The 48,507-nt window shown below is 61.6% G+C and carries 44 protein-coding genes and 2 pseudogenes; 23 read left to right on the forward strand and 23 right to left on the reverse strand.

Going from position 1 to position 48,507, the window contains the following annotated elements; genetic code table 11:
* The first annotated feature begins 404 nt into the window (after positions 1 to 404).
* Entirely contained in the window at positions 405 to 1,877 is a 1,473-nt protein-coding gene (locus tag I5S59_RS23170; RefSeq protein ID WP_197878639.1) for an inorganic phosphate transporter, read from the forward strand.
* A gap of 59 nt (positions 1,878 to 1,936) precedes the next feature.
* Here the strand turns inward: I5S59_RS23170 and I5S59_RS23175 are convergent, their stop codons facing one another.
* The gene (locus I5S59_RS23175) at positions 1,937 to 3,421 is read right to left on the reverse strand and encodes a helicase HerA-like domain-containing protein (protein WP_197878640.1); all 1,485 of its coding nucleotides are present in this window, start codon (positions 3,419 to 3,421) and stop codon (positions 1,937 to 1,939) included.
* A 314-nt stretch (positions 3,422 to 3,735) separates the two neighbouring features.
* On the opposite strand from I5S59_RS23175, the pseudogene I5S59_RS26805 reads away from it, so the two are divergent.
* From I5S59_RS26805 to I5S59_RS23190, 4 genes and pseudogenes are all read left to right on the forward strand, one after another.
* Positions 3,736 to 4,614: pseudogene (locus I5S59_RS26805) on the forward strand (cache domain-containing protein); the annotation flags it as partial.
* Positions 4,615 to 4,875: 261 nt separating this feature from the next.
* Positions 4,876 to 5,472, forward strand: a pseudogene (locus I5S59_RS26810) (methyl-accepting chemotaxis protein); the annotation flags it as partial.
* 142 nt (positions 5,473 to 5,614) lie between these two features.
* On the forward strand, positions 5,615 to 6,736 hold the full coding sequence (locus tag I5S59_RS23185; RefSeq protein ID WP_197878642.1) for a glycosyltransferase family 4 protein: 1,122 nt from the start codon (positions 5,615 to 5,617) through the stop codon (positions 6,734 to 6,736).
* Positions 6,729 to 7,487 carry a DUF2334 domain-containing protein gene (locus I5S59_RS23190; protein ID WP_197878643.1) on the forward strand — a complete coding sequence of 253 codons (759 nt, stop codon included), beginning with the start codon at positions 6,729 to 6,731 and terminating at the stop codon, positions 7,485 to 7,487. Before I5S59_RS23185 ends, I5S59_RS23190 begins: the two co-directional genes overlap by 8 nt.
* Before the next feature lie 9 nt (positions 7,488 to 7,496).
* On the opposite strand, the gene I5S59_RS23195 is transcribed toward I5S59_RS23190, so the two are convergent.
* Positions 7,497 to 7,661 carry a hypothetical protein gene (locus tag I5S59_RS23195; protein WP_197878644.1) on the reverse strand — a complete coding sequence of 55 codons (165 nt, stop codon included), beginning with the start codon at positions 7,659 to 7,661 and terminating at the stop codon, positions 7,497 to 7,499.
* Between the two features lie 21 nt (positions 7,662 to 7,682).
* Entirely contained in the window at positions 7,683 to 8,534 is an 852-nt protein-coding gene (gene purU / locus I5S59_RS23200; RefSeq protein ID WP_197878645.1) for a formyltetrahydrofolate deformylase, read from the reverse strand.
* Positions 8,535 to 8,848: 314 nt separating this feature from the next.
* On the opposite strand from purU, the gene mvaT reads away from it, so the two are divergent.
* On the forward strand, positions 8,849 to 9,226 hold the full coding sequence (mvaT, locus tag I5S59_RS23205; RefSeq protein ID WP_197878646.1) for a histone-like nucleoid-structuring protein MvaT: 378 nt from the start codon (positions 8,849 to 8,851) through the stop codon (positions 9,224 to 9,226).
* A gap of 87 nt (positions 9,227 to 9,313) precedes the next feature.
* On the opposite strand, the gene sbcB is transcribed toward mvaT, so the two are convergent.
* From sbcB to I5S59_RS23220, 3 genes are all read right to left on the reverse strand, one after another.
* Positions 9,314 to 10,744 carry an exodeoxyribonuclease I gene (gene sbcB / locus I5S59_RS23210; protein WP_197878647.1) on the reverse strand — a complete coding sequence of 477 codons (1,431 nt, stop codon included), beginning with the start codon at positions 10,742 to 10,744 and terminating at the stop codon, positions 9,314 to 9,316.
* Positions 10,745 to 10,805: 61 nt separating this feature from the next.
* A complete protein-coding gene (locus I5S59_RS23215; protein WP_197878648.1) occupies positions 10,806 to 11,165 on the reverse strand; it encodes a PilZ domain-containing protein in 360 nt (119 codons plus the stop codon).
* A gap of 125 nt (positions 11,166 to 11,290) precedes the next feature.
* Positions 11,291 to 11,674, reverse strand: a complete 384-nt coding sequence (locus I5S59_RS23220) for a tetratricopeptide repeat protein (protein ID WP_197878649.1) — start codon at positions 11,672 to 11,674, stop codon at positions 11,291 to 11,293.
* A 171-nt stretch (positions 11,675 to 11,845) separates the two neighbouring features.
* Between I5S59_RS23220 and pyk the strand changes: the two genes are divergently transcribed.
* Entirely contained in the window at positions 11,846 to 13,297 is a 1,452-nt protein-coding gene (gene pyk, locus I5S59_RS23225) for a pyruvate kinase (protein ID WP_197878650.1), read from the forward strand.
* 44 nt (positions 13,298 to 13,341) lie between these two features.
* Here pyk and I5S59_RS23230 read toward each other — a convergent pair whose 3' ends face one another.
* A complete protein-coding gene (locus I5S59_RS23230) occupies positions 13,342 to 14,280 on the reverse strand; it encodes an iron-sulfur-binding ferredoxin reductase (RefSeq protein ID WP_197878651.1) in 939 nt (312 codons plus the stop codon).
* Positions 14,273 to 15,385 carry a sensor domain-containing diguanylate cyclase gene (locus tag I5S59_RS23235; protein WP_197878652.1) on the reverse strand — a complete coding sequence of 371 codons (1,113 nt, stop codon included), beginning with the start codon at positions 15,383 to 15,385 and terminating at the stop codon, positions 14,273 to 14,275. The genes I5S59_RS23230 and I5S59_RS23235 overlap by 8 nt, the downstream gene beginning before the upstream one ends.
* A gap of 317 nt (positions 15,386 to 15,702) precedes the next feature.
* Here I5S59_RS23235 and I5S59_RS23240 point away from each other — a divergent pair, with 317 nt between their 5' ends.
* A complete protein-coding gene (locus tag I5S59_RS23240; protein ID WP_197878653.1) occupies positions 15,703 to 17,226 on the forward strand; it encodes a fumarate hydratase in 1,524 nt (507 codons plus the stop codon).
* A 73-nt stretch (positions 17,227 to 17,299) separates the two neighbouring features.
* Here I5S59_RS23240 and I5S59_RS23245 read toward each other — a convergent pair whose 3' ends face one another.
* From I5S59_RS23245 to I5S59_RS23270, 6 genes are all read right to left on the reverse strand, one after another.
* The gene (locus I5S59_RS23245; RefSeq protein ID WP_197878654.1) at positions 17,300 to 17,881 is read right to left on the reverse strand and encodes a DJ-1/PfpI family protein; all 582 of its coding nucleotides are present in this window, start codon (positions 17,879 to 17,881) and stop codon (positions 17,300 to 17,302) included.
* 64 nt (positions 17,882 to 17,945) lie between these two features.
* Positions 17,946 to 19,103 (reverse strand): phospholipase D-like domain-containing protein, encoded by a 1,158-nt coding sequence (locus I5S59_RS23250; RefSeq protein WP_197878655.1) that lies wholly within the window; start codon positions 19,101 to 19,103, stop codon positions 17,946 to 17,948.
* Between the two features lies 1 nt (position 19,104).
* Positions 19,105 to 19,686 carry a YceI family protein gene (locus I5S59_RS23255; protein WP_197878656.1) on the reverse strand — a complete coding sequence of 194 codons (582 nt, stop codon included), beginning with the start codon at positions 19,684 to 19,686 and terminating at the stop codon, positions 19,105 to 19,107.
* Between the two features lie 45 nt (positions 19,687 to 19,731).
* Positions 19,732 to 20,028: an amidase gene (locus I5S59_RS23260; protein ID WP_197878657.1), complete on the reverse strand. Its 297-nt coding sequence runs from the start codon at positions 20,026 to 20,028 to the stop codon at positions 19,732 to 19,734.
* Positions 20,025 to 21,125, reverse strand: coding sequence for a serine hydrolase domain-containing protein (locus I5S59_RS23265; RefSeq protein WP_197878658.1), 1,101 nt, complete (start codon positions 21,123 to 21,125; stop codon positions 20,025 to 20,027). Before I5S59_RS23265 ends, I5S59_RS23260 begins: the two co-directional genes overlap by 4 nt.
* A gap of 43 nt (positions 21,126 to 21,168) precedes the next feature.
* Complete coding sequence (locus tag I5S59_RS23270; protein ID WP_197878659.1) at positions 21,169 to 22,056, reverse strand: acyl-CoA dehydrogenase; 888 nt, start codon at positions 22,054 to 22,056, stop codon at positions 21,169 to 21,171.
* 133 nt (positions 22,057 to 22,189) lie between these two features.
* Between I5S59_RS23270 and olsB the strand changes: the two genes are divergently transcribed.
* Both olsB and I5S59_RS23280 read left to right on the forward strand, forming a co-directional pair.
* Positions 22,190 to 22,945, forward strand: coding sequence for an L-ornithine N(alpha)-acyltransferase (olsB, locus tag I5S59_RS23275; protein WP_197878660.1), 756 nt, complete (start codon positions 22,190 to 22,192; stop codon positions 22,943 to 22,945).
* Positions 22,945 to 23,733 carry a lysophospholipid acyltransferase family protein gene (locus tag I5S59_RS23280; RefSeq protein ID WP_197878661.1) on the forward strand — a complete coding sequence of 263 codons (789 nt, stop codon included), beginning with the start codon at positions 22,945 to 22,947 and terminating at the stop codon, positions 23,731 to 23,733. The genes olsB and I5S59_RS23280 overlap by 1 nt, the downstream gene beginning before the upstream one ends.
* Here I5S59_RS23280 and I5S59_RS23285 read toward each other — a convergent pair.
* Positions 23,730 to 24,311: an ACP phosphodiesterase gene (locus tag I5S59_RS23285; protein ID WP_197878662.1), complete on the reverse strand. Its 582-nt coding sequence runs from the start codon at positions 24,309 to 24,311 to the stop codon at positions 23,730 to 23,732. The genes I5S59_RS23280 and I5S59_RS23285 overlap by 4 nt on opposite strands.
* A gap of 153 nt (positions 24,312 to 24,464) precedes the next feature.
* Here I5S59_RS23285 and I5S59_RS23290 point away from each other — a divergent pair, with 153 nt between their 5' ends.
* The 3 genes from I5S59_RS23290 to I5S59_RS23300 are packed head-to-tail and all read left to right on the forward strand — an operon-like array spanning position 24,465 to position 27,016.
* On the forward strand, positions 24,465 to 24,767 hold the full coding sequence (locus I5S59_RS23290; RefSeq protein ID WP_038607345.1) for an ArsR/SmtB family transcription factor: 303 nt from the start codon (positions 24,465 to 24,467) through the stop codon (positions 24,765 to 24,767).
* A gap of 13 nt (positions 24,768 to 24,780) precedes the next feature.
* Complete coding sequence (locus I5S59_RS23295) at positions 24,781 to 25,950, forward strand: MFS transporter (RefSeq protein WP_197878663.1); 1,170 nt, start codon at positions 24,781 to 24,783, stop codon at positions 25,948 to 25,950.
* 16 nt (positions 25,951 to 25,966) lie between these two features.
* A complete protein-coding gene (locus I5S59_RS23300) occupies positions 25,967 to 27,016 on the forward strand; it encodes an alkene reductase (protein ID WP_197878664.1) in 1,050 nt (349 codons plus the stop codon).
* An 82-nt stretch (positions 27,017 to 27,098) separates the two neighbouring features.
* Here the strand turns inward: I5S59_RS23300 and I5S59_RS23305 are convergent, their stop codons facing one another.
* The 3 genes from I5S59_RS23305 to I5S59_RS23315 form a co-directional block, all read right to left on the reverse strand.
* Positions 27,099 to 27,941, reverse strand: coding sequence for an ATPase (locus tag I5S59_RS23305; RefSeq protein ID WP_197878665.1), 843 nt, complete (start codon positions 27,939 to 27,941; stop codon positions 27,099 to 27,101).
* 88 nt (positions 27,942 to 28,029) lie between these two features.
* The gene (locus I5S59_RS23310; RefSeq protein WP_197878666.1) at positions 28,030 to 29,025 is read right to left on the reverse strand and encodes an NAD-dependent epimerase/dehydratase family protein; all 996 of its coding nucleotides are present in this window, start codon (positions 29,023 to 29,025) and stop codon (positions 28,030 to 28,032) included.
* Between the two features lie 49 nt (positions 29,026 to 29,074).
* The gene (locus I5S59_RS23315; RefSeq protein WP_197878667.1) at positions 29,075 to 29,965 is read right to left on the reverse strand and encodes a LysR family transcriptional regulator ArgP; all 891 of its coding nucleotides are present in this window, start codon (positions 29,963 to 29,965) and stop codon (positions 29,075 to 29,077) included.
* Between the two features lie 123 nt (positions 29,966 to 30,088).
* Between I5S59_RS23315 and I5S59_RS23320 the strand changes: the two genes are divergently transcribed.
* The 9 genes from I5S59_RS23320 to I5S59_RS23360 all read left to right on the forward strand — a co-directional run bounded on the left by I5S59_RS23320 (position 30,089) and on the right by I5S59_RS23360 (position 43,374).
* Complete coding sequence (locus tag I5S59_RS23320) at positions 30,089 to 30,688, forward strand: LysE/ArgO family amino acid transporter (protein ID WP_197878668.1); 600 nt, start codon at positions 30,089 to 30,091, stop codon at positions 30,686 to 30,688.
* A gap of 188 nt (positions 30,689 to 30,876) precedes the next feature.
* On the forward strand, positions 30,877 to 31,473 hold the full coding sequence (locus tag I5S59_RS23325; RefSeq protein ID WP_107026376.1) for a superoxide dismutase: 597 nt from the start codon (positions 30,877 to 30,879) through the stop codon (positions 31,471 to 31,473).
* Between the two features lie 237 nt (positions 31,474 to 31,710).
* The gene (locus tag I5S59_RS23330; RefSeq protein WP_420066472.1) at positions 31,711 to 33,792 is read left to right on the forward strand and encodes a putative bifunctional diguanylate cyclase/phosphodiesterase; all 2,082 of its coding nucleotides are present in this window, start codon (positions 31,711 to 31,713) and stop codon (positions 33,790 to 33,792) included.
* 148 nt (positions 33,793 to 33,940) lie between these two features.
* The gene (locus I5S59_RS23335) at positions 33,941 to 35,272 is read left to right on the forward strand and encodes an imelysin family protein (protein WP_197878670.1); all 1,332 of its coding nucleotides are present in this window, start codon (positions 33,941 to 33,943) and stop codon (positions 35,270 to 35,272) included.
* Positions 35,273 to 35,434: 162 nt separating this feature from the next.
* Positions 35,435 to 36,862, forward strand: coding sequence for a di-heme oxidoredictase family protein (locus I5S59_RS23340; protein WP_197878671.1), 1,428 nt, complete (start codon positions 35,435 to 35,437; stop codon positions 36,860 to 36,862).
* 14 nt (positions 36,863 to 36,876) lie between these two features.
* Positions 36,877 to 37,941 (forward strand): imelysin family protein, encoded by a 1,065-nt coding sequence (locus tag I5S59_RS23345; protein ID WP_197878672.1) that lies wholly within the window; start codon positions 36,877 to 36,879, stop codon positions 37,939 to 37,941.
* Between the two features lie 2 nt (positions 37,942 to 37,943).
* Positions 37,944 to 39,041 carry a DUF1513 domain-containing protein gene (locus I5S59_RS23350; protein WP_197878673.1) on the forward strand — a complete coding sequence of 366 codons (1,098 nt, stop codon included), beginning with the start codon at positions 37,944 to 37,946 and terminating at the stop codon, positions 39,039 to 39,041.
* A 129-nt stretch (positions 39,042 to 39,170) separates the two neighbouring features.
* Entirely contained in the window at positions 39,171 to 40,313 is a 1,143-nt protein-coding gene (locus I5S59_RS23355; RefSeq protein ID WP_197878674.1) for an efflux RND transporter periplasmic adaptor subunit, read from the forward strand.
* 13 nt (positions 40,314 to 40,326) lie between these two features.
* Positions 40,327 to 43,374, forward strand: a complete 3,048-nt coding sequence (locus tag I5S59_RS23360) for a multidrug efflux RND transporter permease subunit (RefSeq protein WP_197878675.1) — start codon at positions 40,327 to 40,329, stop codon at positions 43,372 to 43,374.
* A gap of 60 nt (positions 43,375 to 43,434) precedes the next feature.
* Here I5S59_RS23360 and I5S59_RS23365 read toward each other — a convergent pair whose 3' ends face one another.
* The 5 genes from I5S59_RS23365 to colR form a co-directional block, all read right to left on the reverse strand.
* Entirely contained in the window at positions 43,435 to 43,662 is a 228-nt protein-coding gene (locus I5S59_RS23365) for a hypothetical protein (RefSeq protein ID WP_197878676.1), read from the reverse strand.
* Positions 43,662 to 44,372 (reverse strand): lipopolysaccharide kinase InaA family protein, encoded by a 711-nt coding sequence (locus tag I5S59_RS23370; RefSeq protein WP_197878677.1) that lies wholly within the window; start codon positions 44,370 to 44,372, stop codon positions 43,662 to 43,664. The genes I5S59_RS23365 and I5S59_RS23370 overlap by 1 nt, the downstream gene beginning before the upstream one ends.
* Before the next feature lie 6 nt (positions 44,373 to 44,378).
* Entirely contained in the window at positions 44,379 to 45,059 is a 681-nt protein-coding gene (locus I5S59_RS23375; RefSeq protein ID WP_197878678.1) for a class I SAM-dependent methyltransferase, read from the reverse strand.
* A 133-nt stretch (positions 45,060 to 45,192) separates the two neighbouring features.
* On the reverse strand, positions 45,193 to 46,491 hold the full coding sequence (locus I5S59_RS23380; RefSeq protein WP_197878679.1) for a sensor histidine kinase: 1,299 nt from the start codon (positions 46,489 to 46,491) through the stop codon (positions 45,193 to 45,195).
* Positions 46,481 to 47,164: a two-component system response regulator ColR gene (colR, locus tag I5S59_RS23385; RefSeq protein WP_128323927.1), complete on the reverse strand. Its 684-nt coding sequence runs from the start codon at positions 47,162 to 47,164 to the stop codon at positions 46,481 to 46,483. Before colR ends, I5S59_RS23380 begins: the two co-directional genes overlap by 11 nt.
* A gap of 224 nt (positions 47,165 to 47,388) precedes the next feature.
* Between colR and I5S59_RS23390 the strand changes: the two genes are divergently transcribed.
* A complete protein-coding gene (locus I5S59_RS23390; protein WP_197878680.1) occupies positions 47,389 to 48,129 on the forward strand; it encodes a phosphatase PAP2 family protein in 741 nt (246 codons plus the stop codon).
* The last annotated feature ends 378 nt before the right edge of the window (positions 48,130 to 48,507 follow it).

The raw sequence follows: 48,507 nt of genomic DNA on the forward strand, positions 1-48,507 counted from the left end.
ACAATCCCTGCCCCGCCGTGCCCCCCTCACCTCCAACCCCGCCACAACCACCAACCCCCCCCCGCGGCCGCCCCGGCGCCCCCCCCGCCTGCGGCGGGCCGGCGGATGGCTGGTACTTGAAAAAAGTCCTGCCGGATGATCGTTACAGTGCTTACAGCTGATCGTAACGGATTCTCACAAATTTCATACGATCGTTTGAATTCTTAATATGCGACCTACGCCGTCGTACATCCTTGTATTTTCTCGATTTTTACCGACTTTAGCCGACATTTCCCCAACCATTCCCGACACTTCGCTGTGCCAAAAAGCGCCGAACGGACGCTAACCAGTCAGCGGCAGATGCATCGATTAGCAGGGATTTCTGGCATAATCGCGCCCCCTTATGACCGGGTCAGAAAACCTTCATGATCGATTTATTCAGCGGACTTGATGCCTGGGTACTGGTGAGCCTGCTGCTCGCTTTGACCTTCGTACTCGCCTTCGAGTTCATCAATGGCTTTCATGACACCGCAAACGCGGTAGCTACAGTCATTTATACCAAAGCCATGCCTCCGCACCTGGCGGTGTTCTTTTCCGGGGTGTTCAACTTCCTCGGCGTGCTGCTCGGCGGTGTCGGGGTGGCCTACGCCATCGTGCATCTATTGCCGGTAGAACTGCTGATCAATGTGAACACCGGTCATGGATTGGCCATGGTCTTCTCCTTGCTGGCCGCCGCCATCGCCTGGAACCTGGGGACCTGGTACTTCGGTATCCCGGCGTCCAGCTCCCATACCCTGATCGGTTCGATCCTCGGTGTAGGCCTGGCCAATGCCCTGATCAGCGACATTCCATTGGGTGACGGGGTCAACTGGCAGAAGGCAATCGACATCGGCGTTTCCCTGCTGCTGTCGCCAATGGCCGGTTTCGCCGTAGCAGCCCTGGTATTGCTGGGCCTCAAATGGTGGCGCCCGCTGTCAAAGATGCACAAGACCCCCGAACAGCGCCGCAAGCTCGACGACAAGAAACACCCGCCGTTCTGGAACCGCCTGGTACTGGTGATTTCGGCCATGGGTGTGAGCTTCGTGCACGGTTCCAACGATGGTCAAAAAGGCATCGGCCTGATCATGCTGGTATTGATCGGTATCGTTCCGGCGCAGTTCGTTCTCGACCTGAACAGCACCACCTACCAGATCGAGCGCACCCGCGACGCCACCTTGCACCTGAGCCAGTTCTACCAGCGTAACGAAGCCACGCTGGGCGAGTTCCTGGCGCTGGGCAAAGCCAAGACTGGCGATCTGCCAGAGCAGTTCAGCTGCAACCCGCAACAGACCGAACCGACCATCGAAGCGCTGCTCAACTCGCTCAAAGGCGTGACCGAGTACCGTTCGCTGAGCCCGGAAAAACGCGTTGAAGTGCGTCGTTACCTGCTCTGCCTGGACGACACTGCGAAGAAAGTCGGCAAGCTGCCAGGCCTGCAGGCCCGTGAGAAAGCGGACCTCGACAAACTGCGCAAAGACCTGACCGCCACCACCGAGTACGCACCGTTCTGGGTAATCCTCGCAGTCGCCCTGGCCTTGGGCCTGGGTACCATGGTCGGCTGGAAACGTGTCGTACTGACCATCGGCGAGAAGATCGGCAAGCAGGGCATGACCTATGCCCAGGGCATGTCGGCGCAGATCACCGCGGCGTGTGCCATCGGCATGGCCAACGTCTTCAGCCTGCCGGTATCGACCACCCACGTTCTGTCTTCGGGTGTCGCCGGTACCATGGTCGCGAACAAAAGCGGCCTGCAAGGCGGTACTGTGAAGACCATTCTGCTGGCCTGGGTCCTGACCCTGCCGGCAACCGTGGGCCTGTCCGCAGCGCTGTTCTGGTTTGCAACCAAGTTCATCGTTTGAACTGAACCGCATTGAAAACGGCGCCTCCGGGCGCCTTTTTCATGCCTGCGGTCCGGCCTTTACCGACGCTTGCTGCCACCCAGCAGCGAACCCATCAAGCCGCGCACCAACTGACGCCCGAACTGGTTGGCCGCCTGGCGCACCGCCGATTTGATCGCCTGCCCGGCAGCGCTCTGCAGAAATTCTCCAGCCTGGTCGGCGAAGCTCTCTTGCGCAGGTGCCGCCTTCGGCGCTTGCTCAGGCGCCACCTCGCCGCCTTTGCGGGCAGTGAGCATTTCGTAGGCAGACTCACGGTCCACCGGCTTGTCATAACGCCCAGCCAGGGGCGAGGCCGCAATCAAGGCAGCCCGCTCGGCGTCAGTCAAAGGCCCGATACGCGACTGCGGGGGTGCAATCAACACCCGCTGGACCATGCCGGGCGTGCCTTTTTCCTGCAGGATACCGACCAGCGCCTCACCAATACCCAGCTCCGTCAGCACGCTCAAGGTCTCAAAATCGGGGTTCGGACGAAAACCGTCGGCCACCGCCTTCAACGACTTTTGTTCCTTGGCAGTGAAGGCACGCAGGCCGTGCTGGATGCGCAGTCCCAGTTGCGCCAGCACATCATCCGGCAGATCGCTGGGTGACTGCGTCACGAAGTACACACCCACACCTTTGGAGCGGATCAGCCGGACCACTTGCTCCAAGCGGTCCTGCAGCGCCTTTGGCGTGCCATTGAACAACAGGTGGGCTTCATCGAAGAACAAGGCCAGCAGCGGTTTGTCGGCATCACCGCGCTCGGGCAGTTGTTCGAACAACTCCGCAAGCAGCCACAGCAGGAAGGTGGCATACACCTTTGGCGCTTCATGCACCAGGCGGCTGGCATCAAGCAGATGAATGCGCCCACGGCCATCAGCATCCGGGCGCAACAGGTCCTCGAGTTGCAAAGCAGGCTCACCGAACAAGGCTTCGGCACCCTGCTGCTCCAGCGTTGCCAAGCGCCGCAACAGCGCCTGGCTGGAACCGGTGGTCATCAAGGCACTGTCGTCGCCGAGTAGTTGCGGGTTGTCCTTGAGGTGTGCCAACAGCGCCTTGAGGTCTTTTATGTCCAGCAGCAGCAAGCCTTCCCGATCGGCCACTTTGAACGCGGCATACAGCGCCGCCTGCTGGCTGTCTGTCAGTTCCAGCAAATTGCCCAGCAACAATGGGCCCATTTCGCTGAGGGTGGTACGCAACGGATGACCGGATTGCCCGTGGATATCCCACAGACTCACCGGGTACGCCTGTGGCCGGTGCCCAAGCCAGGGCATGCCGGCAATCCGCTCGGCAACCTTGCCCTGCGGATTGCCAACGGCGCCCAGCCCGCACAGGTCGCCTTTGACATCAGCGGCGAATACCGCCACCCCGGCATCGCTGAACGCTTCGGCCATATGCTGCAGGGTGACGGTTTTGCCAGTACCGGTGGCACCGGCAACCAGACCATGACGGTTGGCCAGGCGCATGGCTTGCGCAACCGGTTGTCCGGCCGGGTCGGCGCCAAGAATAAACTGCGAAGTGTCAGGCATGTTTTTTCACCCTCTGTTTAAGCTTTGGCTCGAATCGGCCGATATCTCAATTAGCGATAGACCACCAGAAAGACAGGAAAAGCCCGACAAGGAAAGGGGACCTGCACTGCTTTCAAACTGTTCTTTGTGCGAACGACCCGGATAACAAAACCTTAGCGGACCGACACGTTATGAACAAAAGCCTCCGATTCAGCCACAAGATCCTTCTGGCCGCTTCCTTGATCGTCATGATCGCATTCACACTCTTCACCTTATACAACGACTTCCTGCAGCGTAATGCCATTCGCGAAGATCTGGAAAGTTATCTCGCCGAGATGGGCGACAGCACCTCCACCAATATCAAAAACCTGTTTGATGGCCGCATTCAGCTGGTGCAAAACGTGGCACAGAATATTGCCGCGTTCCCGGGTGCCGATAACCCTGGCACATTGCTTGGCCAACAAGCACTGGTATCAAGTTTCCTGACGGTTTACCTGGGTGACGTCAACGGCGGTTTTACCATTCGCCCGCAAATGAAGATGCCCGATGGTTATGACCCGCGCGTGCGCCCCTGGTACAAAGACGGCATGGCTGCCAACGGCCCGATCCTGACCGAACCCTATATTGATGTCAGCACCGGCAAGATGGTGATTTCGGTGGTGGCCACGGCCGCGCGCAACGTCGGCGTGGTCGGCGGCGACCTCGCGCTGGACGGTTTGAGCGAGATCATCAACTCGCTGAACTTCGGCGGCATGGGCTACGCCTTCCTGGTCAACGACCAGGGCAAGATCCTCGTTCACCCGGACAAAAATCTGGTGATGAAGTCGCTCTCGGACCTTTACCCGCAAAACACCCCGCGCCTGAGCAAACAGCTCAGCGAAATAGAACTCAACGGGGTAACCCGCCTGCTGACCTTCGCCCCGGTCAAGGGCCTGCCATCGGCCAACTGGTACATCGGCCTGTCCATCGACAAGGACAAAGCCTACTCGATGCTCAGCAAGTTCCGTACATCGGCGGTGATTGCCACCTTGGTCGCCGTGGTGATCATCATCGCCCTGCTCGGCCTGTTGATCCGCGTACTGCTGCAACCACTGCACACCATGACCCGCGCCATGGAAGACATTGCCGAAGGTGAAGGCGACCTGACCAAACGCCTGAGCATCCATGGCCAGGACGAGTTCGGCACCCTGGGCAAGGCGTTCAACCGCTTCGTGGAACGCATCCATACCTCAATCAGCGAAGTATCGTCGGCCACCGAGCAGGTCAACGAAGTGGCACTGCGGGTGGTCAGCGCCTCCAACTCATCGATGGTCAACTCCGACGAGCAGTCCAACCGCACCAACAGTGTTGCCGCTGCAATCAACCAGCTTGGCGCTGCCGCCCAGGAAATTGCCCATAACGCCGCCCAGGCCTCGCAACAGGCAAGCTCGGCGCGCCACCTGGCTGAGGAAGGCCAGCAAGTGGTCGACCGCAGCATCGCGGCCATGAACCGTCTGTCGGCCCTGATCTGCACCTCCAGCTCGCACATCGAAACGCTCAACAGCAAGACGGTGAATATCGGCCAGATCCTTGAAGTGATCACCAGCATTTCCCAGCAAACCAACCTGCTGGCGCTGAACGCCGCCATCGAGGCCGCCCGTGCCGGCGAAGCCGGTCGTGGCTTTGCGGTGGTCGCCGACGAAGTGCGCAACCTGGCCCACCGCACCCAGGAGTCGGCGCAGCAGGTACAGAACATGATCGAAGAACTGCAGGTCGGTGCCCGCGAGTCGGTCGACACCATGGGCCAGAGTCAGCGCCACAGCCAGGACAGCGTCGAGATTGCCAACCAGGCCGGTGAACGGCTGGGCAGCGTGACCCTGCGCATCGGCGAGATCGACGGCATGAACCAGTCGGTGGCCACCGCCACCGAAGAGCAGACCGCCGTGGTCGACTCGATCAACATGGACATCAACGAAATCAACATGCTCAACCAGGAAGGCGTCGAGAACCTGCAATCGACCCTGCGTGCCTGCGCAGACCTCGAGCAGCAAGCCAGCCGCCTGAAACAGCTGGTCGGCAGCTTCCGCATCTAAGCCCCTCAGGGCAGCGGCGCACGCCGCTGCCCTGCCCTTCGCAGCGCGATCGAACAAACTATCCTTTATAGAGGTCAACCCAAGGGCGCCTCATCCGCTTCTATTGAATGCCTGATGAGCCCCTGAAGACGATCTCGGAGGGATGCTGATCGTGCACATTGCTGACATCACCATGTTCTACGCCCCCGCCAGCGGTGGCGTACGCACCTATCTTGATGCCAAACATCGTCGCCTTGGACGCCTCCCCGATGTCCGCCACAGCCTGCTGATTCCCGGCGCCAGCGCCCATCACGCCAACGGCCTGTACCACGTCCCGGCCCCTGCCCTGCCGTTTGGCAACGGCTACCGCTTCCCCTTGCGCCTGGCCCCCTGGTGCGCCGTGCTGCAAGAACTTCAACCGGACCTGATCGAAGTCGCAGACCCCTACCTCACGGCCTGGGCCGCCCTGGATGCCAGCCGCCAGCTCGATGTACCGGTCATCGGTTTCTACCATTCCGACCTGCCGTTGCTGGTCAGCAACCGCATGGGCAACTGGTTCACTCCCAACGTCGAAGCCTATGTCAGCAAGCTGTATGGCAATTTTGACCGGGTGCTGGCCCCCAGTCTGGTCATGGCCAACAAGCTGCGTGCACTGGGTATCGACAATGTGCATGTGCAACGCCTGGGCGTGGACCTTGCCGCCTTCCACCCACAGCACCACGACAGCGAACTGCGCCGGCAGCTGCACCTGGCCGACAGCACGCACCTGCTGGTGTTTGCCGGCCGCGGCTCACGGGAGAAAAAGCTGCCGGTGCTGCTCGACTGCATGCAGCGCCTGGGCAAGCATTACCATCTGGTACTGGTCGGCTCACACATGCCCAGCAACGTGCCAGCCAATGTCACGGTCATCGACCACTTCTGCCCGGTCAGCGAAGTTGCGCGCCTGCTGGCCAGCGCCGATGTGCTGCTGCATGCCGGCGATCAGGAAACCTTCGGCCTGGTGGTGCTGGAAGCCATGGCTTGTGCCACACCCGTGGTGGCAGTGGCCGCTGGGGCATTTTGCGAACTCGTCGATGAACGCTTCGGGCGACTGTGCCAACCCAATGACGGTCATGCCATGGCACGGGCCGTACACGAGGTGATTGAGGAAGGCGCGGCGCACCTTGGCGGCCAGGCGCGCTTACATGTCGAACAGCACTATGCCTGGGACGGCGTGATCAAGGGCCTGCTGGCACATTACCGCGCCGTGCTGGGTCATGAACTGCCAGCGCGCGCCCATGCCTGAGCCCCTCAGCTGCACCGGCCAGAGCGTGCTGCTGGTGCTGCACGACGTTGCCCCGCCCACCTGGCCGGACTATCAGGCGTTCGTCGAAACCGTCGACGCCCTGGGCAATATCCCCATCACCTGGCTGGTGGTGCCAAACTTTCACAAGCAGGCACCGCTAGCCCGGGCGGATGCGTTTCGACGCCAGCTGGATCGACGCCTGGCCCGTGGTGACGAGCTGGCATTGCATGGTTACTACCATGCCGATGACGGCCCACCGCCACACTCGCCACGCGACTACTTCATGCGCCGTATCTATACCGTCGAAGGCGAATTCTATGACCTCGACCACGCCACTGCCCTGCAGCGCCTGCAGTCCGGCATGGCGACATTTCAGCAGTTTGGCTGGCCGCTGGCCGGCTTTGTCGCACCGGCCTGGCTGATGAGCGAAGGTACCCGCCGGGCATTGAGCAACCTGCCGCTACGCTATACCAGCGATTCGAGGCACCTGTACCGGTTACCGGATTTTGCTCCCGTCGCTGCCCCTGGCCTGGTCTGGAGTGCCCGCAGCGCCTGGCGCAGAGGGCTATCGAGAGTCGCCTGCGAGGTGTACGTCGCACAGCTTGAACAGGCGCCGGTGATACGGCTTGGCGTGCACCCGGTGGATATGCGCCATGCCGGTGCCCGCCGCTACTGGCTAAAGACCCTGCAACAGTTGCTGGAGCAAGGGCGCACACCGCTGACCAAGCAGGCGTGGCTGGCACAGCAGTAGTATTGCAGGTCAGTCAGGCTCAGCAGGCGGATGCAACTGCTCCCAGAGCTCGGCGGCACCGGGAAAGTCGGTGCCATCTTCGCTGTCCAGCGCATCCGGGTCGTAACGGCTCAGGCAGCCTTCGCCAAGGGTTGGCGGGGCTTTGGAGGTTGCCTTGTCGAGGGGATCGGCCATGGTTCAACCTCCTTGTGCGCGTTAGTTGAAGACCACCGTTTTGTTGCCATGAACCAGCACACGGTCTTCCAGGTGATAGCGCAAGCCACGCGCCAGTACCATTTTCTCGACGTCGCGGCCGAAACGGACCATGTCTTCAATGCTGTCACTGTGGCTGACGCGGACCACGTCCTGTTCGATGATCGGCCCGGCGTCCAGTTCTTCGGTGACGTAGTGGCACGTTGCACCAATCAGCTTCACGCCGCGCAGCGACGCCTGGTGGTAAGGCTTGGCGCCGACAAACGATGGCAGGAAGCTGTGGTGAATGTTGATCACCTGCTGAGCATATTCCTGGCACAGTTGCGGCGGCAGGATCTGCATGTAACGCGCCAGCACCACGACGTCGGCACCGTGCTCTTTGACCAGGCGCGATACTTCGGCAAACGCTGGCTGCTTGTCCTGCGGGTCGACCGGAACGTGGAAGAACGGAATGCCATGCCACTCGACCATGCTGCGCAGGTCATTGTGGTTGGAGATCACGCAAGGAATGTCGCAATCGAGTTCCTTGGCATGCCAGCGGTGCAACAGGTCAGCCAGGCAGTGGGACTCGCGGCTGGCCATCAGTACCACACGCTTTTTCTGGTCGGTGTCGGTGATGCGCCAGACCATGGAGAATTCTTCGGCAATAGGCGCGAAGGCTTCGCGGAATGCCTCGATGCCAAACGGCAAAGTGTTCGCGCGAATTTCGTGACGCATGAAGAACCAACCGCTCTGCTCATCGGAATGATGGTTCGCTTCGTTGATCCAGCCGTTATAGGACGCCAGGAAATTACTGACTTTGGCGACGATGCCAACGCGGTCGGGGCAAGCAATCACCAGCCGGTAGGTGCGCATGAATGAGACTCCAGATACTTCGCAAAGGCGCTCATTCTAACGAGTGCCCGGGAAAACTGCAGTAGGGAATGCACGCGTTCATCGCCGGCAGCCGCACTGTCTGAATGCAGCCCAAGGCCACAGCACATAACGCATTGCAGAGAATTAGCAGTTAGACGCAAGTCTTAGTTTGTAAATTTTTCTTAATCAAATCGATCAAAGCGATTTAAGCCATTACCGGTTAATTGCCCAGTTTAATGTTTACTTGACTGGAAGCTCTGACTATTATTGCCCCACTGTCTCCCTGTTTCCCCCAAATTCCCAAGGATCACTCAATGTCCCTGATCAACGAATATCGCGCTACCGAAGAAGCCATCAAAGAACTGCAGGCCCGCCTGGCCAACCTGTCGAACGACGACAAGCTGAAGAAAGAACTGGAATTCGAAGGCAAATTGCGCAACCTGATGGGCGAATATCAGAAGTCGCTGCGCGATATCATTGCCCTGCTGGATCCGGAATCGAAATCGGGCAAAGCACCTCGCGGCGCCGTTAAAACCACCGGCACCAAGCGCGCACGCAAGGTCAAGCAATACAAAAACCCGCACAACGGTGAAGTCATCGAAACCAAAGGCGGCAACCACAAAACCCTGAAAGAGTGGAAAGCCAAGTGGGGTGGCGATGTGGTTGAAGGTTGGGCAACCCTGCTGGGTTAATCACCCGCCACTGCAACCAAATGTTGCAATGATGAAAAACGCCAGCTTGCTGGCGTTTTTCGTTTTCGCCGATTGCTTAAATAGCGCTTAAAGCCCCATCTGCAACTTCAACGTCTGAGCATGTGCTTGCCACTGCCCGAGTATCTCCCGCTGAGCGGCGCTGGCTTGCGCCCAGCACCCCTGAAGGGCCTGCTCATAATCCCCTAGGGTGTTGGGCGCGCCCATCTGCGGATCACTCAGGCGCTGCTGGCAAAACAGCTGCCAGCGCTGCAGCTCTTGCGCGTTCAAGGTTTCAATAAAGTTTCGCGCACGGTAGCGAAAGAGTAATTCAGGTAAACGCTCGTCATCGAACATCCAGTGCCCCTGGCCTAATTGCTCAGGTTCGACAGTGCGCACTTGCTCGCACAATCGCCGATCACGATCACCGATAAAGCCGTCATACAGCTGCTGCTCGGGATCATCGCAAGGGGCAAACTCTTCCTCTGCGTAGAGGCTTTCCAACTTGGGCTGCCAAATTGACTGCTCCTGTATCAGGCGAGATGCCCGCGCTTGATATAAGGATATATCCAGCTCCAGGCGTTGCTGGTCCTGCGCGCGCACTACATTCAGCGGCGCAACAACCGGGCAACGATTGATGTGCACCAACTTCAACGGCACGGGTAATTGCCCTTCAGGCATCTCTTCACGTCGCGTGTACAAGCGCTGACGTAATGACTCGCCGTCTTCCTGTAATAAAGGCTCCGGATCCATGCCCAAGTCACAGACAATCAGGGCGTTACGGTTACGCGGGTGCCAGGCCAGCGGCAGCACCACACCCAGATAATTACGCGCGGCGGAGAAACGCCCGGAAATATGTACCAGTGGTTTTAACAAGCGGATTTGATCCAGCACTTTCTGTTTGCTGCGTAATTGAAACAACCAGTCATAAAGCTTTGGCTGTTTCTCCCGGATCAATCGCGCCAGGGCGATTGTCGCCCGCACATCACTCAGCGCCTCATGAGCCTGACCATGGTTGATGCCATTGGCCGCCGTGAGCAACTCCAGGCGCAAGCTGACGCGCCCGTCCTGTTCGGGCCAGACGATGCCATCCGGGCGCAAGGCATAGGCTGTACGCACAACATCTATCAGGTCCCAGCGGCTATTGCCGCCCTGCCACTCGCGGGCATAGGGGTCGAAGAAGTTGCGGTACAGGCTGTAGCGCGTGACTTCATCGTCAAACCGCAGGCTGTTGTAGCCGGCGCCGCAGGTGCCCGGGCGAGCCAGTTCGGCGTGCACCCGGGTCATGAACTCAGCCTCGCGCAAACCGTCGCGAGCCAGTTGATCCGGGGTGATGCCGGTGACCAGGCACGCGGCAGGGTGCGGCAGGATATCGTCGCTGGGCTGGCAGTACAGGTTGATCGGCGCCTCGATCTCGTTGAGCTCGAGATCGGTGCGCACACCGGCGACCTGCAAGGGCCGGTCGCTGCGCGGATTGATGCCGGTGGTTTCGTAGTCGTGCCAGAAAATGCTGGTGCTCACGGGGTCGTCCTGAACATAAGATCGACCAGAGTCTAGGGCTACTCGCCTGCCACGGCCAGCTTCACACCGAAGCACCCAGCGGATAGAAGCTGAAATAATTACGCAGGGCCCGGACCAGCTGACTGTATTCGCGTGGTGCCTGCAGCAGCATGAAACCGGCGTCGTAGTGACCCGGCGTCGCATCTTCATGGCACCACAGGCAACTGGCGGTCAGGTTGATCAGGAGCACCCCGCCACCACGGCCGATCACTTTCAGTTGCAACTCGTAATCCGGGCCGACCAGCATGGGCAGCTGGCTGATCAGCATCAGGCCGTCTTCAGAAACGTTACCCAGGTAGCCAATGGGCTGATCGGTATAGCGGTTGAAGACTTTGAGGAAATAAGGGAGCTGATGGCGCTCGATGTGACGCTCGTTAAACATGATCGGGATCGCTGTCGGAGACCCTTTAGCAGGGCCGCGCTAGTGCTGCATTGTCGCTTGTGTTACAGCACTAAGATTAGCCCAACCTGACCCGCGCGTCACAATCGCAGGCGAACACTTTAGTATTATCGCCAAGGCGTGGTGCTGGTCGGGCGGGCCATGGCCGCTTCGCCGCGCAGGTGCCCGAGCTGTTCGAGGGTCTGCAGGCGGGCACGGGCACGATAGGCGTACTCGTTCTGCGGATACTGCGCGATGAGGTACTGGTAGATCTGCGCCGCATCGACGTAAAGCTTCTGGCGCTCCAGACACTGGCCGCGCAACATGGATACCTCGGGGTGCACAAACGGCCGCGCACGGCTGGTGCGGTCGACCTGCGACAGCTCGAGCATGACCTTCTCGCAATCGCCGCGATCGTAGGCGCGGTAGGCATTGTTCAAATGGTGGTCCATCGACCAACGGGTGCAGCCGACGACACTGGTCGCCAGGGCTAGAACGATCAAGGCTCGCATGGGGAATCTCCTGTATTGAGCAGTTTATCGGCATTGCCCGGGAAATCTGTAGACAGCACCTCGCCCCGTTCAAACGCCACCCGCCCGACGGGCAAGGTAGTGCAAAGGAACAATGACTACAGCGAAATTCCAGAGTAGCCTTTCGCTGCGCTTCACTATAGGAGTCTGTGCATGACCATCCGCCGTACCAAAATCGTCGCCACCCTTGGCCCAGCCAGCAACTCGCCGGAAGTTATCGAACAACTGATTCTTGCCGGCCTGGATGTCGCTCGCCTGAACTTCTCCCACGGCACGCCCGATGAGCACAAGGCCCGCGCTCGCCTGATCCGCGAAATCGCAGCACGCCTGGGTCGCCACGTAGCACTGCTCGGCGACCTGCAAGGCCCGAAGATTCGTATCGCCAAATTCACCAACAAGCGCATCGAACTGAAAGTCGGTGATCGCTTCACGTTCTCCACCGCTCACCCGCTGACCGATGGCAACCAGGATATCGTCGGCATCGACTATCCGGACCTGGTCAAGGACTGCGGCGTCGGTGACGAGCTGCTGCTCGACGACGGCCGTGTGGTCATGCGTGTGGAAACCGCCACCAGCGACGCCCTGCACTGCTCGGTACTGATCGGCGGCCCGCTGTCCGACCACAAAGGCATCAACCGCAAAGGTGGCGGCCTGACCGCACCGGCCCTGACCGAAAAAGACAAGGCCGACATCAAACTGGCAGCCGAGATGGACCTGGACTACCTGGCCGTGTCGTTCCCGCGTGACGCCAGCGACATGGAATACGCCCGTCGCCTGCGCGACGAAGCCGGCGGCAGCGCCTGGCTGGTCGCCAAGATCGAACGCGCCGAAGCCGTTGCCGACGACGAAACCCTCGATGGCCTGATCGCTGCCAGTGACGCAGTGATGGTTGCCCGTGGTGACCTGGGCGTGGAAATCGGTGATGCCGAGCTCATCGCGATCCAGAAAAAAATCATCCAGCACGCCCGTCGCAACAACAAGGCCGTGATCGTCGCCACGCAGATGATGGAGTCGATGATCCAGAATCCGATGCCGACCCGTGCCGAAGTGTCCGACGTGGCCAACGCCGTGCTCGACAACACTGACGCAGTCATGCTGTCGGCCGAGAGTGCCGCGGGTGCCTACCCGATCGAAGCGGTCCAGGCCATGGCACGTATCTGCCAGGGTGCCGAAAAGCACCCGACCAGCCAGAAGTCCAGCCACCGCCTGCACACCACGTTCGAGCGCTGCGACGAAAGCATCGCCCTGGCAGCCATGTACACGGCCAACCACTTCCCGGGCGTCAAGGCGATCATCGCCCTCACCGAAAGTGGCTACACCCCGTTGATCATGTCGCGCCTGCGTTCCTCGGTGCCGATCTTCGCCCTGTCTCCACACCGCGCCACCCAGGCCCGTGCCTCGATGTTCCGCGGCGTCTACCCGATTGCCTTTGACCCGGCTGCATTGCCGGCGGAAAAAGTCAGCCAGGCGGCGGTCGACGAGCTGCTCAAGCGCGGCCTGGTCGAACCCGGTGACTGGGTGATCCTGACCAAAGGTGACAGCTACCACAACGTGGGTGGCACCAACGGCATGAAGATCCTGCATGTCGGTGATTCGCTGGTCTGATCAGACCCCGCAATGAAAAAACCGCAGCCTGTGCTGCGGTTTTTTTATGCATGGCCGACGAAGGTGTCGGCAAACAGCTGGTTACGCGGTAAACCGGCGAGAAACATGCGCCGGGAGAACTGTTCGACGCTGGCCGCAGACCCGCAGGCCAGGGTAATTGTCTGACGGGCCTGCAAGCGCAATGCAGCAAGGCTTTGTGGCAGTGTCTGTGGCGTCAGCCGCTCAACCTGCAGGTGTGGGTGACGCTCAACCAGCATGGCCAGCGCCTCGGCCAGGTAGTGCTCGCCGTCATCATGGGCCAGGTGCAACAGGCGAATCGGGCCATGGTGATCCTGGCGCAACGCCTCACGCAAAATGCCCCACAAGGGCGCCAGCCCGGTGCCCGCCGCCAGCAACCACAGCGGGCGTTCCTGCCAGTCGGCGTCGTAGTGCAGAGCCCCCCCACGCAGCTCGCCCAGACGCAGCGTGTCACCGACCCGCAACTGCCGTGCCGCAGCGCAAAAAGCCCCCGGTTGACGGCAATCCAGGTGAAACTCCAGAAAGCGATCCTCACCGGGCAGGCTCGCCAGTGAATAAGGCCGGGCTACGCCGCCCTCACTCCACAGCACCAGGTGCTGGCCCGCCTGATAACGCAGCAACCGCTCAGGTTCCAGACGCAGGCGCAGCACTGTCTGGCTCAACCAGTCGACGCCGGCCACGCTCGCCCCGATGCCATCTTGAAGCGGATCGAACAGGGCGACCTGCACGTCGCTTTCGACCCGGCACTGACAGGACAAACGCCCGCCTTGCTGGCGTTTGACGGGGTCCAGCGCCTCTGGCCGGGCGTCCTGCGGCTGGCCGTCCAGGCATCGGACCATGCAGGCATGGCAACTCCCAGCCCGGCAACTGTAAGGTACGGCCAGGCCAGCCTCGTTCAAGGCATCCAGCAAATTGCTGCCGGTCGCTACCGACCAGCAGCGTTCGCCCACCCGGATATCAGGCATCGACGGCCTCCCACGCGCCCAGGCAACGGTTGCGACCGCTGCGTTTGGCGCGGTACAGCGCCTGGTCGGCGCGGTGCAAAGCGTCATCCAGGTCATCGTCGGCAGCCAGTACGGTCATGCCGACCGACAGGCTCAGGGCATCCACACGCAAGCCCACCGATGGCGGCTGGCTCTGGGCAAAGGCATGTCGCACGCGTTCGCAACAGGCGACCAGTTGCGCCTCAGTGCAATCGGGCATCATCAAGACGAATTCCTCCCCGCCGTAACGCGCCAGTACGTCGGTGTCGCGCAGGCAACTGCTGGCCACACGGGCAAAGGTCTGCAGCACCTGGTCGCCCGCTGCGTGACCGTAAACATCATTGATGCGCTTGAAATGGTCCAGGTCGATCAGCGCCAGGCCATGGCGGGAGCCGCTATTCATCACATCCACTGCCTGCCCCGCCAGGTTGAGGAAATGGCGTCGATTGAACAATCCGGTCAGCTCATCGGTTGCCACCAGTTCTTCCAGTTGGCTCATCATCGCCCGCAAGGTGTCCTGGTGAGTCTGCAAGGCATAGCGCTGTTTGCGCATGCGCTGGCGCGAGCCCTGCACGTAGCGGGCGTACAGACACAACCAGCAGAGCACGACCAGCAAGGTTGTCGCCTGCAGGGCGACCAACGGTCCCTCCAGCCAGTCACCCTTGACCGCCTCCCAGACGCACAGCCCGACAAAACTGGCGAAGATCAATACTGCACAACGCAGGAACGCTTGCCCGCTGAGGTGAAACAGGCCGAACATCAGGATCAGCGGATACACCACCAGAAAGGTACCCCGGGCCTGGTCCAGGTGACTGAGCAACCAGGTCTGCCAGGCCAGTGCCAGCAACACCTGGAATTCGCTCAGGCTGGGGTCGGCGAAGCGCAGGTTGCGGCCACTGACAAATACCCAGCCCAGCAGCAACTGGCACAGCAGCGCCAGGCCGGCGCCACTGAGCAACACGCTGGCCGGCGCCTGGAAGTGCCCGCTGATAAACGCCGCCCACCCCAGGCCCAACACCAGTACATAGGTGCCGGCGGCCAGGAGAAAACGCTTGAGGAGTAGCTGCTGCAGCGCTGTTTCGGTCACAGGGGAATCACCGTGCTGCGGGCCCGTGCAGAGCAGAAAGGGCATGGCAAACCGCCACTTTATGGCGTGTGAAGAATAATTGCCACTTTGCGCCATGCTCCGGCCGCCCTGCCCACGCAAAAACAATGCCTGACCAGGGGCAGACCTTCGTCAGACCACTGATACGTGTACCAACGTGCGATGCACGCTATACTGCCGCGCCTTTTTGCGCCGCAGGCCCAGCCGCCGGTGCGCCGTGAAAGGTCGTTTCGACACCTCGGCCTGTCCGCGTCGGAATACCTTATTGAATGTTCCCGTCTTTAAGAGGAGCGCGCTGCATGACCGTGATCAAGCAAGACGACCTGATTCAGAGCGTTGCCGACGCCCTGCAGTTCATTTCGTACTACCACCCCGTTGACTTCATCCAGGCCATGCATGAGGCCTATCTGCGTGAAGAGTCGCCCGCTGCACGGGACTCCATCGCCCAGATCCTGATCAACTCGCGCATGTGCGCCACCGGCCATCGCCCGATCTGCCAGGACACCGGTATCGTCACCGTGTTCGTGCGCGTCGGTATGGATGTGCGCTGGGATGGCGCCACCATGAGCCTGGACGACATGATCAACGAAGGCGTGCGTCGCGCCTACAACCTGCCGGAAAACGTCCTGCGTGCCTCGATCCTGGCCGACCCGGCTGGTGCTCGTAAAAACACCAAGGACAACACCCCGGCGGTCATCCACTACTCCATCGTTCCGGGTAACACCGTGGAAGTGGACGTGGCGGCCAAAGGCGGCGGTTCCGAGAACAAGTCGAAAATGGCCATGCTCAACCCGTCCGACTCGATCGTTGACTGGGTGCTGAAAACCGTTCCGACCATGGGCGCTGGCTGGTGCCCGCCTGGCATGCTCGGCATCGGCATCGGCGGCACCGCTGAAAAAGCGGCCGTCATGGCCAAAGAAGTGTTGATGGAGTCGATCGACATTCACGAGCTCAAGGCCCGTGGCCCGCAGAATCGTATCGAAGAGATCCGCCTGGAGCTGTTCGAGAAGGTCAACCAGCTGGGCATCGGTGCCCAGGGCCTGGGCGGCCTGACCACCGTGCTTGACGTCAAGATCATGGATTACCCGACCCACGCCGCCTCGCTGCCGGTCTGCATGATCCCCAACTGCGCCGCCACCCGCCACGCCCACTTCGTGCTCGACGGTTCCGGCCCTGCCGACCTCGAAGCGCCGTCGCTGGACGCCTACCCGGAAATCGTCTGGGAAGCCGGCCCATCGGCCCGTCGTGTCGACCTCGACACCCTGACCCCGGAAGACGTGCAGAGCTGGAAGCCGGGCGAGACCATCCTGCTCAACGGCAAGATGCTCACCGGCCGCGACGCTGCGCACAAGCGCATGGTCGAAATGCTCAACCGTGGCGAAGAGCTGCCGGTAGACCTCAAAGGCCGCTTCATCTACTACGTCGGCCCGGTTGATCCGGTGCGCAAAGAAGTGGTTGGCCCGGCAGGCCCGACCACCGCCACGCGGATGGACAAGTTCACCCGTCAGATCCTTGAACAAACCGGCCTGCTGGGCATGATCGGCAAGTCCGAGCGTGGCCCGACTGCGATCGAAGCGATCAAGGACAACAAGGCCGTGTACCTGATGGCTGTGGGTGGCGCTGCCTACCTGGTGGCCCAGGCGATCAAGAAGTCCAAGGTGCTGGCCTTTGCCGAACTGGGCATGGAAGCGATCTACGAGTTCGAGGTCAAGGACATGCCGGTCACTGTCGCCGTCGACAGCAACGGTGAATCGGTGCACATCACCGGTCCCGCCCTGTGGCAGAGCAAGATCGCTGAAAGCCTGGCGGTCGAAGTGAAGTAAACCTCAGGGTTTACTGATACAAAAAAGCGGCAGGGGGTCATTCCCCTGCCGCTTTTTTTTGCCTGTTCCGGCTTCACAGGGTGATGCGCGTGCCCAACAGTTGCAGGAACCCCGCCAACCACGCCGGGTGTGCCGGCCATGCCGGTGCGGTGGCCAGGTTGCCCTGCACATGGGCCTGGTCCACAGCGATATCGACAAACTGCCCGCCCGCCAGGCGAACTTCTGGCGCACAGGCCGGGTACGCACTGCACTCGCGCCCTTCAAGTACACCGGCGGCCGCCAGCAACTGCGCACCATGGCACACCGCTGCAATCGGCTTGCCGGCCTGGTCCATGGACTTGACCAATGCCAACACCTGCTCGTTCAGACGCAAGTACTCCGGCGACCGGCCGCCTGGAATCACCAGCGCGTCATAGTCGTCAGCCTTGACCTGGGCAAAGTCGAAGTTCAGGGCAAAGTTGTGCCCGGGCTTTTCGCTGTAGGTCTGGTCACCCTCGAAGTCATGGATCGCCGTGCGCACCGATTGCCCGGCACCCTTGCCCGGGCACACGGCGTGCACCTGATGGCCAACCATCTGCAGGGCCTGGAACGGCACCATCACCTCGTAATCTTCAACGTAGTCGCCTACCACCATCAGAATTTTTTTCGCGGCCATCTCAGCAACTCCCTCATGTGCGTCAGAAAGGTACAAGACACCATAGACCGTCCTGTCGCCTGGGCTACCCGCGACGATCCAGCAGGTTGACCACCAGCCGGTCGAGCCAGCCCCACACGCGCTGCTGCACGCGCTTCCACAGCGGCCGGGCATGCCAGTGGGCAAGGTCGATGCACAGGCTCTGGGCAAAATCGCGTTCGAAACTGGCGGCCACGGCAGCGGTCAGTGGCGGGTCGAAGGCTTCGACATTGGCCTCGAGGTTGAAGCGCAGGTTCCAATGGTCGAAGTTGCACGAACCAATGCTCACCCAGTCGTCCACCAGCACCATTTTCAGGTGCAGAAAGCACGGTTGGTATTCAAAGATTTTCACCCCGGCACGGAGCAAGCGCGGGTAATAGCGATGGCCGGCATAACGCACCGACGGGTGATCGGTACGCGGGCCGGTCAACAGCAGGCGCACGTCGATACCGTGAGCTGCGGCGCGGCGCAACGAACGGCGAACCTTCCAGGTCGGCAGAAAATAGGGGGTGGCCAACCAGATGCGGCGCTGGCCACTGTTCAAGGCGCGCACCAGCGATTGCAGGATGTCCCGATGCTGACGGGCGTCAGCATAGGCCACCCGGCCCATGCCCCGGCCGCTGTCCGGCACATGCGGCAAGTGCGTCAAGCCAAAGTGTGTCGGCGGACGCCAGGCGGTACGCCGCAGGTTGGCGCGCCATTGGCGGTCGAACAGCATCTGCCAGTCAGCCACCAGCGGCCCCTGCATCTGCACCATCACTTCGTGCCAATCGCTGACAGCCTCGCCCGGCATCCAGAACTGGTCCGTCACACCCGTGCCGCCCACCACCGCCCAGCGTTGATCGACCACCAGCAACTTGCGGTGATCGCGGTACAGGTTGCGAAAGCCCCGGCGCCAGCGCAGACGGTTGTACAACCGCAGTTCGACACCCGCGGCCAGCAAGCGCTGACGCAGGCTCAGGGTGAACGCCAAAGCCCCGTAGTCATCGAACAGGCAACGCACCTGCACGCCGCGTTCGGCAGCCAGCACCAGTGCCTGCACCATGGCTTCGGCGCAAGCACCGGCCTCCACCAGGTACAGTTCGAGGTCGACCTGCTGCTGCGCCTGTTCGATGGCATCGAGCATGCGCGGAAAGAATTCGGGACCGTCGATCAATAACTCGAACCGGTTGTTCTCTCGCCAGGGGAAAACCGGTCCGGCCATATCAGCGCGCCGTGAAGATCAGCACCGCGGCCACCGGCACCGACGGGCTGATGGATTTAAGCCCGGCCAGCTTGCGCAAGGTCTCCAGGCCAGGTGCCAGGTCAAAGTCTTCAGCGCGCAGCATCAACGGCTCCAGGGTCACGACCTGAAAGCGCCGCTCATCCAGGCGCGTGGCCAGCAGCAAAGCGTTGTAGCTGTGCTCCTTGCCATGCAGTTCAACGGTCAGCGGCAAGCGCAGTTCGACCTGGGCACCGTTGGCCAGGTCGTTGATCGGCCGCAGGTCGATCTGGGCGCTGACCTTGGCTTCCGGAAAGCGGGCAAACTCAAACAGCGACTGGCGCATGCGCTCATCACGCAGCGGTACGCCACTGCTGTTGGAATCCATCTCGATCTGCAGCTGGGCCGCGCCTTTACGGTCAACCTTGCCGTGCAGTACGAGGAAACGATGGACTTCGGCGGTATCGCCATTTTTGCTGGTGACAAACGACAGGCGCGACGATTCGCCATCCAGGTGCCAGTTGGCGTGGGCCGAAAAACTCAACAGGGCGAGCAGGGCCAGTAAAAGACGGGACGCAGAGAACATGAGAAATCCTGTAACACAGAGGCCGTCAACCTTACCCGCCTGCCTTCACGGCAGCAAGCCGCAGCCCGCCTGCTCGCCTTGCCAGCGGGCGCGGCGCTCGACACCCAGCCCCCGGGCTGCGACCTCACGGGTTTGCGTGCGTTCTTCAAGAGCACTTAGCGGCAGGTACTGGCGCACATAGGCCTGGCAGTAAGCGGCATCAAAGCCCATCACGAAGCGGCAGGAACAATATTCCTTGGCCGAGTAAGCACTGAGGATAGCGCTAAAGTCCGCCAGTGCCTGACGCTCGTACCAGACCCAGCCTCCCGCCAGTAGCACTAGCAGCACCAGCACCCGCTTCATGGCTGCCTCCCGGCCTGTGCGGCGAGCACACGCTTGAGCAGCTCGTCATGGGCGAAGCGTCCATCGCGGTCATCGGCATAACGCACGATTACCAATTGCTCATGGGGCAGAACATAGAGTGCCTGCCCCCAATGGCCCAAGGCGGCAAAGGCTTCGGCCGGCGCATTCGGCCAGGGCCGCCCGGCTCCGGGCAATGGCTGATTAAGCCACCAATGCCCGCCGGGGGTTGCCTCCCCGGGTTGGGCCGCTGCGTTGGCAAACGGGGTGCGGTTGAATGCCACCCAGTCCTTTGCCAGCATCTGCTGTGACTGCCAGCGCCCCTCGCGCAGCATCAGCAAGCCGATGCGTGCCAGATCGCGAGCGCTCATGTACAGGTAGGAAGAACCGACCAGCGTGCCGCTGGCATCACGCTCCCACACCGCCGAGGTAATGCCCAGTGGGGTGAATAACGCATCCCAGGGGTACTGCCCATAGCGCTCGGCCCCCACCATGCTACGCAAGGCCGCCGCCAGCAGATTGCTGTCGCCACTGGAATAGAGAAAACGCTGCCCCGGTTCGACCGCCGCAGGCCGCGCAGCAGCATACGCGGCCATATCCGCGTGTCCCCGGGTGTAGAGCATGGCGACCACCGAGGAATGCAGCGGTGCGTATTCGTAATCCTCCTGCCACTCAAGACCGCTGGCCCAATGCAGTAAATCCTCGATACGCACTTCGGGATGGGCCTGCATGGGCGGGTAAAAACGCGCGACCGGATCATCCAGTGCAAAGCGGCCTTCGCTGCACGCTACCCCCAGGAGCGTGGCCAGCACACTCTTGCTGATCGACCAGGTCAGGTGGGGAGTGTCCCGGGTGGTAGGCGCCGCGTAGTGTTCATAGACAATCCGCCCGTCCTTGATAACCAGCAGTGCATCGGTCCGCACACCGTCACGCTGATGTTCATCGCGCCCGGCGAAGGCATAAGCCTGAACATCCCGCCAGTCAGCGCTGTTGGCCTCTGGCGCCATGGCCCACTCCGGCACAGGCCAGGCCTCCTGGCCATGGGCGCAGGCACTGCTGAACACCAGGCTGAGCACCAGCCGCGACAGCGCTTTGATCATGCCACGTTACTCAAGACCGACGTTGGCCAAGTCTAGCGATGCTTCATGACAATCCTGCGCTGGCCCAGGCCTTGGCCAGGCGCTTGGCCCGCGCCGCGCTGGCAATCTCCAGCAACCCCTGGTCGCGCTGCCACAGCGTCGCCCACTCGCCCGGGGTGTTTTGCAATGCCTGGTTGATCTCTTCCCTGAGCGCGGCGAACTGCGCAAAAAGGCCGCCCAGCAGCAGGTGGCAGGCCATGGAATCGGCGCACAGCCGAGTACCTTCGGCGCAGCCTCCGAGCAGGCCGATCAACCGCAACTGTATGCCTTGCGGCCAGCCGTTGTCCTGGCCGACGCCATACAACCACGCGCACAACGCGCTCAGCACATACAGGTCTTCGAGCGTGCGGAACGGTTTGACATAGGCATCCCAGCCATCCCCCGCCAGGCGTTCGCACAGGGCCTGGTCCAGGTGCAGCCTGGCGTGGCCGACCTCAGGCATCAGCGGCAGGGGCGGCAAAGGCTCCAGGCTCACACCCGGTTCGCCGGGATAGACCACGGCCAGACTCAGTTGCGGCAAATCACCCGGCGCCTCGCAGCGCGCCGCCACCAGTAGCCAGTCGGCATCCAGCCCCGCAGTGACGAAGTCTTTACTGCCGCTCAGGCGCAAATCGTTCAGGCGTACCTGCATATCCGCCGGCCGCACGCTGCGCCGCTCACTGGCGCACAACGCGCCGAGGCTGGCCGGGGCACTGGGCCACAGCACCCGCAACGCCGCCTGGTAACCCACCAGAAAGGCCAGCCCCGGCGTTGGCATCGCCCGTGCGCCAAGTACCGCCAACTCGAATGCACTGACCGCGCCCAGGCGAGCCAACAGGCCGCTGTAGGTGTCGGCAAGGCTGGCCGACAGGGGGTGTCGCTCGGGATCGTTGAGTCGTTGCAACCAGACCATTTCATCACTCCTTGGGGGCTGTCATCCAAGCATCACCAAAGGTTCACAGGGGTGACACCGCGTCTACCTAGGCTGAGCTTGCACAACAAAGTTGACCGGCCGCAACCCCATGGCTGGCTTACGGAGACTCGCAATGACTCGGATCGCACGCTCTGGCGACAACAGCACTGAACGCCGTCTGCAAGCCGAACGCCTGGTCGGCCCCGCCGCCCTGCAAGAAGCACAGGCCCTGCGTTTCAGCGTATTCAGCGGTGAGTTCAAGGCCAAACTCAAAGGCGCCGAGCTGGGCCTGGACATGGACGACTACGACATTCACTGCCGGCATATCGGCGTACGCGATCTGAACAGCGGGCGCCTGGTTGCTACCACCCGCCTGCTCGACCACCAGGCCGCCAACAGCCTGGGCCGTTTCTACAGCGAAGAAGAATTCAGCCTGCACGGCCTGGGTCACCTGCAAGGGCCGATCCTCGAACTGGGCCGTACCTGCGTCGACCCGGCCTACCGCAACGGTGGCACCATCGCCGTGCTCTGGGGCGAACTGGCCGAGGTGCTCAATGAGGGCCGCTACAGCTACCTGATGGGTTGCGCCAGCATCCCCATGCAGGACGGCGGCGTGCAGGCCCACGCGGTCATGCAGCGCCTGCGCGAGCGCTACATGTGCACCGAGCACCTGCGCGCCGAACCGAAAAAGCCGCTGCCGAACCTGGCCCTGCCGGGCAACGTCATTGCCGAGATGCCGCCGTTGCTCAAAGCGTACATGCGCCTGGGGGCGAAAATCTGCGGCGAACCCTGCTGGGATGAAGACTTCCAGGTTGCCGACGTTTTCATTCTGCTCAAGCGCGACGAGCTCTGCCCGCGTTACGCCCGCCACTTCAAGGCGGCCGTCTGATGTTGCGCCTGCGCGTCATGGCACGCGTCCTGCGGGTGATGCTGGTGGTGCTGTTCGGGTTGGCGATGGCGGCGGTGTTCACGCTTTATGAGCGCTTGCAGGTTCCGGCCTCGGCCGAGCGCCGCCAACGCTGGTCGCAGCTGTTCATGCGCAAGCTCAGCAACGCCCTGCCCTTCAAGGTCCGGGTCAGCGGCCAACTGCCACAACAGCCGATGCTCTGGGTCAGCAACCATGTGTCCTGGACCGACATCCCCCTGCTGGGCATGCTCGCGCCGTTGTCGTTCCTGTCCAAGGCCGAAGTACGCAGCTGGCCGGTGGCCGGCTGGTTGGCGCTCAAGGCCGGTACCCTGTTCATTCGTCGTGGCGGCAGCGACAGCCAGATGCTGCGCCAACAGATCAGCCAGCACCTGCAGCAGGCCTGCGCACTGTTGATCTTTCCCGAAGGCACCACCACCGATGGCCGCGGCCTGCGCACCTTTCACGGGCGCTTGCTGGCCAGTGCCATCGACTGCCAGGTGCCGTTGCAGCCGGTCGCGCTACGCTACCTGCGCGACGGAAAAGCGGATCTGGTCGCACCGTTCATCGGCGATGACGACCTGCTGTCGCACCTGATGCGTCTGTTTGCCCATGACTGCGCCGAGGTGGAGATCCAGCTGCTGACGCCCATTGCAAGCGCCGGCGAAGAGCGCGCGGCCCTGGCCTACAAAGCGCAACAAGCGGTGCAGGTCGCGCTGTTCGGTGCTCAAACCCCCGCCGCCGAGCCGCAGCGCCGGGCCAAGGCGGCCTAACCCTGAGTCAGGGCCTTCCCGGCGAAGGCCTGTAGTTCGGGGTAAAACGCGCGGAAATCTTCGCTCAAGGGCGTGTACAACGCCTCGACTTCCTCCAGCGCACCCTCCATGCCCTCGGGGCGCGACAGGCGCCGGGCGATGCCGCGAAACACCGGCCCGAGCACCGCAAACTCGCGGTAAGAGCCCAACCAGTCATCGGCGGCCATGTGCGGTGCGATCTGCGCCAGGCGCCCGGGCAGATCGGTTTGCGTGGTCAGCACCTGATAGAACCTGCCGGTGAACTGCTCCAACGGTTGCTCGTTGTAGTCCTGCCAGTGCACAGCAAGGCAATGGTCGAAAAACACATCGAGGATGATCCCGGCATAACGCCGACGTGATGCGGGAAAACGGCGTAGGGCCTCATGGACCAGCGGATGGCTGTCGGTGAACACATCGATCTGCCGATGCAGGCGGATCGCGGCTTCCAATGGCAAGGGAAACCGGCCCTGCAGCGGCCCTTTGACGAAATCGCCATAGAGGCTGCCGAGCAATTGCTCGGGCTGCTGGCCGCCGAGATGAAGGTGTGCGAGGTAGTTCATGTGCCCAGTCTAGCACTAGCGCACTCTATATCGTTATAACCCGATATAGCGATTTACGCTGAGCTCAGAACCTCTTCATATTTGTATATCGCGAAATACCGATTTATATTTCGGCTCATCGCGATATACCGCTACACAACCATGAGCCCAACCATGCCTCTCGATCTCGACGAAATAATAAAAGCCCTGGCCCACCCAGTACGGCGAGAAATTCTCAACTGGCTGAAAGACCCGGACGTGCAATTCCCTGACCAGCACCACAGCACCGAACACGGTGTCTGCGCCGGCCAGATCGATCAACGCTGCGGCCTGTCGCAGTCTACGGTCTCGGCCCACCTGGCCACCTTGCAACGTGCGGGTCTGATCAGCAGTCAGAAGATCGGGCAATGGCACTTTTTCAAACGCAATGAGGAAACCATCCAGGCCTTCCTCAAGCAGATGAGCCAAGAGCTCTGACAAGGACCTTGCAATGCCCCTTTCCCTGTTGATCCTGGCGCTCAGCGCCTTCGCCATCGGCACCACAGAGTTCGTCATCATGGGCCTGCTGCCCGATGTTGCAGCGGACCTCGGCGTGTCGATTCCCGGTGCTGGCTGGCTCGTCACCGGTTACGCCCTGGGCGTCGCCCTCGGTGCGCCGGTCATGGCCCTGGCCACCTCAAAGCTGCCACGCAAGGCGGCCTTGATCGCGCTGATGGGCGTGTTCATCGTCGGCAACCTGTTGTGTGCGGTGGCCAGCGATTACAACCTGCTGATGTTCGCCCGCGTGGTGACCGCCCTGTGTCACGGTGCATTTTTCGGCATCGGTTCGGTGGTGGCTGCCAGCCTGGTGCCGGCCAACCGCCGCGCTTCAGCAGTCGCCCTGATGTTCACCGGCCTGACCCTGGCCAACGTCCTCGGCGTACCACTGGGCACTGCGCTGGGCCAGGTCTACGGCTGGCGCTCGACCTTCTGGGCAGTGACGGTGATCGGGGTGATTGCCTTGATCGGCCTGATCCGCTTCCTGCCGTTTCGCCATGACGAGGAAAAACTCGACATGCGCGCCGAACTGGCAGCCCTCAAAGGCGCAGGTATCTGGCTGTCGCTGTCGATGACCGTGCTGTTCTCGGCGTCGATGTTTGCACTGTTCACTTACGTGGCGCCCTTGCTCGGCGATGTCACCGGCGTTTCGCCCACCGGCGTGACCTGGACCCTGCTGCTGATCGGCCTGGGCCTGACCCTGGGCAACATTCTCGGCGGCAAGCTGGCAGACCGTCGCCTGAGCGCCACCCTGATCGGCGTGTTCATCAGCATGGCAGTGATCTCCACCGCGCTCAGCTGGACGAGCGTTGCGGTAATCCCGGCGGAGATCACCCTCTTCCTCTGGGCCACGGCTGCCTTTGCCGCCGTGCCGGCCTTGCAGGTCAACGTGGTGACCTTCGGCAAGGCCGCACCCAACCTGGTATCGACCCTGAACATTGGCGCATTCAACCTGGGCAATGCCTTGGGCGCCTGGGTCGGCGGTACGGTAATCGCACAAGGACTGGGCCTGACCCGCGTGCCCCTGGCTGCCGCCGCCCTGGCGGTGCTGGCCCTGATCGTCACCCTGATCACCTTCAACCAGCGCGGCGACAAGGCCGAACTGGCACCTGCGACTCACTGATAAGCCTGAGGTATTTATGACGACTATTTTCGATCCCATCACCCTCGGCGATCTGCAACTGCCGAACCGCATCATCATGGCCCCGCTGACCCGCTGCCGCGCCGATGAAGGCCGCGTACCCAATGCCCTGATGGCCGAGTACTACGTACAGCGCGCGAGCGCCGGGCTGATCCTCAGCGAGGCCACCTCCGTGACCCCGATGGGTGTCGGCTACCCGGACACTCCCGGCATCTGGTCCAACGACCAGGTGCGCGGCTGGACCAACGTGACCAAATCCGTGCACGCCGCTGGCGGGCGGATTTTCCTTCAGCTGTGGCATGTCGGGCGGATTTCGCACCCGATCTACCTGAACGGCGAAACCCCGGTGGCGCCTAGCGCGATCCAGCCCAAGGGCCACGTCAGCCTGGTGCGTCCACTGGCGGACTACCCGACGCCGCGCGCCCTGGAAACCGCAGAAATCGCCGACATCGTCGAGGCTTACCGTACCGGTGCCGAGAACGCCAAGGCAGCCGGTTTTGACGGGGTGGAAGTGCATGCTGCGAACGGCTACCTGCTCGACCAGTTCCTGCAGAGCAGCACCAACCAGCGCACCGACCAGTACGGTGGCTCGCTGGAAAACCGTGCACGGTTGCTGCTGGAAGTGACCGATGCGGTCATCGATGTGTGGGGCGCACAACGCGTCGGTGTGCACCTGGCGCCACGCGCCGACTCGCACGACATGGGCGATGCCAATCGCGCCGAAACCTTCACGTATGTTGCCCGTGAACTGGGCAAGCGCGGAATTGCCTTCATCTGCTCACGTGAGAAAGAAGGCGATGACAGCATCGGCCCCTTGATCAAGGAAGCCTTTGGCGGCCCCTACATCGTCAACGAGCGCTTCACCAAGGACACCGCGAATGCCTCGCTGGCCAGCGGTCGTGCCGATGCCGTGGCTTTCGGTGTGCCGTTCATTGCCAACCCGGACCTGCCGGCCCGGCTGGCTGCGGATGCACCGCTGAACCAGGCCCATCCGGAAACCTTCTACGCCAAGGGCCCGGTCGGTTACATCGACTACCCGCGGATGTGAATTTCACCGGTCAGGTGCAAACCTCAACCATTGCACCTGACCTGTGGGAGCGGGTTCACCCGCGAAGAGCCCCGCGCCTCAATCAAGGCCGAGCATTGATCTGTTGCTGCAGGTTCTGCACCTGGCTTTGCAGGGTGTTGATGTTGCGCGTCATCTGCGCGCGAAAGGCATCAAACTCGGCAACCGAGGCGCCTGAGGCTGCAGGCGCCGCCGGGCGGTTCTCCTGCTCGCTCTTGAGCACAATCAGGTCCTGCTCCAGACGCTGAATGGCTGCACTGGGGTTGCCTTGCTTCTTCAGCGCAGCCACATCGCTGGTAAGGCTGCTGATCTGTGCATCCAGTTTGCCGCCGTCCACCTGAGCCGCTTTCAACGCCGCCAACTCACCGTTCACGGCCTTGAGCTGCGCCTGCAACTCGGCCTGCAATTTGGCCGTGGTCGCCTGTTGCTCGTTGGCCTGGGCCAACACCTGCTCCAGTCGTTTACCCAGATCGCCCGCCTGCCCGGCCACCCCTTGCTGCTGCTTGCCTTGCTCGGCAAGGCTGGCCTGCAGCTGTTTAATCTGCAGCTTGAGCGCTTCACTGCCGGTATTGACGTTGCTTTCGCTGGCATCGACTTTACCGCTGATGGCCTGCAAACGCCCCGCTGCATCCTCACTGATGCGGGCAAAGCTTTCCTGGGTGGCGACCAGTTGCTGCTCCATCAACGAGACCTGCTGAAAGCTCCACCAGCCCAGCCCGGCCAGGGCGATGAACGACGCCCCCAGCAGTGCCCACAAGGGCCCGGTACTGGCGGCACGTGGCGCCTTGCGCGCGCCAGCGCTTACCGGGCCATGCCCGGCAGGCAACGGATCAAAGTCATCGTCGTCACGGGTGACCGCACGCAAGGTCGGGACATTGTCGAAATCGTCTTGAGCATCGTTACGCATGGGAGCCTTCAACCGCCGTAATAGCAAATGGGCACTAGTATAAACCGCTTACACGGCGCACTCATCGACCGCAAAGCATTCCCCAGGTTCACTTACCCGGGTGCTGAGCGCCCCACCAGCCGCAGAACTCGTCCAGCGCCGTCCACACACTGACGGTGGGTCGGTAGTTCAACAGTTGCCGGGCGCGGCTGATGTCCAGGGTGAAGTCCTTGCTCATCACCTGCATGCCCAGGCGCGAAAGCGTCGGCTGCGGGCGACCCGGCCAGAGCATGCAGGCGCCTTCGTTCAGTGCCGCTGCCGTGTAGGCCAGCCCATAGGAGCGGTAGCGGGTCACCTGCGGCAGGTGCATCTGGCGCATCACATAGTTGACCACATCCCACAACGGCAGTGGATGACCATTGCTGATGTTGTAGGCCTGGCCCAAGGCGCCTTCATCGGCGAACACGGCACTGAGCAACGCCTCGTTGAGGTTCTGCACACTGGTGAAGTCGACCTTGTTCAGGCCATTGCCGATAATGGCCAGGCGACGCTTGCGTTGCATCTGCAACAGCCGCGGGAAAATGCTGACATCCCCTGCCCCGGTGACAAACCGCGGACGCAACGCCAGCACCTCAAGGCCAAACTCCTGGGCACCGAAGACTTTCTGCTCGGCCAGATATTTGGTGGCCCCGTAGTGGTCATGAAAGCGCCGGGGCACCTGTTCTTCGCGGATATTCAGCTGCGAGCGGCCATTGAAGTAGATCGACGGCGAAGACAGGTGCACCAAACGCCGCACATGTTCCTTGAGGCACGCCTCGACGACGTTTTCGGTCACCACCACGTTGCCCTGGTAGAAATCCTGGTAGCGTCCCCAGTTCCCTACCGCTCCGGCGCAGTGCACCACGGCATCCACCCCCTGGCAGAGGCGGCGCGCCAGCTCAGGGTCGCTCAGGTCTCCGGGGATGAATTGCGCCCCGCGTCGCACCAGGTGCTCGACGCCTTCGGCACGCCGGCCGTTGACCCGGACGTCCAGGCCCTGCTCCAGGGCAAAACGCGCAAAGCGCCCGCCAATGAAGCCGCTTGCGCCGGTGACCAGAATTCGCATGTACCACTCCGCCTAACCAATATTCAGAAGCTGCTGACGCTGCCGGGCCTTACAAGGGCACCAGCCAATGCCGGGCCGTCTGTCGCAGATGCTCGGTTAATTGACTGAGCAATTGCCCGCCATTGCGCCAATGATGCCAGTACAGCGGCACATCGATGGGTTTATCCGCCGAAATTTCTACCAGGCGGCCGTCGGCCAGCTGTTCACGCACCTGCAGTTCCGGCACCAGCCCCCACCCTAGCCCGGCTTCGGTCATGCGCAAAAAACCCTCGGAAGAAGGACACAGGTGATGCAGGAAACCGTCCTGTATACCCAGGCTGGCCAGGTAGCGGTGCTGGAGGAAATCATCCGGGCCGAACACCAGTGCCGGGGTGCGGGGCAACCGCGCCGCCTCGAAACCGTCGGGAAAGTAGCGCGCCATGAAGGCCGGGCTGGCCAGGGCACGGTAACGCATGGCGCCCAGCAACAGGCTGCGCGCACCGGCCACCGGGCGCTCGCTGCCGCACAGGCAGGCCGCCACCTCGCCGGCGCGCATGCGCTTGAGGCCGACCTCCTGATCTTCGACCACCAGGTCCAGCAGCACTTGCTGCTCGGCACAGAATGCCCCCACCGCACCGGCCCACCAGGTAGCCAGGCTGTCGGCATTGAGGGCGATGCGCAAGCGCTCGGGCAAGCCCTCTTCGTCCAGCGCCGGCACCTGGCTTTGCAGGTCGCGCTCAAGCAAGCGCACCTGCTGCACGTGGTTGAGCAGCCGTCGCCCGACATCGGTAGGGCTGGGAGGATTGGCGCGAATCAAAACCGGCTGGCCGACCCGTGCCTCAAGCAGTTTGATGCGCTGAGAGATCGCCGACTGCGACAACCCCAGTACCTGCGCCGCACGCTCGAAACCGGCTTGTTCGATGACAGCAGCCAGTGCCGAAAGCAGTTTGTAATCGAACATTATTTTTCCTAATGCCAGATCAGCTTTATTTGTTTTTCTTATACAAGGCTTGCCCCCAGAATAGCCAGCATCCTGTTTGATTTTCTGCGCCGGTGCCCTGCCGGTGTTTGTGGAGTGTCCCCTATGTGGCAAAGCTATCTGAACGGCCTGCTGGTCGCCTTCGGCCTGATCATGGCGATCGGCACCCAGAACGCATTCGTCCTGGCCCAGAGCCTGCGCCGCGAACATCACCTGCCGGTGGCGGCGCTGTGCGTGATCTGCGATGCCCTGCTGGTGGCCGCCGGGGTGTTCGGCCTGGCAACGGTGCTGGCACAAAACCCGACCCTGCTCGCCGTCGCCCGTTGGGGCGGTGCGGTGTTCCTGATCTGGTACGGCAGCAAAGCCCTGATGCGTGCCTGTTCACAACAAAGCCTGCAACAAAGTGAAGGCCAGGGCATCCGTTCACGCCGGGCCGTGCTGCTCAGCGCCCTGGCCGTCACCCTGCTCAACCCTCATGTGTACCTGGATACCGTGCTGCTGATCGGCTCGCTCGGCGCCCAGCAAACAGTGCCCGGCGCTTACGTGGCCGGCGCCGCCAGCGCTTCGCTGCTGTGGTTCTTCACCCTCGCCCTGGGCGCCGCCTGGCTGGCCCCCTGGCTGGCACGCCCGGGCACCTGGCGCCTGCTGGACTTGATGGTGGCGGTGATGATGTTCGCCGTGGCCGCCCAGCTGATCTTCACCTGAGGCCGCTGGTCTGCGGTTGGCAAAGGCTCTGGAACCTCTTTCCCATACAGTTGTTGCGTGGTTAAGCACAGGGCCCGGTGCTATGATCCAGCCCTTGCGTCGCAAAGAGTACAAACTCCCCGACGCACATTCGGCCGCCCGTGATCGGCCTTGCGCTCACCGCAACAGACCTGATTAGGAGAATCACCATGGCTTTTGAATTGCCGCCGCTGCCTTACGCACACGACGCCCTGCAGCCGCACATTTCCAAGGAAACCCTGGAATACCACCACGACAAGCACCACAACACCTACGTCGTGAACCTGAACAACCTGGTGCCAGGCACCGAGTTTGAAGGCAAGACCCTGGAAGAGATCGTCAAGTCCTCCTCCGGCGGCATCTTCAACAACGCCGCTCAGGTCTGGAACCACACCTTCTATTGGAACTGCCTGGCACCAAACGCCGGCGGCCAGCCTACCGGCGCCCTGGCTGATGCCATCAACGCTGCGTTCGGTTCGTTCGACAAGTTCAAGGAAGAGTTCACCAAGACTTCCGTTGGCACCTTCGGCTCCGGCTGGGGCTGGCTGGTGAAGAAAGCTGACGGTTCCCTGGCCCTGGCCAGCACCATCGGCGCCGGCTGCCCGCTGACCAGCGGCGACACCCCGCTGCTGACCTGCGACGTCTGGGAACACGCTTACTACATCGACTACCGCAACCTGCGTCCAAAATACGTCGAGGCGTTCTGGAACCTGGTTAACTGGAAGTTCGTCGCTGAGCAGTTCGAAGGCAAGACCTTCACTGCCTAAGCGAAAGCTGTGAGAAAAAAACCCGGCTTGTCCGGGTTTTTTTTCATCTGCGCGCTGGCCTCTGGCTCTTGCTCCGGGCTGATACCACGCTAACATCAAACGTTGGGAAGATTGCTTTCGCAATTAAAGTCGCAAGGCCGGGCAACCGATACAGTGACAGCAGGCACACGCACAGCGGTGGGTGGTGAGTGTTCTGTCAACGGCCGATAGTGGATTGCCAAATTTGATGGCAAAATGATGTCATGCGCATGGATTAAGGAAACCCCATTGAAGCTGGAACTCAAGAACAGCTTATCGGTCAAGTTGCTCAGGGTCGTGCTGCTCTCGGCACTGGCAGTCGGTGTCGTTCTCAGTTGCGCGCAGATCGTCTTCGATGCCTACAAGACCCGTCAGGCAGTGGCCAATGACGCCCAGCGAATCCTCGACATGTTCCGCGACCCTTCCACCCAGGCGGTCTACAGCCTGGACAAGGAAATGGGCATGCAGGTCATGGAAGGGCTGTTCCAGGACGAGTCCGTGCGCATGGCCTCGATCGGCCACCCCAACGAAACCATGCTGGCGGAAAAGACCCGCCCGTTGCAGGAGACGCCAACGCGCTGGCTTACCGACCTGATCCTTGGCCAGGAACGCACATTCTCCACGCAGCTGGTCGGCCGCGGTCCCTACAGCGAATACTACGGCGACCTCAACATCACCCTCGACACCGCGGCCTATGGCGCGGGCTTTCTGGTCAGCTCGGTGATCATTTTCATCTCCGGTGTGCTACGCGCGCTGGCCATGGGCCTGGTGTTGTACCTGGTCTACCACTGGATGCTGACCAAGCCGCTGTCGAAGATCATCGAGCACCTCACCCAGATCAACCCCGACCGCCCCAGCCAGCACCAGCTGCCGCTGCTCAAGGGCCACGAGCGCAACGAACTGGGCATATGGGTCAACACCGCCAACCAGTTGCTCGCCTCGATCGAACGCAATACCCATTTGCGTCACGAAGCCGAGAACAGCCTGCTGCGCATGGCCCAGTACGACTTCCTCACAGGACTGCCCAATCGTCAGCAACTGCAGCAGCAACTGGACAAGATCCTCGTTGACGCCGGTCGCCTGCAGCGACGGGTTGCCGTGCTGTGTGTGGGCCTCGACGACTTCAAAGGCATCAACGAACAGTTCAGTTACCAGACCGGCGACCAGTTACTGCTGGCCCTGGCGGATCGCCTGCGTGCCCACAGTGGCCGCCTCGGCGCCCTGGCACGCCTGGGTGGCGACCAGTTCGCCCTGGTCCAGGCCGATATCGAACAGCCCTACGAGGCGGCCGAACTGGCACAAAGCATTCTGGATGATCTGGAAGCGCCCTTCGCCCTCGACCACCAGGAAATTCGCCTGCGCGCCACCATCGGCATCACCCTGTTCCCGGAAGATGGCGACAGTACGGAAAAGCTGCTGCAAAAAGCCGAGCAGACCATGACACTGGCCAAGACCCGCTCGCGCAATCGCTATCAGTTCTACATCGCCAGCGTCGACAGCGAAATGCGCCGCCGTCGCGAGCTGGAAAAAGACCTGCGCGAAGCCCTGCCGCGCAATCAGCTGTTTCTGGTCTACCAGCCGCAAATCAGCTACCGCGATCATCGCGTGGTCGGGGTCGAGGCCCTGCTGCGCTGGCAGCACCCGGAGCTGGGCATGGTTCCACCCGACCAGTTCATTCCCCTGGCCGAACAGAACGGCAACATCATCACCATCGGTGAATGGGTGCTCGACCAGGCCTGCAGGCAACTGCGCGAATGGCACGACCAGGGCTTCAGCGAGTTGCGCATGGCGGTCAACCTGTCCACTGTGCAATTGCACCACAACGAACTGCCACGGGTGGTCAACAACCTGCTGCAGATCTACCGCCTGCCGCCGCGCAGCCTGGAACTGGAGGTTACCGAAACCGGCCTGATGGAAGACATCAGTACCGCTGCCCAGCATTTGCTCAGCCTGCGCCGCTCCGGTGCGATGATCGCCATCGACGACTTCGGTACCGGCTACTCGTCGCTCAGTTACCTCAAGTCACTGCCGCTGGACAAGATCAAGATCGACAAGAGCTTCGTCCAGGACCTGCTCGACGATGACGACGATGCCACCATCGTTCGCGCCATCATCCAGCTGGGCAAGAGCCTGGGCATGCAAGTAATCGCCGAGGGCGTGGAAACAGCCGAGCAGGAGGCCTACATCATTGCCCAGGGCTGCCATGAAGGTCAGGGTTATCACTACAGCAAGCCTCTGCCTGCCCGCGAGCTGACAGTGTTTCTGAAACAGGCGCAACGCAACCAGGTTTCGATTCTGTAACCCCCGCCAGCATTGAACTCAAGGGCGCATACACGCAATTGAATATTTACGTGCCTCCCCCTTTACACAAAATGCAAATCTTTCGCATTATGTTGCAGTTTTGCGTACCTCCGTACGCCTGTCCAACCTCTCGACGCAGGAATTCGCCATGAATCGTATGCCTCTGGCCACCGCCAGTTTGTTGGCCATTGCCATCTCCCTCGCCGGTTGCGGCGACAGCAAGGACAAGGCCGCGGCACCGCAAGCCCAGGCCCCGGCTGCCACCGCTGCAGCCCCGGCTGCAGGCGCGGTAGACGAAGCTGCTGCCAAGGCAGTGGTCAAGCATTACGCCGACATGGTCCACGCTGTCTACAGCGACTCGCTGAGCACCGCGAAAACCCTGCAGACCGCCATCGACGCTTTCCTCGCCACGCCGAACGACGACACCCTGAAGGCTGCCAAAGCTGCCTGGTTCGCCGCACGCGTGCCGTACCTGCAAAGCGAAGTGTTCCGCTTTGGCAACACCATCATCGACGACTGGGAAGGTCAGGTGAACGCCTGGCCGCTGGACGAAGGCCTGATCGACTACGTCGACGCCAGCTACGAGCACGCCCTGGGTAACCCGGGTGCAGCGGCCAACATCATCGCCAACACCGAGATCCAGGTGGGCGAAGACAAAGTCGACGTCAAGGACATCACCCCGGAAAAACTGGCCAGCCTCAACGAGCTGGGCGGCTCCGAAGCCAACGTTGCCACCGGCTACCACGCCATCGAATTCCTCCTCTGGGGCCAGGACCTCAACGGCACCGGCCCAGGTGCGGGCGCCCGCCCGGCCTCTGACTACCTCGAAGGCAAAGGCGCCACCGGCGGCCACAACGAGCGTCGCCGCGCCTACCTGAAGGCCGTGACCCAACTGCTGGTCAGCGACCTGGAAGAAATGGTCGGCAACTGGAAGCCGGACGTTGCCGACAACTACCGTGCCACGCTGGAAGCCGAACCTGTCACCGACGGCCTGCGCAAAATGCTGTTCGGCATGGGCAGCCTGTCGCTGGGCGAACTGGCGGGCGAGCGCATGAAGGTTTCCCTGGAAGCCAACTCCCCTGAAGACGAGCAGGACTGCTTCAGCGACAACACCCACAACTCGCACTTCTACGACGCCAAAGGCATCCGCAACGTCTACCTGGGCGAGTACACCCGCGCCGACGGCACCAAGCTGACCGGCCCAAGCCTGTCGTCGCTGGTTGCCAAGGTTGACCCTGCGACCGACACCACGCTCAAGGCTGATCTGGAAGCTACCGAAGCCAAGATCCAGGTGATGGTTGACCATGCCGCCAAGGGCGAGCACTACGACCAGCTGATCGCTGCCGACAACGCTGCCGGCAATCAGATCGTGCGTGATGCCATCGCCGCCCTGGTCAAGCAGACCGGTGCTATCGAGCAAGCTGCGGGCAAGCTGGGTATCGCCAACCTGAACCCGGACACCGCCGATCACGAGTTCTGATGGATCGAGTGTAAGAAAGGCGACCTTCGGGTCGTCTTTTTTTTGCCCGATGGCCGCCGTTGAATGAACGATTTCATCTGGCAAACGCAAATCCCTCTTATTCCAAGATCTTGAGCCTGCTAAGCTTGCACGCCGGTTTTTTGCTCAAGTTCAGGACCCTGGATGTCTTCGTTGCTGCTCCGACTCAGCCCACTGCTTCTGGCCACTGCCCTGGTCGCCTGTGATGACGCCCCGCGTTTCACTCAGGCTGAACCGGGCGAAGCCTTGGGCGGCGGCAAGGCAACGGTGAACAAGCGCGACCAGAACGCCTACTCCATGCCATCGGCCAACCTCGCGCCGAGCCGGCGCCTGGACTTCAGCGTCGGCAACAGTTTCTTTCGCAACCCCTGGGTGATCGCCCCGTCGACCACCACCGCCCGCGATGGCCTGGGGCCGCTGTTCAACACCAATGCCTGCCAGAACTGCCACATCAAGGACGGTCGCGGTCACCCGCCCGGCCCGAATGCCAGCAACGCCGTGTCGATGCTGGTACGCCTGTCGATCCCTGACCAGCCGCAGTACGCCAAGGTCATTGAACAGTTGGGCATCGTTCCCGAGCCGGTATATGGCGGCCAGCTGCAGGACATGGCTGTGCCCGGTGTTGCCCCCGAAGGCAAGGTACGTGTCGACTACACCCCGGTGCCCGTGACCTTCAAGGACGGCACCCGGGTCGAACTGCGCCAGCCACAACTGCAAATCACTCAGCTGGGCTACGGCCCGATGCATGCCGACACGCGGTTTTCCGCCCGCATCGCGCCGCCAATGATCGGCCTGGGCCTGCTCGAAGCCATCCCCGAGGCCGCCCTGCTGGCCAACGCCGACCCCGACGACCGTGATGGTGATGGTATTCGCGGCCGTGCCAACCAGGTCTGGGACGACGCCCAGGGCAAGACCGTCATGGGCCGTTTCGGCTGGAAAGCCGGGCAACCGAACCTCAACCAGCAGAATGTGCACGCCTTCTCCGGCGACATGGGCCTGACCACCAGCCTGCGGCCGATGGATGACTGCACCCCGTCACAGGTCGATTGCCTGAACGCGCCCAACGGTAATGGTGCCAATGGCGAACAGGAAGTCAGCGACAACCTGCTGCGCCTGGTGCTGTTCTATACCCGCAACCTGGCCGTACCGATCCGCCAGGATGTCGACTCGCCCCAGGTGCTGGACGGTAAAAACCTGTTCCATCAGGCCGGCTGCCAAAGCTGCCACACCCCAAGCTTTACCACCGCTGCGGATGCCGCCGAGCCGGAGCTGGCCAACCAGCTCATCCGCCCTTACAGCGACCTGCTGCTGCATGACATGGGGCCGGGCCTGGCAGACAACCGCACCGAATTCGCCGCCTCGGGCCAGGACTGGCGCACCCCACCACTGTGGGGCATCGGCCTGAACGAGACGGTCAGCGGCCACACTCAGTTTCTTCACGATGGCCGCGCCCGCAATCTGCTTGAGGCTGTGCTCTGGCACGGCGGTGAAGCGGAAGCGGCCAAGCAACACGTTTTGACCTTCAATGCCGAGCAGCGTGCAGCGTTGCTGGCGTTCCTGAATTCACTTTAAGCAAGGAGCCGGGCATGTTCCGACCCAAACTGTTGTTCACCAGCCTCGCCGCCCTCGCCCTCGGCGCCTGCTCGCCTCAGGACCCGCAAGCGGTGACCTCTGCGGCGATCGCCAAGCAGGTGATCCTGCCGACCTACAGCCGCTGGGTTGAAGCCGACCGCCAACTGGCTGTCAGTGCCTTGGCGTTCTGCGAAGGCAAGGCTGACCTGGCGACCGCCCGCGCCGACTTTCTGCATGCACAAAAAGCCTGGGCCGAACTGCAACCCCTGTTGATCGGCCCGCTGGCTGAAGGCAACCGTGCCTGGCAGGTGCAGTTCTGGCCCGACAAGAAAAACCTCGTCGGCCGCCAGGTCGAACAACTGGTCAATGGCGACAAGCCGATCGATGCCGCCAGCCTGAGCAAGTCCAGCGTCGTGGTGCGTGGCCTTTCCGCCTACGAGTACATCCTCTTCGACAGCAAGCCGGACGCCGCCAACGCCGAGCAGAAGGCCCGTTACTGCCCGCTGCTGGTGGCCATCGGCGAGCACCAGAAGGCCCTGGCCGAAGAGATCCTCAAAGACTGGAACAACACCGACGGCATGCTGTCGCAGATGACCAAGTTCCCCAACCAGCGTTATGCCGACTCACACGAAGCCATCGCTGACGTGCTGCGTGCCCAGGTCACCGCGCTGGACACCCTGAAGAAGAAACTCGGCGCGCCAATGGGTCGCCTGAGCAAAGGCATTCCTCAGCCGTTGCAAGCCGAAGCCTGGCGCAGCCACTCTTCGCTGAAAAGCCTGGAAGCCAGCCTGAACGCTGCGCAAACCGTGTGGGTCGGTGTCGACAACCAGGGCCTGCGCGGACTGCTGGGCAAAGACCAGAAAGCCCTGGCCGACAAGATCGACGCAGCTTACGCTGACGCCCTGAAGTTGCTGAGCAGCAATCAGAAGTCGCTCACCGAACTGCTCGACGACGAAGCCGGCCGCCAGCAGCTCAATGCCATTTACGACAGCCTCAACGCCGTCCACCGCCTGCACGAAGGCGAACTGGCCAAGGCGCTGGGCATTCAACTGGGCTTCAACGCCAACGACGGTGACTGATCATGCTGCGACGCCAGGCTCTGAAACTCGGTAGCGTTCTGCTCAGCGCCCTTACTCTGGGCGGCTGGACCCTGTTCCGCGGCAAGAGCGGCAGCCCGCTGCTGCTCTCGGCGCGCGACGACAGCGACGGCAAGCACTATGCCGTCGGCTATCGCCTGGACGGCACCCAGGTGTTTGCCACCGAGGTGGCCCAGCGTTGCCATGACATCATCAACCACCCCGAGCAGCCGATTGCGCTGTTCGTCGCCCGCCGCCCAGGTACCGAAAGCTACCTGGTCGACCTGCGCGACGGCCGTCTTCTGCAGACCATTCGTTCCCAGCCGAACCGCCACTTCTATGGACACGCGGTAATCCATAAAAGCGGCGAATGGCTGTATGCCACCGAAAACGACACCACCGACCCCGGCCGTGGCGTACTTGGTGTCTACCGTTTCGATGGCGAGCGCCTGCAGCACAGCGGCGAGATTTCTACCCACGGCATCGGCCCGCACCAGGTGTCGTGGATGCCCGATGGCGAGACCCTGGTGGTGGCCAATGGCGGTATCCGCACCGAGGCCGAAAGCCGCGTGGAAATGAACCTCAACGCCATGGAGCCGAGCCTGGTGCTGATGCAGCGTAACGGCACCCTGCTCAGCAAGGAACTGCTGCCGCAGCAAATGAACAGCGTGCGCCACCTGGCGATTGCTGCGGACGGCACAATTGTCGCCGGCCAGCAATACATGGGCGCCAGCGACGACACCGCCGAGCTGATTGCCATCAAGCGTCCCGGGCAGCCCTTTACGGCCTTCCCGGTGGCCGAGCAGCAACTGCAGGCAATGGCTCACTACACCGCGAGCGTGGCGATTCACAGTGAGCTGCGCCTGGTCGCCCTCACCGCACCACGGGCCAACCGCCTGTTCATCTGGGACCTGGACACCGCCCAGGTTCGCCTCGAGGCGCCCATGCCCGACTGCGCTGGCGTCGGCGCGGTGGCAGACGGCTTTGTCGTGACCTCGGGCCAGGGGCGTTGCCGGCTCTACGATTGCCGCAAAAGCGAACTGATCGGCCAGCCGCTGCAACTGCCCTCCGGGCTGTGGGACAACCACCTGCACCTGACCTGAGCTTAAATAGCCGGGAACACAGGCTTCTCAGACCCGGTCAAAGGGGTAATATTCGGCTACAGCGCACGTGGGCAGGATCGCCCGTGGTCGTGCAGAACGAACAATAAATCGTATCCAAGGAACTGGACTATGCTCCGCCGCCGCATGCTGATCATGTTAGGTGTTGTTGTGCTGCTCGTGCTGATCCTGGGGGGCTACAAGGCGTTCTCCATTTATCAGCAGGTCCAGATGTTCTCGGCGCCCAAGCCGCCCATCAGCGTGGCGGCCACCGCGTCCAGCGAGCGCGCCTGGCAAAACCGCCTGCCCGCAGTCGGCAGCCTCACGGCCCTGCAAGGGGTCGACCTGAGCCTGGAAATTGCCGGCACGGTGAAGGCGCTGCAGTTCGAGTCCGGGCAGCAGGTCCGCAAGGGGCAACCGCTGTTGCAACTGGACAGTGATGTCGAAACCGCCTTGCTGGGTACTGCCCAGGCAGACCTTGGCCTGGCCCAGGTCGACTTCAATCGCGGCAGCCAGCTGGTGGGCAGCGAGGCCATTTCCCGCGGCGAATACGATCGCCTCAACGCGCAGTACAAGCGCAACAAGGCCGTCGTCGATCAGCTCAAGGCCTCGCTGGCGAAAAAAAGCATCAGCGCGCCCTTCAGCGGCACCATCGGTATCCGCCAGGTCGACGTCGGTGAATACCTGGCCAGTGGTACGGTGATCGCCACCCTGCAGGATTTGAGCAGCCTGTATGTCGACTTCTTCGTGGCCGAGCAGGCCATCCCCCAGTTGAGCATTGGCCAGCAGGTGCTGGTGAGTGTCGCGGCCTACCCGCAGCAGACCTTCCCAGGCAGCATCAGCGCCATCAACCCGAAAGTCGAAGACAGCACCCGCAACGTGCAGGTACGCGCCACCCTGGCCAACCCGGACGGCAAGCTCCTGCCCGGCATGTTCAGCAGCCTGCAAGTGTTGCTGCCAGATCCCAAGCCGGCGGTGGTCGTGCCGGAAAGCGCGGTGACCTACACCCTGTATGGCAACTCGGTGTATGTGGCTGTGGAAAAAAAACCCGAAGACGGCCAGGTGCATAAAGACGCCGACGGCCAGCCGCAACTGATCGCCGAGCGGCGCTTTGTCGACACCGGCGAGCGCCGCGATGGCCTGGTGGTGATCAGCAAAGGGCTACAGGCCGGCGAACAGGTGGTGACCGCAGGCCAGCTGAAACTGACCCAGGGCGCAGCCATCCGCATTACCCCGGACAAGACCCTGCAAACCCAGCCCAAACCCGCCGACTGATCGAGGATGCGTCATGGCTTTTACCGATCCGTTCATTCGTCGTCCGGTGCTGGCCTGCGTGGTCAGCCTGCTGATCGTGCTGCTGGGGTTTCATGCCTGGGGCACGATGTCGATCCGTCAGTATCCACAGATGGAAAACGCCCTGATCACGGTCACCACCGCCTACCCCGGAGCCAACGCCGAAACCATCCAGGGCTATATCACACAGCCCATGCAGCAAAGCCTGGCCAGCGCCGAAGGCATTGACTACATGACATCGGTGAGCCGCCAGAACTTCTCGGTGATTTCGATTTATGCGCGGATCGGCGCCGACACCGATCGCCTCTTCACCGAACTGCTGGCCAAGGCCAACGAGGTCAAGAACAAACTGCCGCAAGACGCCGAAGACCCGGTGCTGAACAAGGAAGCGGCCGATGCCTCGGCGCTGATGTATATCAGCTTCTACAGCAGCGAACTGAGCAACCCGCAGATCACCGACTACCTGTCGCGGGTAATCCAGCCCAAGTTGGCCACCCTGCCGGGCATGGCCGAAGCGGAGATTCTCGGCAACCAGCTGTTCGCCATGCGGATCTGGATCGACCCGGTAAAACTGGCCGGCTATGGATTAAGTGCCAACGAAGTGACCGATGCCGTCAGGCGCTACAACTTTCTCTCGGCCGCCGGCGAAGTGAAAGGCGAGTACATCGTCACCAGCATCAACGCCACCACCGACCTGAAGTCCGCCGAAGCTTTCGCCAAGATCCCGCTCAAGGTCAGTGGTGACAGCCGGGTGCTGCTCGGAGACGTCGGCCGGGTCGAGATGGGCGCGGAGAACTACGACACCGTCAGCTCTTTCGATGGCACCCCGTCGGTGTATATCGGCATCAAGGCGGCACCCAGCGCCAACCCGCTGGAGGTGATCAAGGAGGTGCGCAAGCTGGTTCCCGAACTGGAAAGCCAGCTGCCGCCCAACCTGAAAGCCTCTATCGCCTATGACGCCACCCTGTTCATCCAGGCCTCTATCGACGAAGTGATCAAGACGCTGTTCGAAGCGGTGCTGATCGTCATTGTCGTGGTGTTCCTGTTCCTCGGCGCCCTGCGTTCGGTGCTGATCCCGGTGGTCACCATCCCCTTGTCGATGATCGGCGTGCTGTTTTTCATGCAGTTGATGGGCTATTCGCTCAACTTGCTGACCCTGCTGGCCATGGTATTGGCCATTGGCCTGGTGGTCGACGATGCCATCGTCGTCGTGGAAAACATCCACCGACACATCGAAGAAGGTAAAACGCCGACCGAGGCGGCCCTGGAGGGCGCCAGGGAGATCGCCATGCCAGTGGTCTCGATGACCATTACCCTGGCGGCCGTATATGCGCCCATCGGCTTTCTGCAGGGGCTCACTGGCGCCCTGTTCAAGGAGTTCGCGCTGACGTTGGCCGGGGCGGTGGTCATTTCCGGCATCGTTGCCCTGACCCTGTCGCCGATGATGTGTTCGGTGCTGCTGCGCCACGACCAGAATCCCAGCGGCCTGGCGCATCGCCTCGACCTGATGTTCGAAGGCCTCAAGGTGCGCTACCAGAAACTCCTGCATGCCACCCTCAATACCCGGCCGGTGGTCCTGGTGTTTGCCGTCATCGTCCTGTGCCTGATTCCGGTGTTCATGATGTTCAGCAAGAATGAACTGGCACCCGATGAAGACCAGGGCATCATTTTCATGATGGCCACCGCCCCGCAGCCCACCAACCTCGACTACCTGAACACTTACACCGACGAATTCATCAGCATCTTCAAAGCCTTTCCCGAGTACTACTCCTCGTTCCAGATCAACGGTTTCAACGGCGTGCAGTCGGGTATTGGCGGCTTTCTGCTCAAGCCCTGGAACGAACGCGACCGCACGCAAATGGAGCTGCTGCCGCTGGTACAAAGCAAACTCGAAGGCATCAGCGGCCTGCAGATATTCGGCTTCAACCTGCCATCGCTGCCCGGCACCGGTGAAGGCCTGCCCTTCCAGTTCGTGATCAACACACCCAATGACTACGAACTGTTGCTGGGGATCGCTGACCGGGTCAAGGAACGCGCCCTGGCCTCGGGCAAGTTCGCCTTCCTCGACATCGACCTGGCCTTCGACAAGCCGGAAGTGGTGGTCGACATCGACCGCGCCAAGGCCGCGCAGATGGGCGTTTCCATGGATGCCCTCGGGGGTACCCTGGCAACCCTGCTCGGCGAGGCAGAAATCAACCGGTTCACCATCGATGGCCGCAGTTACAAAGTCATCGCCCAGGTAGAGCGCCCCTACCGGGACAACCCCTCCTGGCTAAGCAACTATTACGTGAAAAACCAGCAAGGGCAGATGCTGCCACTGTCGACCCTGATCACCGTCAGCGACCGGGCCAGGCCGCGTCAGCTTAACCAGTTCCAGCAGTTGAACTCGGCCCTGATCCAGGGGGTGCCGATGGTCAGCATGGGCGAGGCGCTGGATACCATCCGCACCATTGCCCGCGAAGAGGCGCCGCAAGGCTATGCGTTTGATTATGCCGGTGCCGCTCGCCAGTACGTTCAGGAAGGCAGTTCGCTGTGGGTGACCTTTGGCCTGGCGCTGGCGATCATCTTTCTGGTACTGGCGGCCCAGTTCGAAAGCTTCCGCGACCCGCTGGTAATCCTGGTGACCGTGCCGCTGTCGATCTGCGGCGCACTGATTCCACTGTTCCTGGGCATTTCCAGCATGAACATCTACACCCAGGTCGGCCTGGTGACACTGATCGGCCTGATCAGCAAACATGGCATTCTCATTGTCGAGTTTGCCAACCAGCTGCGCGAGCACAAGGGCCTGAGTGCCCGTGAAGCGGTTGAAGAAGCGGCGGCGATTCGACTTCGGCCGGTGCTGATGACCACCGCTGCCATGGTATTCGGCATGGTGCCGCTGATTCTGGCGACCGGGGCCGGGGCGGTCAGTCGCTTCGATATCGGCACGGTGATCGCCACCGGCATGTCGGTGGGCACCCTGTTCACCCTGTTCGTCTTGCCCTGCGTGTATACCCTGCTGGCACAAGCACACGTGCCGCATGCGCAAACACAGACGAGCTGACCTTGCACACGCAAAAAGGCCTCGTCACTGACGAGGCCTTGTGTGGAACATCATGATGCGTCAACTCTGCCCGCGTGCACCCTGGCTGAGACCAAACAACAGCAACAGCAGGTCATGGTCTGGCTTGGCGTCGACCTGGGGTTTGACCAACCTGGGCAATGGGCACTGCAACGCCTTGTCGGCATGGCTGAACACAACGGGTCCCGGTTCTTCCCAAGCAGCGACGGCAACGGTAGCCACCGCCAACGCCGCCACCAGAAACAAACCTCGAGCTATTTCTAGTTTCATTAACCTAAACCTTTGACAGCGCTGCCAAACGCCATCTGGTAAAAGTAGAGCAGCTTGCGCCATTCTGCGTCATTGAATGACGAATGGCGCTTCAGTTGTTTCAGGTCGCGCGCGGCTGCGCGCTGCCGGCTGATGCGCCGCCGGCACTTTTCCAGGTCCAGCAGCGCCACTTCGGCACGGGCTTCTTCGCCCTCACCGATCACCTTGATGAAGATGTGCTTGCCGTACAGGCAACCGTGCTGCCAGTGACCACGGTGCATGCGTGCCAGGTTCTGGGCCAGGTCCTGCAGCATGCGCTCGTGCAGGGCTTCGCTGTAACGCTCGCGTGCACCATTGGCGTACCAGTTGTCGGCGTCCTCAAAGCCATCGAGTGCCTCGCTGACCAGCAGCGCCCGCCATTGACGGTCGGCATCACGCTCTACGCCGCAATACACAATGTGCGGCACGCGTACACCCAGCTGTTCGAAGCTGTTGATTGCCTCATACTCGCGCAACACCGTCGGACGGCCGAACGGGTGCAGAAAACTGCGGTAGATATGGCCAATCTGACGCTTGGAATACAGCACCTGACCGTTTTCATCGTTCAGACGCTGAACGCCACTTTCCCCACCCCGACGCTGGTTGGGTTCTTCTACCCACTCCCCTTGCTGCTGCCAGAAATGGTCAAAACGGCTGTTTCCCGTCGTTGTTACCAAGCGCTCTACCGCCATCCACTACTACCCCTTACGCAATACGTAAACTCGCCACATGGCATAGAACGGCAAAAAGTCCAAACGTTCCTGAATCCGGAAACCGGCTTCCTGAAATTCCTTCTCAACCGTGGCAACCGGTAACACAAAACGGTTCTGATAACTGGCTTCACCGGTTTTGGCAAAGCGACGTTCTTCCAGTTTTTTCCGGCGCCAGGCCTTGAAATTACCGTCGACCCACAGCGACAGAATCACGCTGTCACGGGTAACTCGCTGAAATTCAGAGAGAATTGTCTTCCGATGCGCGGCTTCACCGATGTGGTGCATCAGGCGCATACAGAAAATGCTGTCGACCGAGTTGTCTGGCAAATCGATCGCGAACGCAGAAGTCTGCAAGGTCCGTACCCGCTCGACGATATGCGCCGGCTGGGATTTGCTGGCAGTTTCCAGCATGGCCTCGGAATTGTCCGCACCAATGATTACGCGATTAGGCTTTTCTGCCAACAGTGGCCAAAAGCGACCAGCCCCGCACGGCAGGTCGAGCACCAGCCCCGGTTCGCCGACCAGCGCCAGGGCGCGGCGGGCCAATTGTTCGTCACGCTGGTGCGACAGGCGCCGAGCCAGGCCATCCTGATGCTTGAGAAAGTATTCCTGGGCGTGTTGCTGGTCGTACTTTTCGGAAAACTCGAGTTTGATGGGGCTACGCATGGTGCATCTCCTGACTCCAATTCCCCCAATTTAGGGGGGCAAGCGTTGTCGTCAGGTCATGCGAATGTGAAAAATTCGTTAGAAAAGCGCAGATAAGTTACAGGAAGTAACCAAGCACTCAGCGCCCGGCGCCTCACTCCGCCTCCAGCAGACTTTTCGCCCCATACCGCAGGTCGACATGGAAACAACAACCATTGGGCGCCATTGACGACAGGCTCACTGCCCACCCCTGATCGTCACAGATACGCTGTACCAGCGAGAGCCCCAGGCCAAGTCCCTCCCCACGACGTTCATCACCGCGGACAAAGGGCCGGAACATCGCTTCGTGCTGTTCTTCCGGAATCCCCACGCCACTGTCTTCGACGCGAAAGCCCAAGGGTTCAAGGGTCAGGCGAATGAAACCATAATCGGTGTAATGCGCCGCGTTACGCAGCAGATTGCCCATCACCGCTTGCAGGAAGGTGGCGTTGTACAGGGTCGGCGACGCAATCGAAGCATCGTATTCCAGCACCAGGCCTTTCTGCTCGATTGCATCTCGCCATACACCGATCAGGTCGTCTGCCACTTCCTTGATCGTCGCGCGTGATGCTACCGCGCCTTCATCGCGCTGGGCGCGGGCGAGCATCAGGAAGGTCTTGACCCGCTCCTGCATCTCTTCGGTGGCCCTGGCGATACGTTCGATCTGCGAACGGACGCGCGGCTCGATGTTCGGGTTGACCAGCAACAGCTCACAGGAGCTGGCGAGTACCATCAGCGGGGTGCGCAGCTCATGACTCACGTCGCTGGTGAACAGGCGCTCGCGGCTCAAGGCATCGCGCAGGCGCCCCAAGGTGTCGTCGAAGGCCACTGCCAGCTGACCGACTTCGTCGGCGGCATAATCCGGTGCCAGTGGCGGTGCCAGGCCCAACAACTGGTCGCGATGACGCACCTGACGCGCCAGGCGGATCACCGGCGCCATGACCCGACGCGCCAGCACCCAGCCAAGAAACACCGCCAGCGCCAGGCTGAGCACAAAGCCCACCACGACGATGGCAAACAGCACCCGTTCACGCTCTTCGAAATCGCTTTGGTCCTGCAGCAGTACATAGCGCCGCCCGTCGACTATCTCGACCATGGCGTGATAGGACAGCTGTTCACGGAAGACTTCGTGAAAACCCGGCGTCAGGTGGCGCAAGTCCTTGGGCAGCTCATACTCGTCACGCCCGCCACTGTAATAAAACAGCTGGTCAGGGCGGGGCCTGTGGCTCCAGTCATTGACACTGTCCATCCGCAACAGGCGTTGCAGGTCGCCCCCGAGCACGGCGGAAATCAAGCGTTCTTCCACCAGGTGCACGGTGGCAACGATACCGAATGCGAACGCACCGGCCACCAGCGCACTCATCAGGGCAAAGGCAATGATGATGCGCTGGGCAAGGCTCTGCTTAAACTCCATCACGGCCCTCGGCCAGGCGATAGCCGACGCCGTGGACGGTATGCAGCAAGGGCTTTTCAAACGGTTTGTCGATCACCTGACGCAGTTGGTGGACATGGCTGCGCAAGCTGTCGCTGTCCGGGCAATCATCGCCCCAGAGCGCCTCTTCAAGCACTTCGCGGCGCAATACATGAGGGCTTTTCTGCATCAGCACCGCCAACAGCTTCAGGCCCACCGGGTTGAGCTTGAGCAGTTTGCCGCTGCGCGTGACCTCAAGGGTGTCGAGGTCATACGTCAGGTCGCTGACCTGCAAGGTGCGTCGTCCACCGCCCTGGGCCCGGCGCAATACCGCCTCGATGCGGGCCGCCAGCTCCGACAGGGCAAACGGCTTGAGCAGGTAGTCGTCGGCGCCCGAACGAAACCCTTGCAAGCGATCATCAAGCTGGTCGCGGGCGGTCAACATGATCACCGGGGTGTCCCGGCGCGCATCCTCGCGCAGGCGTTTGCACAAGGTATAGCCATCGATACCCGGCAGCATGATGTCGAGCACAATCAGGTCGTAATGTTCAGTGGCTGCCAGGTGCAGACCCGACAGTCCATCCTGGGCACAGTCGACGGTGTAGCCTTTAAGGCCCAGGTAGTCTGCCAGGTTGGCAAGGATATCGCGGTTGTCTTCAACCAGTAGAATTCGCATGGAGTCTCCCGTCCAGGGCTTTTGCCTGCTTGGCAGGCGCACTTTACGACCATCGGCAGTGTGAGGCTAGGCCGCACAAACTTTATTGCCAGTTAACGTTTTTTTCACCGAGCCTTCACGGACAAGCGATGGAGGCTGACGCAGAATCGCCGGTCATTGCCTCACGCTGCTACCCGGCACGGTTTGCCGGTCGGGTCCGCCCTTTCGACCCGCCTGGATATGCCATGCCCAGACCTGAGTTTTCGCGCCCGCTCAATCCCTGGATTACCCTGGGGATCCCCCTGGTGACAGCCCTGACCCTCATCCTGCTGGAGCTTACCTCCCTGGACATGGACCTGGCCAAGCTGGCCTTCGACCCGGTTGCCGGTGAGTTCATTGGCCGACACAGTTACTTCCTCGAAGACATCCTGCACGATCGCGCCAAGCAGGCGGTAATCGCCCTCAGCCTGGGAGCGATTGTAGCGTTCATTTCCAGCTTCTTCTGGCACCGGCTCAAAGGCTGGCGCCGCGAACTGGGCTATCTGGTCCTGGCCATGGCACTGTCGACCAGCTTTGTTACGCCGGTCAAGGCAGTGACTGCGGTGCAATGCCCGTGGAGCCTGAAGGAGTTCGGCGGCAAGGAAACCTACAGTGAACTGCTGAGCGTTCGCCCTGATACGGATAAACCAGGCCGTTGCTGGCCCGGCGGTCATGCGGCCACAGGCTTTACCCTGTTCGCGCTGTTCTTTGCGTTGCGTGACCGGCGTCCTCGCCTGGCGCGGGCGACGTTGCTGTTTGCCTTTACCCTGGGCACCGTGTTTTCCATTGGACGCATGCTGCAAGGGGCGCACTTCTTCTCGCACAACGTGTGGACGGCGGTGTTCTGCTGGTTGATCAGCCTGGGTTGTTACCACTGGGTGCTGTATCGCAAGCCTGTGCCGGTTCCAACCACGTCGGCGCAAACGCTGCAACAACAGACTTCTTGATCTTTGTTTCTTGGGTTGGGTTTCTGTGAGCTTATCCATTCGGTGTGGCGCGGCTACCGGCCCCTTCCGCCCTTACGGCGGCCTACTTTTTTCTTGGACAAAGTAGGCAAAACCGCTCGCTCCTGCATACGGCCCTACGCTGCGCTCCGGGTTCCTTCCCTCCGGCACCTTCCGGGGCCACGCGGCCTACGACTTGCTTCGCCAAGTCTACATCTCGCGTCTTCGGCTTCGCCGAAGGTGCTGCGCACTGCCCCTACAGGCACCTCCACTCAGCCTCCTGAAGTCGCAGTCTGCGGCGTCTGAACCGACGTGCTTGAAGATCAAGATCAAAAGCCGGATCAAGATCAAGATCAAGATCAAGATCAAGATCAACAGCGA

Origin of the sequence: Pseudomonas alkylphenolica, assembly GCF_016009175.1 — a bacterium.
Taxonomy (GTDB): Bacteria; Pseudomonadota; Gammaproteobacteria; order Pseudomonadales; family Pseudomonadaceae; genus Aquipseudomonas; species Aquipseudomonas alkylphenolica_B.

Coding starts and splice junctions, on each gene's coding strand:
- I5S59_RS23170 (WP_197878639.1), top strand. CDS start 405: ATGATCGATTTATTCAGCGGACTTGATGCCTGGGTACTGGTGAGCCTG.
- I5S59_RS23175 (WP_197878640.1), bottom strand. CDS start 3,421: ATGCCTGACACTTCGCAGTTTATTCTTGGCGCCGACCCGGCCGGACAA.
- I5S59_RS23185 (WP_197878642.1), top strand. CDS start 5,615: ATGCTGATCGTGCACATTGCTGACATCACCATGTTCTACGCCCCCGCC.
- I5S59_RS23190 (WP_197878643.1), top strand. CDS start 6,729: ATGCCTGAGCCCCTCAGCTGCACCGGCCAGAGCGTGCTGCTGGTGCTG.
- I5S59_RS23195 (WP_197878644.1), bottom strand. CDS start 7,661: ATGGCCGATCCCCTCGACAAGGCAACCTCCAAAGCCCCGCCAACCCTT.
- purU (WP_197878645.1), bottom strand. CDS start 8,534: ATGCGCACCTACCGGCTGGTGATTGCTTGCCCCGACCGCGTTGGCATC.
- mvaT (WP_197878646.1), top strand. CDS start 8,849: ATGTCCCTGATCAACGAATATCGCGCTACCGAAGAAGCCATCAAAGAA.
- I5S59_RS23215 (WP_197878648.1), bottom strand. CDS start 11,165: ATGTTTAACGAGCGTCACATCGAGCGCCATCAGCTCCCTTATTTCCTC.
- I5S59_RS23220 (WP_197878649.1), bottom strand. CDS start 11,674: ATGCGAGCCTTGATCGTTCTAGCCCTGGCGACCAGTGTCGTCGGCTGC.
- pyk (WP_197878650.1), top strand. CDS start 11,846: ATGACCATCCGCCGTACCAAAATCGTCGCCACCCTTGGCCCAGCCAGC.
- I5S59_RS23230 (WP_197878651.1), bottom strand. CDS start 14,280: ATGCCTGATATCCGGGTGGGCGAACGCTGCTGGTCGGTAGCGACCGGC.
- I5S59_RS23240 (WP_197878653.1), top strand. CDS start 15,703: ATGACCGTGATCAAGCAAGACGACCTGATTCAGAGCGTTGCCGACGCC.
- I5S59_RS23245 (WP_197878654.1), bottom strand. CDS start 17,881: ATGGCCGCGAAAAAAATTCTGATGGTGGTAGGCGACTACGTTGAAGAT.
- I5S59_RS23250 (WP_197878655.1), bottom strand. CDS start 19,103: ATGGCCGGACCGGTTTTCCCCTGGCGAGAGAACAACCGGTTCGAGTTA.
- I5S59_RS23255 (WP_197878656.1), bottom strand. CDS start 19,686: ATGTTCTCTGCGTCCCGTCTTTTACTGGCCCTGCTCGCCCTGTTGAGT.
- I5S59_RS23260 (WP_197878657.1), bottom strand. CDS start 20,028: ATGAAGCGGGTGCTGGTGCTGCTAGTGCTACTGGCGGGAGGCTGGGTC.
- I5S59_RS23265 (WP_197878658.1), bottom strand. CDS start 21,125: ATGATCAAAGCGCTGTCGCGGCTGGTGCTCAGCCTGGTGTTCAGCAGT.
- I5S59_RS23270 (WP_197878659.1), bottom strand. CDS start 22,056: ATGGTCTGGTTGCAACGACTCAACGATCCCGAGCGACACCCCCTGTCG.
- olsB (WP_197878660.1), top strand. CDS start 22,190: ATGACTCGGATCGCACGCTCTGGCGACAACAGCACTGAACGCCGTCTG.
- I5S59_RS23280 (WP_197878661.1), top strand. CDS start 22,945: ATGTTGCGCCTGCGCGTCATGGCACGCGTCCTGCGGGTGATGCTGGTG.
- I5S59_RS23285 (WP_197878662.1), bottom strand. CDS start 24,311: ATGAACTACCTCGCACACCTTCATCTCGGCGGCCAGCAGCCCGAGCAA.
- I5S59_RS23290 (WP_038607345.1), top strand. CDS start 24,465: ATGCCTCTCGATCTCGACGAAATAATAAAAGCCCTGGCCCACCCAGTA.
- I5S59_RS23295 (WP_197878663.1), top strand. CDS start 24,781: ATGCCCCTTTCCCTGTTGATCCTGGCGCTCAGCGCCTTCGCCATCGGC.
- I5S59_RS23300 (WP_197878664.1), top strand. CDS start 25,967: ATGACGACTATTTTCGATCCCATCACCCTCGGCGATCTGCAACTGCCG.
- I5S59_RS23305 (WP_197878665.1), bottom strand. CDS start 27,941: ATGCGTAACGATGCTCAAGACGATTTCGACAATGTCCCGACCTTGCGT.
- I5S59_RS23310 (WP_197878666.1), bottom strand. CDS start 29,025: ATGCGAATTCTGGTCACCGGCGCAAGCGGCTTCATTGGCGGGCGCTTT.
- I5S59_RS23315 (WP_197878667.1), bottom strand. CDS start 29,965: ATGTTCGATTACAAACTGCTTTCGGCACTGGCTGCTGTCATCGAACAA.
- I5S59_RS23320 (WP_197878668.1), top strand. CDS start 30,089: ATGTGGCAAAGCTATCTGAACGGCCTGCTGGTCGCCTTCGGCCTGATC.
- I5S59_RS23325 (WP_107026376.1), top strand. CDS start 30,877: ATGGCTTTTGAATTGCCGCCGCTGCCTTACGCACACGACGCCCTGCAG.
- I5S59_RS23330 (WP_420066472.1), top strand. CDS start 31,711: ATGTCATGCGCATGGATTAAGGAAACCCCATTGAAGCTGGAACTCAAG.
- I5S59_RS23335 (WP_197878670.1), top strand. CDS start 33,941: ATGAATCGTATGCCTCTGGCCACCGCCAGTTTGTTGGCCATTGCCATC.
- I5S59_RS23340 (WP_197878671.1), top strand. CDS start 35,435: ATGTCTTCGTTGCTGCTCCGACTCAGCCCACTGCTTCTGGCCACTGCC.
- I5S59_RS23345 (WP_197878672.1), top strand. CDS start 36,877: ATGTTCCGACCCAAACTGTTGTTCACCAGCCTCGCCGCCCTCGCCCTC.
- I5S59_RS23350 (WP_197878673.1), top strand. CDS start 37,944: ATGCTGCGACGCCAGGCTCTGAAACTCGGTAGCGTTCTGCTCAGCGCC.
- I5S59_RS23355 (WP_197878674.1), top strand. CDS start 39,171: ATGCTCCGCCGCCGCATGCTGATCATGTTAGGTGTTGTTGTGCTGCTC.
- I5S59_RS23360 (WP_197878675.1), top strand. CDS start 40,327: ATGGCTTTTACCGATCCGTTCATTCGTCGTCCGGTGCTGGCCTGCGTG.
- I5S59_RS23365 (WP_197878676.1), bottom strand. CDS start 43,662: ATGAAACTAGAAATAGCTCGAGGTTTGTTTCTGGTGGCGGCGTTGGCG.
- I5S59_RS23370 (WP_197878677.1), bottom strand. CDS start 44,372: ATGGCGGTAGAGCGCTTGGTAACAACGACGGGAAACAGCCGTTTTGAC.
- I5S59_RS23375 (WP_197878678.1), bottom strand. CDS start 45,059: ATGCGTAGCCCCATCAAACTCGAGTTTTCCGAAAAGTACGACCAGCAA.
- I5S59_RS23380 (WP_197878679.1), bottom strand. CDS start 46,491: ATGGAGTTTAAGCAGAGCCTTGCCCAGCGCATCATCATTGCCTTTGCC.
- colR (WP_128323927.1), bottom strand. CDS start 47,164: ATGCGAATTCTACTGGTTGAAGACAACCGCGATATCCTTGCCAACCTG.
- I5S59_RS23390 (WP_197878680.1), top strand. CDS start 47,389: ATGCCCAGACCTGAGTTTTCGCGCCCGCTCAATCCCTGGATTACCCTG.